This window comes from Bradyrhizobium sp. KZN70725, assembly GCF_055264925.1.
Window position 1 is genome coordinate 1 of the sequence record NZ_JBUYWT010000007.1, and the last position, 56895, is coordinate 56895.

Genomic DNA, 56895 nt, shown 5'->3' on the forward strand with positions numbered 1-56895 from the left:
ACTTCCGACGCTTGGCAACCCGTTATGACAGGCGATCTGACAACTTTACCGGCTTCATCCATCTCGCTGCCGCAATGATCTGGATGCAATGAATGTCGATCGGTCCTAGGCCAATCGGTACGTCCCGCCGATCACGGGATCGCCGTCCGTCACCACGACGCCGCGTGCGACCAGGTCCTCCAGATGCGCCAGCACCGAATAGCCGGCGGCATTGGCGAGCCGCGGATCGAGCCCGATATAGATCGCCCGCACCATGGTCGGGATGTCGGCCTCGCCCTTGCCGAGACGATGCAGGATCGATGCCTCGCGCGCCCGGCGATGCCGCGCCAGGAAACGGACGTAACGCGGGCCTTCCGGAATCTCCGGGCCATGGCCGGAGAAATACAGCTGCTCGGGCCGCTGTTCCAGCCGCTCCAGCGAGGCCATGTAATCGATCATCGAGCCGTCCGGCGGCGCCACGATCGAGGTCGACCAGCCCATCACATGGTCGCCGACGAAATTGATGCTGCGCTCGGCCCAGGCGAACGCCAGATGGTTGGCGGTGTGGCCGGGGGTCGCGACCGCCTCCAGCGCAAAGCCCGCGCCCTCGATGACGTCGCCGTGCTTGACCTGCACATCGGGCCGGAAATCGCGGTCGGCGCCGGATTCCGGATTGTGCTTTTCGCTCTCGAAGCGCGGGCGCGAGGCGCGGTGCGGTCCCTCGGCATAGACCGGCGCGCCGGTCGCGGCCTTGATCCGTGGCGTGTTCGGCGAATGGTCGCGATGGGTATGGGTGACCAGGATATGCGTCACGGTCTCGCCCTTGACCGCATCGAGCAGCGCCTTGGCATGCGCCTCGTCGTCGGGACCGGGATCGATGATCGCGACCTTCCCCTCGCCGACGATATAGCTGACCGTGCCCGTGAAGGTGAACGGGCTCGGATTGTTGCAGAGGACACGGCGAACGCCGGGGCGGACCTGTTCGACCACGCCGGGCTTCAGCGGAAAGTCGCGGTTGAACGGGATGTCGTCGTTGTCGGCCATGGGGATTTTCTCTGCATCGTCATTCCGGGATGGCCCGCAGGGCCAGACCCGGAATCTCGAAAGAAGGGAAAGGAACGCGGCGCGAGATTCCGGGTTCGCGCCGTCCAAATCGGCTGTTGCCGACTTAGACATTTAAGATCTGCCGAACTCGGGTAAACCTGAGTTCGGTTGGCGCGCCCCGGAATGACGAGCAAGCGCCCTTACGAGAACGCCTGGATGCCGGTGATTGCGCGGCCGAGGATCAGCGCATGGACGTCGTGCGTGCCCTCATAGGTGTTGACCGTCTCGAGGTTCGCGGCGTGACGCATCACGTGATACTCGATCTGGATGCCGTTGCCGCCATGCATGTCGCGCGCCATGCGGGCGATGTCGAGCGACTTGCCGCAATTGTTGCGCTTGACGATCGAGATCATCTCAGGGGCCATCTTGCCCTCGTCCATCAGGCGGCCGACGCGCAACGAGGCCTGCAGGCCGAGCGCGATCTCGGTCTCCATGTCGGCGAGCTTCTTCTGCACCAGCTGGGTGGCGGCGAGCGGCCGGCCAAACTGCTTGCGGTCGAGCGTGTATTGCCGCGCGCGGTGCATGCAGTCCTCGGCAGCGCCCAATGCGCCCCAGGAGATGCCGTAGCGGGCGCGGTTGAGGCAGCCGAACGGGCCCTTGAGGCCGGAGACGTTGGGCAGCAGCGCGCTTTCCGGCACCACCACATTGTCGAGCACGATCTCGCCGGTGATCGAGGCGCGCAGCGACAGCTTGCCGCCGACCTTCGGCGCCGACAGGCCCTTCATGCCCTGCTCGAGAATGAAGCCGCGGATCTGGTTGTCGTGCGCAGCCGACTTGGCCCACACCACGAACACGTCGGCGATCGGCGCGTTCGAGATCCACATCTTGGCGCCGTTGAGCTTGTAGCCGTCGGCGACCTTCTCGGCGCGGGTCTTCATGCCGCCGGGATCGGAACCGGCATCCGGCTCGGTCAGGCCGAAGCAGCCGACCCATTCGCCGGTCGCGAGCTTGGGTAGATATTTCTTGCGCTGGTTTTCGTCGCCATAGGCGTAGATCGGATACATCACCAGCGACGACTGCACCGAGTTCATCGAGCGATAGCCGCTATCGACGCGCTCGATCTCGCGCGCCACGAGGCCATAGGCCACGTAGCTCGCATTGGCGCAGCCATATTCCTCGGGCAGCGTCACGCCGATCAGGCCGAGCTCGCCCATTTCGTTGAAGATCTCGCGGTCGGTTTTCTCTTCCAGATAGGCCTTGGTGACCCGCGGCAGCAGCTTGTCCTGCGCATAGGCCCGCGCAGTGTCGCGGATCAGGCGCTCGTCTTCGGTAAGCTGGTCGTCGAGCAGGAACGGATCATCCCACTGGAAGCTGGCGGCAGCCGGCTTGTCCTTGGCCTGGGGGCGCACGCTCATGAAACATCCTTTCGCATCGTCTATCGGAAATTGGCGGATAAATTAAAGCGCTATGCTGCGAAGCGCAATTGAATTGGGACCTTCGTCATTCCGGGGCGATGCGTCAGCATCGAACCCGGAATCTCGAGCTTCCGGGTTCGCGCTATCGCGCGTCCCGGAATGACAGTGCTAGGTCTCCAGCTTCTCGTTCGACACGATCTCGATGCCGAAACCTGACAATCCCTTGTAGTCATGCACCGACGAAGTCAGGTGCCGGATCGAGGTGACGCCGAGATCACGCAGGATCTGTGCGCCGACGCCGACCTCGCGCCACTGCCTGTGGCGATCGGCCTCCGCCGTCTTCTGCTCGCCAACCGGCTCGACCGGAACACCGGCGGCACCATCGCGCAGATATACCAGCACGCCGCGGCCGGCATCCTTGAAATGCCGCAGCACGGCTTCCATTCGCGCCGGCCCGGTGAACAGGTCTTTCACGATGTTCGGCTTGTGCAGCCGCGTCAGCACGTCTCGGCCGTCGCCGATGCCGTTATAGACGAAGGCGGCATGCATGATCTCGTCGAACGGCGAGCGATAGGCGTAGCCCTGCAGCGGGCCGATCGGGCTTTCGGTGGTGAAGGTCGCGACCCGTTCGATCAGCTTCTCGCGCGCCTGGCGATAGGCGATCATGTCCGCGATCGTGACATGCTTGAGCTTGTGGGCGGCGGCGAATTTGGCGACCTGCTCGCCCTTCATCACGGTTCCATCGTCGTTCATCAGCTCGCTGATGACGCCTACCGGCGGCAGGCCGGAGAGCCGGCACAGATCGACCGCCGCCTCGGTGTGGCCGGAGCGCAGCAGCACGCCGCCGTCGCGCGCGATCAGCGGGAAGATGTGGCCGGGACGCGCGAAATCATTGGCGCCGGCATTGGGATTGGCGAGCGCGCGGCAGCAGGAGGCGCGTTCCTCGGCCGAGATGCCGGTGCCACCATCGGGCTTGTAGTCGATCGAGACCGTGAAGGCAGTGGTGTGGTTGGACTCGTTGTGCGCCACCATCGGGTCGAGCCGCAGCCGGCGGGCATCCTCGGTGGTGATCGGCGCGCAGACGATGCCGGAGGTGTGGCGGATGATGAAAGCCATCTTCTCCGCCGTACAGAACGACGCCGCGACGATCAAATCGCCCTCGCCTTCCCGGTCGTCATCGTCGGTGACGACAACGAGTTCACCCTTCGCAAAGGCTTGCAGCACTTCCTGGATCGTATCGGCCATTGTCCTGACATCTCGCTATATGCAGGCAGTGGATTAGCCGGGTTCCGATGTCAGCGCCAGTATCATTATGCAACCCGCCATGCATCCGGCAGGGATACCAGGAGGGGAGATTTCACCTCTCCCAAAGGGAGAGGTCGGATCGCATCGCTCGATGCGATCCGGGTGAGGGGTTCAGCCCTCTCGTGGGACTCGAGCCCCCTCACCCGCTGCGCAAATCGACCTCTCCCCGATGGGGAGAGGTGATGGACAGCCTTGAGACCGGCGTTACGGCAGCACCTCGCGCCGGTCGCTGAGCTGGGCGTCCAGTTCGGCGCGCTTGTCGTCGAGCAGACCGGCGTCGGCCGCCTCGATCACGGAATAGAGCTCGCCGGCGTCGCTGAGCCGGGTCACCGTCACGTAGTCGGCGCCGGCGCTGTAGAGGTCGTCGACGCCGGTCAACAGGTCCGCGGTGGCAACGATCCGCGCGGTCGGATTGAGGGCGCGGACGTGGCGCACCAGCTTCTCATTGTCGGCGCCGACCAAGAGGAAATCCGGCACGCTCAGGATGATGATCTCGGCCTTGCCGATGCCGGCATGAACCAGGGTGTCGACATTGCTGATGTCGCCATAGATCACATGCATGCCGCGGTCGGACAGCGTGCGGAACACCAGCGGGTTGAAATCGATCACGCTGATCTGCTCGAGCAGCGACTGGTTCTGCCGCTCGATCTGGCTGATCAGCGCGCTCGCCGCGCGGAAAAAGCCGAGGATGACGATGCGCCGGATCTCGCCATGTCCGCCCTCGTGCCCGGCCTCGCGGCCCTGGCCTTCCTGATCGAGGTCGCGCAGTCCGATCCGCTTCAACGGACCAATCAGGCCGCGCACGATCTGGTCGCTGCGCCCCATCGCGAAGGTCGAGAGCACCGCCAGCACGACGAAGGCGAACGAGGCCGCACTCGCGGTTTCGGTTCCGATGTGGTTGGCGGCGACGCCGGTCTGGATCACGACCAGCGAGAACTCGGAGATCTGCGCCAGGTTGATCGCCGGCAGCAGGCTGGCGCGCAGGCCCTGCTTCATCAGATAGAGCGGCGTGAACGTCGTGATCAGGCGGCTCGCCACCGTGAAGGCCGCGATGACGAGCGCAAGCCAGATCACCGAGAGGCCCGGAATCGGGATCGTCATGCCGAGCGCGACAAAGAACAGCGTGATGAAGAAATCCCGCAGCGTCGTGACCTTGGCGGTGACGTCGAGCGCATAGGGAAAGGTCGAGATCGAGACGCCGGCGACCAGCGAGCCCATCTCGCGCGACAGATGCAGCCGCTCGGCGATCTCGCCGATCAGGAAGCACCAGGCGAGCGCGCCGAGCAGCACGAGCTCGGGCCGCCGCGCGATCTGGTGGAACAGCCGCGGCAGCACGTAGCGGCTCAGCACCAGCGCGGTCGCGACCAGCACCGCGACGCGGGCAATCGACAACAGCACGACGCTGATCTGCAGATTGTCGAGGCTCGGCTGCACCGCCAGGAACAGGATCGCGAAGATGTCCTGCAGCACCAACACGCCGAGCGTGATGCGGCCCGGCAGCGTATCCAGCTCGCGCTTCTCGTAGAGCACCTTGACGATGATCACGGTCGACGACAACGAGCAGGCGACGCAGAGATAGATCGCGTCGAACTTGCCGCCGCCGACCGCAAGCCCGATAGCGGCAAAGAACGCCACGCCGATCAGGCAGCCGCCGATCAGCTCGCCGGCTCCCGCGAACAGGATGACCTTGCCGGCACGGATGATCTTCTTGAGGTCGATTTCCAGCCCGATCATGAACAGCATGAAGATCAGGCCGAGCTCGGAGATGACGCTGATCGATTCCTGGGACTTGACCCAGCCCATGCCGAATGGACCAATGAAAAAGCCGGCGATAAGGTAGGCCAGTATCAGCGGTTGCCGGGAGAAGTGGGCCAGCAGCCCAATCCCCCAGGCAAACAGGATACAGAGCGTGATATCGGGAATCAGTTCATGCATGCGTTCAAAGACTTCCTGTTGCCGCAACCTAGAGGGCCGGGCGTGAGGATCAACCGAGCAATGTGTCACATCCGCGCAGGCGGCATTTTTCTCGCAGTTTTGCTCTGCCTGCTCACCGTGCGCATGTCAGAGGCGCTAGCACAATCCTCGGCAAGTATTGAACAAAATTTCGCGAACTCGTTGATGGCGGTGCCATCGGAGGGCCTCACCGCCTCCGGTGCATTCTACGTGCCGGTGTATTCCAGCGTGTCGATGAGCCAGGGCAAGCTCAGGGCCGATTTTTCGGTGACGCTCAGCGTGCACAACGCCTCCGAGACGAAGCCGCTGGTGCTGAAGCGGATCGCCTATTTCGACACATCAGGCAAGATGGTGGAGAGCTACCTTAAATCGCCGGTCGCGCTAAAACCGTTTGCGACCGTCGAGGTCGCGATCGCCACGACCGATACCCGCGGCGGCACCGGCGCGAATTTCGTGGTCGATTGGGCGGCCGCCGGCGAGATCGCGGAACCGGCGGTCGAGGCCTTGATGGTCGGCAGTGTCGGCGCAGGGCACTACGCCTTCATCAGCCAGGGCCGGCCGATCCGGCCGGTCGGCAAGAACTAACCGCATGGAAGGCCGCTTGCCGCGGCCTTCTCAACGATAACAACACGGAGCGAAACGTCCATGTCCACCTCAGCCCAGTTCGACTTTACACCGCTACTCGCGGCCGGCCTGCCTGCCCCGGCCGCACGCTGGACCGGGCTCGCCAAATACAGCTTCGTCGGCGGCAACAACGATCCCGACCAGGTCCCGGTCGACGGGCTGCTGGAGGCGGTCAACGCCGTGTTGAAGCGCGAGGGCAGGAATCTGGCGACCTACAATCTCGCGCACGGGCCGCAGGGCTATCTGCCGCTGCGCCAGTTCCTGACCGAGAAGCTGAAGCGCGACGCCGGGATTGCCTGCACGCCGGACGAGATCATGATCGTCTCCGGCTCGCTGCAGGCGCTCGATCTTGTCAATCACACCTTGCTCGCCAAGGGCGATACCGTGCTGATCGAGCAGGAAACCTATCAGGGCTCACTGAACCGGCTGACACGGCTCGGCGTCAATGCGGTCGGCATTCCCCTCGATGGCGAGGGCATCAGGATCGATGCGCTGGCTGCGGCACTCGCCGATCACAAGCGGCGCGGCATCACGCCGAAATACATCTACACCATCCCGACAGTGCAGAACCCGACCGGCTCGATCCTTCCCGAGAGCCGCCGCGCCGAGATGCTGAAGCTGTCAAGGGAATACGGCGTGCCGATCTTCGAGGACGATTGCTATGCCGATTTGATCTGGAACGGCGAACGGCCGCCCGCGATCTATGCGATGAGCAAGCATGGCGGCGTGATCCATATCGGCTCGTTCTCCAAATCGATCGCGCCTGCGCTGCGGGTCGGCTTCATCGTCGCGCCCTGGGGGATCATGTCGCGAATGCTGCCGCTGAAGACCGACGCCGGCTCCGGCGCACTGGAGCAGATGGTGCTCGCGGAATATTGCGCACCGCATTTTTCGACCCATGTGCCGCGCCTGACCAAGGGCCTGCGCGCCAAGCTCGATACGCTGATGGAGGCGTTGAACGAGCAGTTCGGCACCGCGGCCGAATTCGAGGCGCCCAAGGGCGGCATCTTCCTCTGGGTCAAGCTGCCCGACAATGTCGACACGCTGAAGCTCTATCAGGCGGCGCTTGCCGCCGGCGTCTCGATCAATCCGGGACCGGAATGGTCGACCAGCAAGGCCCATTCCGGCAGCCGGCTCCGCCTCTGCTTCGCCAGCCCCTCGCACGAGCAGATCCGCGAGGGCGTTGCCGCGCTGGCCGAGGTGTGCCGCAAGGAGTTCGGCGTGCCGGCGCGCAGCAGCAATGTGGAGAAGCGCGGCTAGATCATGATGACTTTGCGCCGAAGCGAGTTGCGGACTCCGCTTCACCTCGCCCCGCGTGCGGGGAGAGGTGGGAACGCATCGTCAGATGCGTTCCGGGTGGGGGGAGCCTCCGCAACCTCAGCTATCACCGGATACGCGGAGGCAGCCCCTCACCCCAACCCTCTCCCCGTAAGAACGGGGCGAGGGAGCGCAGCGCGCTTGCGGTCGCCATTCGATCTGATCTCATCATGCTCTACCGATCTGCGCGCCTACCTCACCGAGAACGGCGCCTGATAGGGCCGGCCGAACGGCACGCCGTTGACCACGGTCTGCACCGGCTTCAGCAGCAGATTGCCGTCGCGCTTGTTGTTGCGGGTATCGACGAAGGAGACCGGGCCTTCGACGAGATCCATGATCGCGACGTCGCCGGGCGCGCCACGCTGCAGTGTGCCGACCTTCGGGGTCCGGTTGATGATCCGCGCCGGCGCCGAGGTCGCCATCGCCACCACCTGATCCAGCGACGAGCCCATCGCCAGGAACTTGCTCATCACGTTCGGCAGGAACGGAATGCCGGGCGAGTTGCCCGAGAAGACGTGGATGTCGGAGGAGATCGTATCGGGCGCGCAGCCGGCGGGGATCGCGACTTCGGCCACCGTGAAATCGAAGCTGCCGCCGCCATGGCCGACGTCGAACAGCACCCCGCGCTGCTTGGCCGCGAGCGCCGCCGGCAACAGCTTGCCCTCCTGCACGATATTGGTGAAAGCGCCGGACATGTTCGGCGCGCCGGAATATGCATGGGTCAGGATATCGCCCGGCCGAAGCAGATCGAGGATGTCGGACATCAGCTCCCTGGTCTCGACGCCGCCGATATGCACCATCATCCGCGCCGGCCAGCCGCACATCTCGCAGGCCTGAATGCCGCGCTTCAGCGGCTCGAGGCCATGCTTGAAGATGACGTTTTCCGACATCCGCACCTTGACCCCGATCAGGAAGTCGGGGTTCTCGGCCAGCGCCATCGCGCAGGCTTCGACCTGGGCGTTGTCGATGTTGTAGAGCTCGGCCACCGGGAATGCCGACAGGCCATTATTGGCGATGTGGACGAAGGCGTAGATCCGCGCCCGCGATTGCGCCACGATGAAGCGCCGCAGCGCCGCGAGGTTGTTGACGCCGGCGTCGCCCGCCGAGACGACCGTCGTGGTGCCCTGGAATTGCACCAGCTCGTCGGCGGGAATGCCGATCGCCGATCCGTACGGGTAGACGTGGCAGTGCAGATCGACCAGACCCGGCATCACGAGCTTGCCCGACGCGTCGATGGTCCTGGCGGCGCGAGCAGCCGGGATATCGTCTTCGATCGCCTCGATGATGCCCCAGCGGATGCCGATGTCGCGCTTGCCGCGCAGCGACTGGCTGGGATCGATGACATCGCCGTTCTTGATCACGAGGTCGAACTTGTCGTCCGGCCCCATCGCCGCAGCGGCCGGCCTCGCGATGGCTGCGGCAGCGGCCGATCCCGTCACTTTCAAAAAATCCCGGCGTGAAAATTCGCTCATGGCAACGTCCCCCCGAACATTGATTTTTATGGCGCGATGATGCGTCGGACGCAGCGGTTAGGCAAGGCCGGGAAAGCCGCCCGTGCGCTCGCTCATCGGTTGTGCGCACCAACACGCGACGGCAGCAGCGTTCGAGGCAGTTGCTGAACAAGTGTTCAGAAAACTCCTCTGGTTCCTGAGGAACGTTTCAATCTCCGTACGGTTTTCTCTTCGCTTATTTGAGGAGGATGAGATGAAAAAGATTGGCTTTGTTCTCGCGGCGGTTGGTGCGCTTGCGGTGGCCGTTCCGTCGATCGCGAGCGCCGAGACGGTCGTGATCAGACATGGCGGTCATCATCACTGGGACCGCGGCTGGGGCGCACGCGCCGAAATGCGCCATGACCGTGGCTGGCATCGCGGTTGGCATCATGGCTGGCATCACGGCCATGACCGGACGGTGATCATCAAACGTCATCACTACTAAGGACCGACACAACGGAAAATGGCTCCTCACGGAGCCATTTTCTTTTCTGCTTCCTCAGGGCCAGCGGCCTCAATCCCACGCCGGCGCAAACCCCGGATTGACGCAGCGCATGTCCTTGGGCAGCGCCGCAATCGCCTTGCGGTCCGCGTCGTCGAGCTTGACCTTCAGTGCGTCGAGATTGGCCTTTTGGCTTTCGGCGCGCGAGGCTTTCGGAATAGCCGCCACTCCATCCTGATCGAGCAGCCATTTCAGCGCCACCTGCGCCGCGGTCGCATCATGCTTGCTGCCGATTTTCGCCAGCGTCTCGTCGGTGGCGAAGCGGCCCTGGGCGAGCGGACAATAGGCCACCAGCGGGATCGATTTCGCGGCGAGATATTTGCGCACCGGCGTCTGGTCCAGCATCGCGTGATATTCGATCTGGTTGCAGGCGATCGGCGCCTTGATGTCCTCGACCACGGTCTTGAGCAGCGCGGTGGTGAAATTGGCGACGCCGATCGCGCGGGTGCGGCCTTCCTCCCTCAGCTTCATCAGCGTCTCGAAGACGGCAGGCAGCTTCATACTCCGCGACGGCCAGTGCACCAGATAGAGATCGACGTGATCGAGCCGCAGCTTCTTCAGGCTGGCGTCGAACGCTGTCCGGATCGCATCCGGCGCCAGGTTCTCGTGCCAGACCTTGGTGGTCACGTGCAGGTCCCTGCGCGCGACATTCGAGGCAGCGATCGCCGCCCCGATCGCCTCTTCATTGCCGTACATCTCGGCGGTGTCGATATGCCGATAGCCGAGCCCAAGCGCGCTCTCGACCGCCGCGCGGCAGGTATCGCCCTGCATGCGGAAGGTGCCGAGCCCGAGCTGCGGCAGGCTGATACCCTGTGTCTGCAGATTTTCCATGGATAGCTCCTGACGCGTGGGACGCCGATGCCATCGACGACGTCACGCCAGCAAATCGTTTCGTGGGAATGAAATTGGCAGGAATGCCGACACGCAGTCTGCCCGCAAACCGGGCCCTCGGGCAAGACGCCGGCAATCAAGATGTCGCGACGGATCAGAGACGGCGCTAGATGTGCTGCGCCATGATCTGGCCGGGCCGCGCGTCCGGCCGCGGCTCGATATCGACCGACCAGAGGTCGTGGTTGTCGACGTCCTTCAGCGTCACCGTCATCACGCCGGTCTTGCCGTCGATGTCGACGCGGCCGAAGAATTGCAGCCCGAAGCACGGCGCGAGATTGTCGCCCTGCTCGGCCGAGCAGCCCTTCTGGTACATCGCCTTCGGGCCAAAGGTGTTGTCGAGCTCGCCCGGCGACCAGGTGCCGGCATGCAGCGGACCGGAGACGAACTCCCAGAACGGCTCGAACTCCTGGAACACCGCGCGGTTCGGATCATAGTGATGCGCGGCGGTGTAGTGCATGTCGGCGGTGAGCCACACCGTGTTGCGGACCCCGGCGCGCTTCATGAAGGACAACAGATCGGCGATCTCGTGCTAGCGCCGCGCGGGCGGCCCGTCGCCGAGCGCGACCGCATCGAGGCTGACGAGGCCGATCGGCAGATCCGCCGCGATCACCTTCCAGACAGCATCCGACGCCACCAGCTCCCGCTTCAGCCAGGCGAGCTGGCTCTGGCCGAGGATGCAGGCGTGGTCCGGATCGCCCTGCTTGTTCCAGCTGGAATCGCGATAGGAGCGCATGTCGATGATGAAGACGTCGAGCAGCGGCCCGTAGGGAATCTTGCGGTAGACGCGGCCATCGCGCTCCGGCATCAGCCGCATGGGCATGAATTCGTGGAAGGCGCGGCGTGCCCGTGCCACCAGGCGCGAGCTGCCGTCCGCCTCATAGCCGGTCGCATCGGTGGTGCCGAGTGGCGACCAGTCGTCGGCCACCTCGTGGTCGTCCCACTGCGCGAACATCGGCACCTCGGCGTGGAAGGCGCGGAAACTCTCGTCGAGCCAGTTGTATTTGTAGTTGCCGCGAAACTGATCGAGGCTCTGCGCGACGACGGATTTCTCCTCGGTGACGATGTTGCGCCAGATCTCACCGTTTGGGAGTTTCTGCTCCGACGGCACCGTGCAATCGGCGTAGATGTGATCGCCGGAATGGATGAAGAAGTCCGGACGCTCGTCCAGCATGGTGCGGTAGCTGCGCAAGCCGCCGCGCGCGGGGTCGATGCCCCAGCCCTGCCCGACGACGTCGCCGGACCAGACGAACGAGACGGGACGCCGGTCGGCCGGCGCGGTTCGGAAATGGCCGACCCGGCTTTCGCCTGATGTGCCCTCGCGGTCCTCGAAGCGCACGCGATAGAACAGGTCCTGGCCCGGCGGCAGGCCGTCGAGCAGCAGCTTGGCGGTGAAGTCGCGCTCGGGCAGCGCATCGGCGGACACGGTGCGCAGGATGCTGGCGAAGCTTTCGACCGCGGCGCATTCGATGTGCATCCGCGCGGCGCGATCGGCGCGCGCCCAGATGACAGCGGAATCGCTTGCCACGTCGCCGGACTGGATGCCCGCAATCGCGGGCCGATCCGCGGCGCGGCTCAGATACGGTCTTGCCAGCGCGCCGAATCCCGCCAGCGCCGCGGTCGACGCCGAGCGCACCAGAAGCTGGCGCCGGGTGAGGCCTCGCCGCCTCGCGGAGTTCGCTGTCGGCATCGAATAACCTTCGTCGAATCGCAACGAAGGTTTTGCCTGCGCTCCTTGACTCCGGCCTTACGGTTTCTTGACTCTCCGCCGACGGTTTTGCGACGGCGGGATGACTCGGGGGCGGCTGCTGGGACGGCGGCCCCGGATATCGAGCGCTCAAGCACCAAACCCGTCATCCTGAGGAGGTCGCGAAGCGGCCGTCTCGAAGGATGAACGGCCCGTCCGTGGCCGATCCATCCTTCGAGGCTCGCTTCGCTCGCACCTCAGGATGACGGGTCAAGGATTGACGCACTTCGAGAAAGCAGAGGCGCGAGAGCGCCGCCTCACCGATGCCAGTTGCAGATGCCGCCGGTGCGGCACGGCCAGGTCTGGATCCGTGTGTCACGGGCCTCCGCATCAAGCGGGTTCGAGTGGCGGCGCGCGAGCTTGGCACGGGCGGGCACGCGCGCTTCCGCGCGCTTCTTCTCGTGCGGCGCGGTCACCCTGGTGGTCCGCACGGCTTTCTTCGGCGCGACTTTCGGCTCCTCGACCTGCGGCTCGACATTCGCATGCTGATCGGGGCCATGGTCGGTCTTCGCCTCGACCGGAACGGGCTCGAACTGCGCCGGCGGGCCAAGCGGCTTCGGCGACAACACTGCGCGTGAAAGATCGAGGCTGAAGAACTCGCTGGGGCGATACTCGTCAGCCAACGCCACGCCGCCCAAAGCCAGGCACGCGGTACAAACGGTTGCAACAAAAGCGTTTTTCAGGACCATCAAACGGCCTCCTGAAATCACTCGAACAGACAGCCATCATGTAGGGGCTCGGGCGTACGAATCCAGCCACCGCTTGCAGGCAGGGTTGCCGGTCAACCAGGGCGGCTGTGGAAAGTTCCCCGGCCTTACTCCGCCGCCTGCGCCAGCGGCTGGCTGATCGCGCGCTCCAGCCGAGCGCATTCGGTGCGGTAGCGGGCGACGTTGCCCTCCTTGATGTGGCCATAACCACGCACGAGCTCCGCAGCCTTCGCCAGCGCCACGAGGCGCGGCAAGTCGAGCGGCTTCTTGCCGTCGAGGTGACGCAGGATCATCGCCGAATACTCGACCGGCAATGCGCGCTCCATCTTGCGCTCGGCGGTATAGCCGAAGATGTCGAAGGCGGTGCCGCGCAGGCCCTTCAGCCTTGCGAGCATGCCGAACGCCGTGAAGATCCACGGACCGAATTCACGCTTCTGCAGCCGCCCGGTGACGGGATCGCGCTGGGCCAGCAGCGGCGGCGCCAGCAAGACCTTCAAGCCGGAATTGCCTTGGAATTGTTCCCTCAAGGCCTTGCTGAACTCGCCGTCGGAATAGAGCCGCGCGACTTCGTATTCATCCTTGTAGGCCATCAGCTTGAACAGGCCCTTTGCGAAGGCCTCCGTCAGGTCCTGCGAGCCCGGCGCGGCCGCCGCCTCGGCGGTGCGGACGCGCGCTACATCGTCGAGATAGCGCCTGGCGTAGGCCGCGTCCTGATAGTCGGTGAGGAATTTGGCGCGGAACGCGATCGCCTCATCAAGCGTCTTCTTGGCCGGCGCGGCGCCGGCGCTCTTGAAGCGTGCGGCGCTGACCACGCGTTGCAGATCATACGCGGCGAGCCGGCCCCACGAGAACGCGGTCTTGTTCATCTCGATGGCGGCGCCGTTGAGCTCGATCGCCTTCAGGATCGCTTCCAGCGACAGCGGGATCGCGCCGCGCTGAAAGGCAAAGCCGAGCATGAAGGCGTTGGTGGCGATGCTGTCGCCCATCAGCGCGGTGGCAAGCCCGGTGGCATCGAGGATATCGAGGTCGCCAGGCGTCACCGCGCCGTTTAGCGCATCGCGCATCGAGCTGGCTTCGAAGTCGATATCGGGATCGATCACGAAGCTCGCGGTCGGCAAGAGATCGGCGTTGACCACGGCGCGGGTGACGCCGCGCTCGGCGCGGCTCAGCGCCGGCACGCTGGTGGCGACGACGAGGTCGCAGCCGAGGATCAGGTTGGCATTGCCCGGTGCGATGCGCACCGTGGTCAGCATGTCGGAGGCGGGCGCGAGCCGGACATGGCTCATCACGGCGCCGTTCTTCTGCGACAGGCCGGTGAAGTCGAGCGTCGAACAGGCGAGCCCCTCGACATGCGCGGCCATGCCGAGCAGCGCGCCGATGGTGATCACACCGGTGCCGCCGATGCCGGTGATCAGGATGTTGTAGGGATTGCTCAACGCGGCCACAGGCGGCGTCGGCAAGTCGGCGAACAACGCCTTGGGATCGGCGGCAGCGCGGTCCGCCTTGCGCAGCTTGGGGTCCTGCACCATCACAAAGCTCGGGCAAAAGCCCTCGATGCAGGAGAAATCCTTGTTGCAGTTCGACTGGTCGATGCGGCGCTTGCGGCCGAGTTCGGTCTCCAGCGGCTGCACCGAGACGCAGTTCGACGCCACCGAGCAGTCGCCGCAACCCTCGCAGACGCGCTCATTGATGAAGACGCGCTTGGCCGGATCGGGGAACAGCCCGCGCTTGCGGCGACGGCGCTTCTCGGCGGCGCAGGTCTGGTCGTAGATCAGGACGGTGAGGCCCTCGATCTCGCGCAGGATGCGCTGCACGGCATCGAGCTCGCGCCGATGATGAATGGTAGCGCCGGCCGGGAAATAATTGGCGGGATATTTGTCTGGATCGTCGGAGACGATCGCGAGCCGCTTGGTGCCCTCCGCCCAGACCTGGTGTGCGATCTGCGACACCGTAAAGCCGCCCTCGGCCGGCTGGCCGCCGGTCATCGCAACCGCATCGTTGTAGAGGATCTTGTAGGTGATGTTGACGCCGGCCGCGGCCGCTGCGCGCAGCGCCAGCAAGCCGGAATGGGTGTAGGTGCCGTCGCCGAGGTTCTGGAACACATGCTGTTCGCTGGTGAACGGCGCCTGCCCGATCCAGCTCACGCCCTCCGCGCCCATATGCGAGATGGTCTGGGTGTTGCGGTTCGGCACCGACAGCGCCATGCCGTGGCAGCCGATGCCAGCCATGGCGCGGCTGCCCTCGGGGATCTTGGTCGACGAGTTGTGTGGGCAGCCCGAGCAGAAATACGGCGTGCGCTGCAGCTTCGCGGTGCCCGTGCCCTCGGCGGGGCGATCGAACGCCTCGAGTTTTGCCAAACGCTGCTCCAGCAGCGGGCTGCGGTGACCGAGCCGGCGCAGCCGCGCCACCACGGCGGCGGCGACCATGGTCGGCGTCAGCTCGCCCTCGCTCGGCAGCAAGGGAGCGCCGCTCTCGTCGCGCTTGCCGACCACCGAGGGACGCTTGGAGGCGTCCATGTTGTAGAGGATGCGGACCAGCTGGTCCTCGATGAAGCCGCGCTTCTCCTCGACGACCAGCACATCCTGCAGGCCCTCGGCGAAGGCGCGCGCGCCGCGCGCTTCGAGCGGCCAGGTCAGCGCCACCTTGTAGATGCGCAGCCCGAGCGCCTGCGCATCGGCATCGGTGATGCCGAGATCGGCGAGCGCCTGGCGCAGATCGAGATAGGCCTTGCCGGTCGCCATGATGCCGAGCCGCGCCGGCTTCGAATCCAGCACGATGCGATCGAAGCGGTTGACGCGGGCGAAGGCCGCGACCGCCTCCATCTTGGGCCCGTGCAACCTGCGCTCGGCTTCGAGCGGCGGATCCGGCCAGCGGATCGAGAGCCCGTCCGGCGGCATCTCGAAATCGTCGGGCATGATGATCTTGATGCGATCGGGATCGCTGACGATCGAGGCCGAGCTTTCCACCGTCTCGGAGATCGCCTTGAAGCCGACCCAGCAGCCGGAATAGCGCGACAGCGCGAAGCCGAGGATGCCGAGGTCGAGATAATCCTGCAGCGTCGCCGGATTGACCACCGGCATCAGCGCCGAGGCGAACACCTGCTCGCTCTGATGCGCCAGGGTGGAGGATTGGCAGCCATGGTCGTCGCCGGCCAGCGCGATCACGCCGCCGTTCGGCGAGGTGCCGGCGGAATTGGCGTGCTTGAGCGCATCGAGCGAGCGGTCGACGCCTGGGCCCTTGCCGTACCAGATGCCGAACACGCCATCGACCTTGGCGCCGGGGAACATGCCGACCTGCTGGCTGCCCCACACCGCGGTCGCCGCCAGATCCTCGTTGAGGCCGGGGACGAAGGCGATGTCATGTTCCCTGAGGAAGGACTTCGCCCGCCACAGCGCGTGGTCGTACATGCCGAGCGGCGAGCCGCGGTAACCGGAGATGAAACCGGCGGTGTTCAGCCCGTGCGCGCGGTCGCGTTCGCGCTGCAACATGGGCAATCGGACCAGCGCCTGGGTACCGGAGAGGAAGATTCGTTTCGTGTCCAACCGGTACTTGTCGTCCAGTCCAACTTCCATCAACGCCATCAGTTTCACCGTCAGTCAGCCACGCCGGTCCGGACCGGTCTGATTATCTTCCGAAATGATCATGCATCAGCATGCACTGATTTTGTTATGCATGAACAGCCCCGTTCCATGGCCGCAGCACATATCTCATGTTGCGCATGCGAGGCCTTGTTGCGCTGCGAGGCCTTGTCGTTCTGCAAGGCCTTGCCGAACCCCGGCATCTTTGAAACGGTGGCGCGCAAAGGGAGACCAAGGATGATTACAGTCGAATCCGCATTCACGACGGAAATCGTGGAGAACGGCAATCTGCTGGTGGGTCCCTGGCGCAGCCCGAAGCAGATGCTGCAGGCCCAGACCTACGACTCCCACGCCTCGATTCACGACGATGCAACGGCGCAGAAGCTCGGCTTTCGCGGCGGCACGATCGAGGGACCGACCCATTTCAGCCAGTTCGCGCCGCTGTGCGAGCGGATCTGGGGCCGCGCCTGGTTCATCACTGGCTGCCTATCCGCGCATTACCGCAACCCGGTGTTCGAAGGCGAAGAGGTGCAGGCCCAGATCGAGAAGCCGAAGCCGGGCCAGACCGTTTGCACGATCGGGATGGTCAAGCGCGACGGCACCGAGATCCTGCGCGGCACCGCCTCGATCGATGGCAACGGCAGCGAGACGGCGCTCAGCCACCGGCTCGGCGAATTGAAGCCGCTGACCGATCCCGTGATCCTCGCCGACATCAAGGTCGGCATGAAGACGCCGCGGCAGGCGATCAAGATGGATTTCGACCAGAACATGGGCGATCTCTATCCATTTTCGCTGGCCGAAAAGCTCAAGGTGATCACCGAGCCTTCGGATTATTATTCGCTGGAGCACAATCCCTGGGGCCGCGCCATCATCCCGATGGAGATGCTGAGCGTGCTGTTCCAGTACCGCGCGCGCGAGGACCGCCTGCCGGTCCGCGGCCCCGCCGTCGGGCTGTTCGCCGACCAGGAGATCCGTCTTCTGCGCGGGCCGCTCTTCCCCGGCGAGACCTATTGGGTCGAGCGCGAGGTCGTGGCGCTTTCCGGCAGCAAGCGCACCGAGAGCATGTGGGTGCGCTCGACCGTGTTCGATGCCGACAACGCGGTGGTCGCAACGATGCTGCTCAACGGCGCCAGCATGAAGGACTCCTACGCCAACTACGAAAGCGAGCACAAAGCCCTCTACGGCTGAAACGACAGCCGCCTCTTCCGCAAGCCGCCGAAACAAGGACAACAACAATGGCCCGCCTGCCCTATCTCGAAGCCGATCAGGTCGCCCCCGAATATCGTGACATGCTCAAGCGCAACACCAATCTGCACAAGCTGCTGGTGAACTCGCCGGACATGGCGCGCGCCTTCAACGGCGTCGGCGGCTATATCCGCTTCAAGAGCAAGCTCGATCCGCGCTTACGCGAACTCGCGATCCTGCAGGTCGGCTGGCTCGAGCAGTCGGAATACGAATTCACCCACCATGTGAAGATCGGCAAGGAGTTTGGCGTCACTGACGAGGATATAAAGGGCCTGATCGCGGAGACCAGTGGCCAGCCGTCGAAGCTCGAGCCGCTGGCAAAGGCGATCCTCAAGGGCGCCCGCGAGATGGTGCGCGAGCTCGCGATGTCGGAGGCGACCTTCGCCGAGATCAAGCAACATCTCTCCGACGAGCACATGACCGATCTCGTGCTGACGATCGCATTCTACTGCGCCGTGGTGCGGGTGCTCGCCACCATGCAGATCGACAACGAACCTTACTACAAGGAGGTACTGCAGCAGTACCCGCTACAGGGAGTGAAGTGAGATGCGCCTGCAAGATCGCGTCGCCATCGTCGTCGGTGCAGGCCAAAGCCCCGGCGAGGGCATCGGCAACGGCCGCGCCACCGCGCTGACCTTCGCGCGCGAAGGCGCCAGGGTGCTGTGCGTCGATTACAATCTGGCTTCGGCGCAGGAGACGGTCGACCTGATCGCGGCCAAGGGCGGGACTTCAGTCGCCTTCAAGGCCGACGTCACCAAAAATGCTGACATCAAGGCGATGGTGGCGGACGCACATGGCCGCTGGGGCAGTGTCGACATCCTGCACAACAATGTCGGCGTCAGCCTCTCCGGCGGCGATGCCGAACTGCTTGATATCACCGAGGAGGCGTTCGACCGCTGCGTGGCGATCAATCTGAAGAGCTGCATCCTCGCCGCCAAGCATGCGATCCCGATCATGCGCGCGCAGCAGCGCGGCTCGATCATCAACATCTCGTCGATGGCCGCGATCACGACCTATCCCTACGTCGCCTACAAGGCGACCAAGTCGGCGATGATCGCCTTCACCGAACAGCTCGCCTACCAGAATGCGCAATATGGCATTCGCGCAAACGTGATCCTGCCGGGATTGATGAACACGCCGATGGCGGTGGACACCCGCGCCCGCGAATTCAAGAAGAGCCGCGCCGAGGTCGAGGCCGAGCGCGACAGCAAGGTGCCGCTGCGTCACAAGATGGGCACCGGCTGGGACGTCGCCAATGCCGCGCTGTTTCTCGCCTCCGATGAAGCAAACTTCGTGACCGGCGTCACGTTGCCGGTCGATGGCGGCGCAAGTGTGCGGCGCGGTTAATCGAGACGATTAACCTGTGTGACAATTTGGGATTAATCACTGTGACGAAATCACGCGTTATTGCGCCGCAATGATTCGAAAAAATTGAAGTATTCCAATGACACGGCGATGTGACGACGCGTCCACATAAATCGAAATCCTGACTCGTTGTGGTCGCACGAAATTCATCTGCGCTCTGTATCTCGCACGCCAAGAACTTCTGGAGTGCCTGGACCGATGAGCGAAGAATTCGAACTCAGACCCGATCAGTGGGATGCGCTGAAAGCGTTGCGGGCTCCCGCAGCAAACCCTTCACGGCTGAACAGGTTCGCCGTCGAAAGCCTGATCACGCTCGGCTATGTCGCCGTGCGCGGCGATTCGTTTGAGCTGACGCCCGCGGGCCGCAAGGTGCTGGTCCGCGGTTCATCACAATTGCTGCTGGATATCGCAGCCTGATTCCGTTCGAAGCTGACACGAACGAGAGCTTCAGTTTTGATTGAATCAAAGCTGAAGCTCTCGTTTTTTTGTCTTGCCGCGTTTTCTTCACGCGAACCGGTATCCACTTCGCTCGAAAACGCTCTGCACACGCGGCATCATGCCGCGTGTGCTTTTCCAGGGATGGTCGTCTCGCCGTGCTGCGTCAGCGGCTTCATCCCGGTGAGGCTGCGCAGCAGCACGTAGAACACCGGCGTCAGGAACAGGCCGAACACCGTGACGCCGATCATGCCGGAGAACACCGCAACCCCCATCGCGCGCCGCATCTCCGAGCCCGCGCCGGTCGACAGCACGAGCGGCAGCACGCCCATGATGAAGGCCATCGACGTCATCAGGATCGGTCGCAGCCTTAAGCGACTCGCCTCGATCGCGGCACGGATCGGTGACCGCCCGGCGAATTCGAGCTCGCGCGCGAATTCGACGATCAGGATGGCGTTCTTGGCCGACAATCCGACCAGCACGATCAGGCCGATCTGGGTGAAGACGTTGTTGTCGCCCTTCGACAGCCAGACCCCGAACATCGCGGCCAAGAGCCCCATCGGCACGATCATGATGATCGAGAGCGGCAGCGCCAGGCTCTCATAGAGCGCGGCGAGCACCAGGAACACCAGGAGGATCGCCAGCGGAAACACCCAGATTCCGGAGTTGCCGGCGATGAACTCCTGATAGGTCAGGTCGGTCCATTCGAAAGCGAATCCGGGCGGCAGCACTTCGGCCGCGATCCGCGTCGCCGCCTCCTGGGCCTGGCCGGAGGAATAGCCCGGCGCGGCAGCCGCGTTGATGTCCGACGACAGGAAGCCGTTGTAGCGGATCGCGCGTTCCGGACCCGCGCTCTGGCGGACCTTCAGCAACGCCGACAGCGGCACCATGTCGCCCGACGACGAGCGCACCTTCAACTGCCTGATGTCGTCGGCACGCGCGCGGAACGGCGCGTCGGCCTGCACATAGACCGAGTAGGTGCGGCCGAATTTGTTGAAGTCGTTCACATAGTAGGAGCCGAGATAGATCTGCAGCGTGTTGAAGACCTCCGTGACGGGCACGCCGAGTTGCAACGCCTTGGTACGGTCGATATCGGCGAACAGCTGCGGCACGTTGACCTGGAAGCTCGAGAACACGCCGGCAATCTCCGGCGCCTTCTGCATCGCCGCCATGAACGCCTTGGTCGCGTCGTTCAGCGCTTCATAGCCGAGGCCGGCGCGGTCCTCGATCTGCAGCTTGAAGCCGCCGATGGTGCCGAGGCCGTTGACCGGCGGCGGCGGGAACATGGCGATGAAGGCATCCTGGATGCCGGCATATTTCTTGTTAAGCGCCGCCGCGATCGCCGGACCGCTGAGCGAGGGATCCTTTCGCTCGTCGAATGGCTTCAAGGTCGAGAACACGATGCCGGCGTTGGAGGAGTTGGTGAAGCCGGAGATCGACAGGCCGGGGAACGCCACCGAGCTTTCGACGCCGGGCTGGGTCAGCGCGATGTCGCTCATCTTGCGGATCACTTCCTCGGTGCGGTCGAGCGTCGCGCCATCGGGCAGGCGGGCAAAGCCGACCAGATACTGCTTGTCCTGGCCCGGCACGAAGCCGCTCGGCACCTGCTTGAACAGCACGCCGGTCAGGCCGATCAGCAGCACATAGAGGCCGATCACCGCGGCCTTGCCGTAGATCACCTTGGTAACGGTGCGGCCGTAGTTCTCGGAGGACTTGGTGAAGACCTTGTTGAAGCCGCGGAAGAACCAACCGAGCGACCTTTCCATGATCCGGGTCAGCCAGTCCTTGGGCTCATGATGCCCCTTCAAGAGCAGCGCCGAGAGCGCCGGCGACAACGTCAGCGAATTGATCGCGGAGATTACGGTCGAGATCGCGATGGTCAGCGCGAACTGCTTGTAGAACTGTCCGGTGAGGCCGGAGATGAAGGCGAGCGGCACGAACACCGCGATCAGGACCAGCGCGATCGCGATGATCGGGCCGGACACTTCGCGCATCGCCTGATTGGTGGCATCGCGCGGCGACAGGCCGGACTCGATGTTGCGCTCGACGTTCTCGACCACGACGATGGCATCGTCGACCACGATGCCGATCGCGAGCACCAGGCCGAACAGGCTGAGCGCGTTGATCGAGAAGCCGAACACATGCATCACCGCGAAGGTGCCGACGATCGACACCGGGACCGCGATCAGCGGGATGATCGAGGCGCGCCAGGTCTGCAGGAACAGGATCACGACCAGCACGACGAGCGCGACCGCCTCGAGCAGCGTGTGGATGACAGCCTCGATCGACGAACGCACGAACTGCGTCGGATCGTAGACGATCTGGTAGGACACGCCTTCCGGCATGTTCTTCTTGATCTCGGCCATCGTGGCGCGGACATGGTCGGAGATCTCCAGCGCATTCGACCCCGGCGCCTGGAAGATCGGGATCGCGACCGCCTGCTTGTTGTCAAGCAGCGAGCGCAGGCCGTATTCGGAGGCGCCGAGCTCGACCCGCGCGACGTCGCGCAGCCGCACCACCTCGCCTGCCGAACCCGTCTTCACCACGATGTCGCCGAACTGCTCCTCGGTCGAGAGCCGTCCCTCGGCGTTGACGGAGAGCTGGAGGTCGATGCCCTTGACGCTGGGCGAGGAGCCGACCACGCCGGCGGCAGCCTCGACGTTCTGGGCCTGGATCGCGCGTACGACGTCGCTCGCGGTCAGCGAATGCTCGGCGGCTTTCTGCGGATCGACCCAGACCCGCATCGAATAGTCGCCGGCGCCATAGAGCTGGACGTCGCCGACGCCGTCGATCCGCGCCAGCCGGTCCTTGACGTTGAGTACCGCGTAGTTGCGCAGATACGTCATGTCATAGCGGTTGTTCGGCGACAGCAGATGCACGACCATGGTGAGGTCGGGCGAGCTCTTCTTGGTGATGATACCGAGCTGGCGCACCACAGCCGGCAGGCGCGGCTCGGCCTGCTGCACGCGATTCTGCACCAGTTGGGTCGCCTTGTCGGGGTCGGTGCCGAGCCGGAACGTCACCGTCAGCGTCATCGCGCCGTCGGTGGTCGCCTGGCTCGACATGTAGAGCATGCCTTCGACGCCGTTGATCTGCTCCTCGATCGGGGTCGCGACCGTCTCGGCGATCACCTTCGGATTGGCGCCGGGATAGGTCGCGCGCACCACGACCGACGGCGGCACCACGTCGGGATATTCCGAGATCGGCATCGCCAGCAGCGAGATCAGCCCGGCCAGGAAGATCAGGATCGAAAGCACGCCGGCGAAGATCGGCCGGTCGATAAAGAATTTTGAGAGATTCATGGCTCCGCCCCCGCGTGCAGCGCCTAGCGCTGCACGACGTGCTGGTTGGTTTCAGTGGATGCCTGCTGCATGCCGCGCGCGCCCATTTCGGCGACTTCCATCTTCAGGAGTGCGCCGGGACGCACGCGCTGCAGGCCGTTGACGACGATGCGGTCGCCGGATTTCAGGCCGGCGGTGACGATCCGCAGGCCATCGACCGAGCCGCCAAGCGTGATGGAACGATAGACGGCGCGGCTGTCGTCGCCGACAAGCATCACGAACTTCTTGTCCTGGTCGGTGCCGACGGCGCGCTCGTCGATCAGCACCAGCGTCTGCTGCTTGGGCTGGCCCATGCGCACACGGGCGAACTGTCCCGGGATCAATCGGCCGTCATCGTTCTTGAACACGGCGCGGACTCGGATGGTGCCGCTCTGCCCGTTGACCTGGTTGTCGATGAGCTGGATGTGCCCCTTGGCGCTGAGGCCGCCCGACGTCACCATGTCGACCGGAATCTGGTCGAGATTGCCGCGCTTGCCGGAGGCATCCGCGATCGAGTTCAGCGCGCGCAGCACCACTTCCTCATCGGCATCGAAGCTCGCATAGATCGGATTGACCGAGACCAGCGAGGTCAGGACCGGTGACGAGGTGCCGGCGGCGACGAGATTGCCGACGGTGACCTCGATCCTGCCGACCCGGCCGTCGACCGGCGCCCGCACCTCGGTGTAGTCGAGATTGAGTTTGGCCGTCTGCAGCGCGGCCTCGGCGGCCTTGACGTTAGCGACTGCCTCGCGGTTGGCGTTGTCGCGCTGGTCGAAATCGCGCCTGGTCACGATGTTGTTGCCAACCAGCTGCGCGCCGCGCTCGACTTCGCTCGTGGTGAACACGACGCGGGCCTTGGCGGCCTCGAGCTGCGCCTGGGCGCGATCGACCTCGGCGGCGTAGGGCGCGGGGTCGATCTTGAACAGGATGTCGCCGGACTTCACCAGCGCGCCCTCGGTGAAGTTGGTCGAAAGGATCGCGCCCGCCACCCGCGGCCGGAGCTGAACCCGGTCGACGGCTTCGAGCCGGCCCGAGAAGTCATCGAACAGCGTGGTCGGCCGCGGCTGGATCACGGCAACGGTGACCGGGACCGCCGGCTCGGGGGCCGCGGCAGTCGCGGTCGCCTGTGCGGCATGGAAATAGTGGCCGGTCGCGATCGAACCGGCCACCGCGAGGGCGCCAAGGATCACGATACCGCCGACGACACGTCGGAAGCGGCCGGAACGGGGATTTTGGATTGACGAGGGCATTCACGCGCTCCAGATATCTGTAGTGTTCGCTACAGATGTGGAGCTGGACGCCGGTTCGCAAGATACTTATGTATCAAGCACTATGAATTTCTTATCTCATTCATGGGGAAATGGGAAGTCGCGGAAAAACATCACGTGCAACAAGAGGATAAGCCAGGGACAATCCGTCATAGAAACGGCACCCGGCTTACGGAGCAACGAAAAATGGGAATGGGACGCCCCCGCGCTTTCGACGCGGACGCCGCTTTGGACCAGGCCATGGACGTGTTCTGGCGCCACGGTTACGAGGGCGCGACGATCGCCCAGCTCACCGAGGCGATGAATATCAATCCGCCGAGCCTCTACGCCGCCTTTGGCAGCAAGGAGGGTCTGCTGAAGGCCGCGCTCGACCGCTACACCGAGAAGCGCGACGCCTGGATGGAAAAGGTTTTGGGCGCCGCCACCGCCCGAGAGGTGGCCGAACGATTTCTGATGGAGCACGCGGACGCCCAGACCGATCCCGCCAACCCGCCCGGCTGCCTGCTGGTGCAGGGCGGCCTTGCCTGCGGCACCGGCTCGGAGAATGTTCCATTTGAACTGGCAGCGCGCCGCACCCGAACGGAGGACCAATTGCACGAGCGTTTTGTCCGCGCGAAGGCCGAACGCGACCTGGGCGAAAGCGCCGATCCGGCCACCCTTGCCCGCTATCTCTCCGCGGTGACATCAGGCATGTGCGTGATGGCTTCCTCGGGCGCCGACCGCAACGCGCTGCGCGAGATTGCAGCGGTGTCGCTGAAGGCGTTTGATGAGCAGGCGAAGGGGTAGAGCGGTTGAAGGGGTAGAGCGGTTCACGTCAAGCGCCTGCGGCCCCAACGACGTTGGGAGTGACCGGCGATGAAGCATTGGACCGGCTGGCTGCCGGGTCTCAGCACGCTGCGTCGATATCAAGCGGCGTGGCTCCCACACGACATCGTCGCCGGGCTGGTGCTCGCGACCATGCTGGTCCCGGTCGGCATCGCCTATGCGGAGGCGTCCGGCCTGCCCGGCATCTACGGGCTCTATGCGACGATCATCCCGCTGCTCGTCTACGCGCTGTTCGGGCCGAGCCGCATCCTTGTCCTTGGGCCGGACTCGGCGCTTGCGGCCATCATCCTCGGCGTCGTCGCTCCGCTGTCTGGCGGCGATCCGATGCGTGCGGCAACCTTGGCCGCCATGATGGCGGTCGTCTCCGGGACGATATGCATCGTCGCGGGTATCGCGCGGCTGGGATTCCTGACCGAGCTTCTCTCCAAGCCGATCCGCTACGGCTACATGAACGGCATTGCCCTGACCGTGCTGATCAGCCAGCTGCCAAAGCTGTTCGGCTTTTCCATTGAAGGCGATGGACCTCTGCGCAGCCTCTGGGCGGTCATCGGAGCAATCGTCGACGGAAAGACGAATTGGGCGACCCTCGGGATCGGCCTTGCGACGCTGGCGGTGATCCTGCTGCTAGCCCGGAACAAGCGGTTGCCCGGCATTCTCATTGCCGTCGTCGCCGCGACGGTCGTCACCGGGGTTCTCGATCTCGGGGCCCGCTTCGGCGTGACGGTCCTGGGTTCGCTTCCCCAGGGCTTGCCGGGATTTGCCATTCCCCGGATCGGCTATGGCGACATCGTGCAGGTGCTGATCGGCGGCTGCGCCGTCGCGCTGGTGTCGTTCGCCGATACCAGCGTCCTGTCGCGCGCCTATGCAGGACGATTGGGCGATCGCGTTGATCCCAACCAGGAGATGGTGGGGCTCGGCGCGGCCAATCTGGCGGCCGGCTTCTTTCAGGGTTTTCCGATCAGCAGCAGCGGATCGCGAACGCCCGTTGCGGAAGCTGCCGGAGCGCGCACGCAATTGACCAGCGTCATCGGCGCGCTGGCCATCGCCTTCCTGCTGCTGATAGCGCCGAATTTGCTGCAGCACTTGCCCAACGCAGCATTGGCGGCCGTCGTCATCGCCGCTGCGCTCGGCCTGTTTGAGATCGGCGACCTCAGGCGAATCTACCGCATTCAGCAGTGGGAGTTCTGGCTATCGATGGTCTGCTTCGTCGGCGTGGCCGTGCTGGGGGTGATTCCCGGAATAGGCCTCGCCATCGTGCTCGCCATCGTCGAATTCCTGTGGGACGGCTGGCGGCCGCATTCCGCCGTGCTGGGCCGCGCCTCCGGCGTGAAGGGCTATCACGACATCACGCGATATCCGGACGCACGCCAGATCCCTGGCCTGGTGCTGTTCCGGTGGGATGCGCCGCTGTTCTTTGCCAATGCCGAGTTCTTCAAGGAACGCGCGCTGGACGCCGTGGCAAAATCCCCGACGGCGGTGCGCTGGTTGGTGGTCACGGCCGAGCCCGTCACCAGCGTGGACGTGACCGCGGGCGATATTCTCGCCGAGTTGGACGAGGCGTTGCACGCACAGAAGATCGAGCTGTGCTTTGCCGAGCTCAAGGACCCCGTCAAGGACAAGCTGAAGAAATTCGGCCTGCTGGCGCAACTCGGCGAGAATAACTTCTTCCCCACCATCGGCGTTGCCGTTGCGCGCTACCTCGAGATCAATGCTGACGTGACCTGGGAGGACTGGGAAGACCGCGCCGAGGCCTAAAGCGCGATGGGTTCAATCGTCAGCGCGCTATAAGCGCTTTTGTTTGAGCATGATCTCCGCGCAAACGCTTCGCGTTTGTCGCAGGGAAAACCGCTTCGCACTTTTCCGGATCATGCTTCCCAGCCGTCCGGGCGCATCACCACATCGTCTGTCGCGCGCGCTCCGGCCATTCCCGATCGTATTCTTCGCCGCCGACCGTGTGCTCGCTCATCTCGGCGAGGATCTGGCCCGGCGTCGGCAAGACCTTCGGATCGACCCGCTCGTCCGGATTCCAGAGATCGGAGCGCACAATCGCGCGCGCACACTGGAAATAGATCTCCTCCACATGCATTACGATCACCGTGCGCGGTGCCTTGCCCTCGATCATGAAGGAGGCGAGCAGCTCCGGCTCGGCCGTGACATAGGCGCGGCCGTTGACGCGCAGCGTGCTGCCTGAGCCCGGAATCAGGAACAGCAAGCCGACGCGGGGATCGCGAACGATGTTGCGCAGCGAATCGCAGCGATTGTTGCCGCGGCGATCCGGCATCATCAGCGTCTTCGCATCATGGATGCGCACGAAGCCCGGCAGGTCGCCGCGCGGCGAGCAATCGAGCCCTTCGGGGCCTGCGGTCGCAAGCGACACGAACGGCGATTTCTCGATGAGCACACGATAGAGCGGCGTCACGTGATCGGCGACCTTCACGGTCGACGCGTCGTTCGGGAAGCCGTAGATCGCCTCAAGCTGCTCGACCGTTTCGACCACCGACATTCGTGCCGTTCTCCTATGGTTGCTAGTCGTCCCAGCGTTCGCCCTTGATGATGCGGACAAGCTGTCGCGCATGATAGTCGGCGGTGCCGGAATTGACGATGGTGAAATCGGGCGTCGACGTGCTCTCGTCGACGGTGCGGGCCAGCCGCCGCTCGAGAAGGCCGTCGCTGCTGCGCGCCCGCATCGCGAGCCGCGCGGCCAGCACATCTGGCGGCGCCGTGACCAGCACCACGACAGCATTGGCATAGTTGCGGCGCGCCGCGGCGATCACGGTACGCGAGACGTTCGCGATCACGGTGCGCCCGGCGCCGATATCGTCGTTGATCGACCGCGACAGCGCGTAGCGATGGCCGTGCGCTTCCCAGTGCATGGCGTAGTCGCCGGCGGCTACCGCGCGCTGGAAGCTCTCCGCGCTGACCTCCTCATTGTCCTCCGACGCCGAGGCCTGGCGGGTGATCAGTCGACGGGGAAACACGACATCGCGATCATCGCCACAGGCCGCCTTGGCGAACCCCAGCAGCGTATCCTTGCCGGCGCCGCTCGGGCCGACCACCAGGATCAGCCGGCCGGGACCGATTCCGGCGCGCCGATCGGCGACGACGGATGCATCGGTCATGCGACCCTCCCTCCCTCGCGCCAGACGCTGCGCACGACAGGCAGATCGCGCGCAACGTGCACGCGGATCAGGTCGGCGCGCCGGCCGACCGCGATCTCGCCGCGGTCGGTGAGCCCGACCGCTTCGGCCGGCGTCTTGGTCACGGTGCGCACGGCGGAAGCGAGATCGATCGCCGGCACATGCCGCGGCAGCTGCAGCGCCGCCATCAAAAGGCTGGACGGGATGTAGTCCGACGACAGGATATCGAGCATGCCCTCATTGGCGAGATCGACGGCCGCGATGTTGCCGGAGTGCGAGCCGCCGCGCACCACATTCGGCGCGCCCATCAAGATGTCGATGCCGGCGGCGTGCAAGCCTCGCGCGGCTTCCATCGTGGTCGGGAACTCTGCCACCGCGACCTTGTCGTTGACGGCGTCGACCACGTTCTCATCCGTGGTGTCGTCATGGCTCGCCAGCGGGATCCGGTATTCATGCGCCAGCGCGACGATCGCGCGGGTGTTCGCCACCGCATATTCCTTCTGATAGGCGAAGCGCCGTGCGAACAGCACGTCGAGCTGGGCGTCGGTCATGCCGCCGCCCTTGCCGCGATAGTAGTCGCGCAGCTTGACCTCGTCGCGGAACTGGCGCTGGCCCGGCGTGTGGTCCATCAGCGACATCAGCCGCACGTCCGGCCGGTCGATCAGCTCCTTGGCCTCGGCGACCACGTCCGGCATCGGGACCTCGCAGCGCAGATGTAGGAAGTGATCGGCGCGCAGCAGATTCTCCTCGCGCGCCGCCGCGATCGCCGCCGCCAGCACGCCGGCGCGGCCGTCGACATCCTCGGCGCCGTCCTCGCGCCAGACCCGCAGCGAATCCAGCACCGTGGTGATGCCTGAGGTCGCGAGCTGCCCGTCATAGGAGATCACGGCCGCGACCGGATTCCAGAACACCTTCGGCCGCGGCACATAGTGCATCTCGAGATGGTCGGTGTGCAGCTCGATCAGCCCGGGCATCAGGAGATCGCCGCCGGCATCCTCGGCGGCCTCGGGCGCCCTGCCCTCGTCGAACTCGGCGATCTTGCCATCAGCAATCGCGACCCAGCCCTGCTCGATCACGCGATCGGCGAGGACCAGCCGGGCGTTGCCGATGATAGTGTCTTGCTTGGCGGTCATTTCAAACGGTCCTTCAGGCAGCAGCCGCGAACGAGGTCACATCGACGATGCGGTCGGCAATCAGATGACGGATTTCGTCGTCATGGACAATGGCGACCATCGCGACGCCCTTGGTTTTCTTCTCCGCGATCAGCTCGACCACCACGGCGCGATTCGCCGCATCGAGCGAAGCGGTCGGCTCGTCCAGCAGCAGGATCGGCAGGTCCGAGATGAAGCCGCGCGCGATGTTGACGCGCTGCTGCTCGCCGCCGGAGAAGGTCGAGGGCGGCAAGGTCCACAGCCGCTCCGGAATGTTGAGCCGGCGCAGCAGCTGGCCGGCGCGCGCGCGGGCCTCCTCGCGCGCCACGCCGTTGACGATCAAAGGCTCGGCGACGACGTCGATCGTCGCCACCCGCGGCACGGCGCGCAGGAACTGGCTGACATAGCCGATGGTCGAGCGGCGGATGCTCAGCACCTGGCGCGGCTCGGCGGTGGCAAGGTCGACAACCATGCCGTGATGGCGGATGCCGATCCGGCCGCTGTCGCAGCGATAGTTGCCGAAGATCATCTTCAGGATGGAGGATTTGCCGGCGCCCGACGGGCCCGACAGCACCACGCACTCACCCGGATCGGCGTGGAACGAGACGCCGCGCACCACGGGCAGTTCGACGCCGCCCTGCAGATGCATGGTGAAGGTCTTCTCGGCGTTGGCAAGTTCGATCATCGCGGTCATTGGCACGCTCATGGCGGAAGAATCGAGGAAACGAGCAGCTGCGTATAGGGCTCACGCGGATCGTCGAGCACCTGGTCGGTGAGGCCGGTCTCGATGACGCGGCCGCCCTTCATCACCATCACGCGATGCGAAAGCAACCGCGCCACGGCGAGATCGTGGGTCACGACGATCGCGGCGAGCCCGAGCTCGCTGACGAGGTTGCGCATCAGGTCGAGCAAACGCGCCTGCACCGAGACGTCGAGGCCGCCGGTCGGCTCGTCCATGAACACCAGCCGCGGCTCGGTGACGAGGTTGCGGGCGATCTGCAGCCGCTGCCGCATGCCGCCGGAATAGGTCTTCGGCGCGTCGTCGATGCGGCCGGTATCGATCTCGACCCGCTCCAGCCAGGTCGACGCGGTGTCGCGGATGCGGCCGTAATGATTCCAGCCGACCGCCATCAGCCGCTCGCCGACATTGGCGCCGGCCGAGACGCCCATGCGCAGCCCCTGCGCCGGGTCCTGGTGCACGAAGCCCCAGTCGGTGCGGAACAGGAAGCGCCGCTCGGCCTCGCCGAGTTCAGCGAGATCGCGCAGCACGCCGTCGCGCATCCGGTAGCACACCCGGCCCGCGCTCGGCGCGAGCTGCGCCGAGAGCAGCTGCAGCAGCGTCGACTTGCCCGAGCCGGACTCGCCGACGATCGCCAGCACCTCGCCGGGATAGAGCGCGAACGAGACGTCGCGGCAGGCGGCAAGCCGGCCGTAATTCTTGGCAAGCCCCTCGGCCACCAGCAACGGCTCGTCGTTGTCGAGGCTCGAGAGCTCAGACATGCGCCTTCTCCTTGTGCGGCGCTGCGCTCTCGGTGCCGTGATGGCCGGCGGCCTGGCGCTGCTCGCAGAAGTCCGTGTCGGAGCAGACGAACATCCGCCCGCCCTTGTCGTCGGTGATGATCTCGTCGAGATAGGAATTGTCGGCGCCGCACAGCGCGCAGGGCGCGTTGAAGCGGTAGCGCGTGAACGGGTGATCCTCGAAGTCCAGCGACACCACGGTGGTGTAGGGCGGGATCGCGTAGATGCGCTTCTCGCGGCCGGCGCCGAACAGTTGCAGCGCCGCGCAATTGTCCATCTTCGGATTGTCGAATTTCGGCGTCGGCGACGGGTCCATTACGTAGCGTGCGTTCACCTTCACCGGATAGGCGTAGGCGGTCGCGATATGGCCGAAGCGCGCGATGTCCTCGTAGAGCTTGACGTGCATCAGCCCGTATTCGGCGAGCGCGTGCATGCGCCGCGTCTCGGTCTCGCGCGGCTCGAGGAAGCGCAGCGGCTCGGGGATCGGCACCTGATAGACCAGCACCTGTCCGGCATGCAGCGACGCCTCGGGAATGCGGTGCCGGGTCTGGATCACGGTCGCGTCCGTGGTCGAGGTCGTGGTCACGACACCCGCGGTCTTGCCGAAGAATTTGCGGATCGAGATCGCGTTGGTGGTGTCGTCCGAGCCCTGGTCGATCACCTTCAGCACGTCGTCGGGACCGAGGATCGCGGCGGTCACCTGCACGCCGCCGGTGCCCCAGCCATAGGGCATCGGCATCTCGCGGCTCGCAAACGGCACCTGATAGCCGGGGATCGCGATCGCCTTGAGGATCGCGCGGCGGATCATCCGCTTGGTCTGCTCGTCGAGATAGGCGAAATTGTACGTCGGCGCGTTCATTCCGCGGCCTCCTGCATTTCCACGGCCTCGTTGGCTTCCGCGAACTCCTGCCGCAGCTTGCGCAACAGGCCGAGCTCGGACTGGAAGTCGACATAGTGCGGCAGCTTGAGATGCTCGACAAAGCCGGTCGACTGGACATTGTCGGAGTGCGACATCACGAACTCCTCGTCCTGCGCCGGCGCCGCCGCCTCCTCGCCGAGCTCGCGCGCACGCAGCGCGCGATCGACCAGCGCCATCGACATGGTCTTGCGCTCGCTCTGCCCGAAGGCGAGGCCATAGCCGCGGGTGAAGCACGGCGCCTCGGTCGTCGAGCCCTTGAACTGGTTGACCATCTGGCACTCGGTCAATTCGATCGAGCCCAGCGGCACGGCAAAGCCCGCGTCCTCGGCGAAGAACTCGACCTCGACCTCGCCGAAGCGGATCTCGCCGGCGAAGGGGTGATTGCGGCCGTAGCCGCGCTGCGTCGAGTAGCCGAGCGCGAGCAGGAAGCCCTCATCGCCGCGCGCCAGATTCTGCAGCCGCAAATCGCGGTCGGCCGGAAAGCTCAGCGGCTCGCGCGTGAGGTCGCCGACCGGCGTGTTGCTATCTGCCTGCGGCGAGGATTCGATCAGACCGTCACGGCCGAGAATGTCGGTCACCCGCGGCGTGGCGGCCTGCGAGGCCTCCGCGGTCGCCGGCTGCTCCGGCACAAAGCCTTCAGCGAGCTGCGGATCGAGCAGGCGATGGGTGTAGTCGAAGGTCGGCCCCAGGATCTGGCCGCCCGGAACGTCCTTGAAGGTCGAGGAGATCCGCCGCCGCACCTGCATCTCGCCGGTGTTGACCGGCTCGGTGGCGCCAAAGCGCGGCAGCGTGGCACGGAAGGCGCGGACCAGGAAGATCGCCTCGATCATGTCGCCGCGCGCCTGCTTGATCGCGAGCGCCGCGAGCTCGCGGTCGTAGAGCGAACCTTCGGTCATCACGCGATCGACGCCGAGCGCGAGTTGCTCGGAAATCTGTGCCAGCGTCACCTCGGGCACCTCGCGGTCGCCGCGCCGCTCATGCGCGAGCAGACGATGGGCGTTCTCGATGGCGCGCTCGCCTCCCTTGACGGCTACATACATCGCTCACACTCCGCTTGCGATCAGCCGCGTGGTGCGCGGGATCGCCACAATGGCATCGTCATGGACCAGCACGACATCGATGCCGCGCGGGAACAGGGCTTCGTTGATCGCAAGCCGCTGGAACAGGTCGCGCGGCTTGAGCATCGCCTGCAGCACGGCGCTCCCGTCGATACCGGGCCCTTTCAGCTCGAAGGCCGGCCCCTGCGACAGGCTGTCGACCTGCAGGATCAGCGTGGTCGACCGGTCAGGATATTCGCTGCTGCCGAATGCGAAGCGATCGAGCGCCGGCAGGCTCGCGGCATCGCCGATCAAAGCGAAGCTCGCGATCGAGGAATCGGCCACCACCGGCGCGCTGGCGTGAAACTTCAGCCAGCGGGCGACGTCCGGCGTCGCCGACATCGCAGCGTCAAGCCAGATCGGCGTGTCGTGATCGAACAGCGTCAGCGCGATCGCGGCCGAGCCGCGCATCATGCCGGCGGGCGTTCCGACGCTCGCGGCGACGCGCTGCACGCTGCCCGGGCGCGCCATCGCATCCATCACGGAACGGAAAGCCGACTGCGCCGACAGCACCTTGTCGGCAAAGCCCGCGGGCATTTCGGCAATCGTCGTCATTGCATCATCCCTCACCGCGCACCATCGTGTAGAAATCGACCCGCGTCGCCGCGGTTTCCGCTGCCTTGCGGCCGCGTTCGGCGTTCATGGCGACGCGCAGCGGCGCGATCACCTTGGCCTCCACCTCGCCGGACAACTCCGCCGACTGCACCATGGCGTCGCACAGCGCGATCATCTGCGCCTTCCGCGCGTCGCGGCCGAGCGTGTAGCCGAAGCCGACCTCGCCGGTCGCAAGCCGCACCGCCGCGCGCGACACCGTCGCCTCGCCGAGATTGAATGGCGCACCGTCGCCGCCGATCCGCCCGCGCAGCATCACAAGGCCGTTTTCCGGCTCGCGCAGGTTCTCATGCGCGGGCACCGCGATCGCGGCCAGCCTGCCTGCGATGTCCGTAGCGGCGGCGTGCGCCAGCACCGTCATCGCGGCCTTGCGCTGGGCCTGTTTGCTGTTTGGTCCGGTCGAACTCATGGTCGAACTCATGGGCAAACCTTTGGGCAACCTTGCCTGCATCAAGTTGTCTATGATACTAGACAACTTGATAGCGGAGCGCCATGACTGTTTCGTGACAAACCAAAGATTTCTGGTATCACCGCGCCATGAGCATGCAGGAAAGTTCCGGCGTCGCCTTGTGGCGGCAGGTCGCCGACGGCATCGAGCGCGGCATCGCTGACGGCCGCTTCGCCGCCGGCGAAAAGCTGCCCGGCGAGATGGAGATCGCCGAGACGTACCGGGTCAACCGGCACACCGTGCGGCGGGCACTCGCCGCATTGGCCGAGCGCGGCCTGGTGCGCGCGGAGCGCGGCAGCGGCACCTATGTCGAAGCCCAGCGCCTCGCCTATCCCTTGCGCTCACGCACGCGGTTCTCCGAGATCGTCGGCGCCGGCGGTCACGAGCCGCGCGGCCAGCTGATCGATGCGAGCAGCGACACCGCCAATCGCGAGCTTGCGCGCGAGCTCGGCCTGAAGATCGGTGCGCCGCTGATCCGGATCGAAGCGGTGCGGCTCGCCGACCGGACGCCGATCTGCGTCTCCACCACCTGGCTGTCGGCCGAGCGGTTTCCCGATGCCGGCAGCGTGTTCGCCAACGTCCGCTCGATGACGAAGCTGCTCGGGCATTACGGCGTCAAGGACTACCACCGCGCCTCGACCCGGATCACCGCGGCGATCGTCGATGCGACCGACGCCGCGCGACTCGACCTGCCGCTGGGACGGCCGGTGCTGGTGGTCGACGCCACCGACGTCGACATACTGGACCAGCCGCTGGTGACCAAGCGCTCGCGCTTCGCCGCCGAGCGCGTGGAGTTTCTGGTCGAGAACGGCTGACAATCCCCTTTGTAATCCGAACTAAACGGTCGAGCCCTGCAAGGCCCGATGTCTTGTTACACACGCCCACGGCCAGTATGAACGTTGGTCGTCGTCAGGTGCCCGATATTGCCTCGCTGCGCAACCACGGCTCATCCATGAGCCGATCGAGCACCCCCCCAGGTAAAAGCGCGGTACGATCCACTGCTCTCCAGCGCGAGATCGACCAGCACGGTATCGCGCACTTGGCCCGCGCGTGTTTGCGGCTCCTTCAAGGACATGGCGGGGCTCCGACTGGCGTGCGGCCACGTCGCGGCCGGCGAACGATAGACAAAGCAGCCATCAGCTCCTGCCGGGAAGCGGTTGCGGGAGTGGTTGCGGACGCTCGATTCCTGGCCGCCCAGGTCTCGGAGGCCGAGTGACCGGGCGGTGGCCTGGCCGTCGCCATCCGTGCCATCCCGCCGGACCACCCCAACCCATGCCGCGCCTTGAACCAAAACCACACCGATACCAACCGCCGCCGCGCCATCCCCTGCTGTACCAACAGTAGCGGTGGCCCCTCCAGGTGAATTGGACAGTTTCCGCGAGACGAAGCTCGTCGGCGGCCTGGCGCAGACCCAGCGGCGCAATGAGGCCGGCCTGCGAACGACCGCTGGTCGCCGTGATCGCCACCGAAGCAATCCCAAGTGCTAGGCCCCATAGAAACAATTTGCGCATGATTTTCTCCCGGCTCCTGGTTGCGCGGAAGGGAAGCGACCGCGGAGCCGAACGCCGCAGCCAACCTCATCGCTGGCGATCCGCCCAAGGACCGATGCTGTTGCGCACTGATCCCCACGCAAGTCCGCAGCGTATTAGGCCGCCACAAGATCGGCGACTAGGCAGCCTTGGCCTGAGTTGCGGCTGCGAGCGCGTCGCGAAGGTGCTGCTCCTTCTTTTCATCGAGCGAGGTCGTCAGGACGATCCCTCCCGCATCCTTGATCGCATTGAGAACCTTGTCTGAGGTCATGGACTTGATCAGCAGGAACAGAACGGCATCTCCCGATTTCACCTTCGACGCGAGATCCTTCATGAACTGGTCTCTGATCCCGAAATCGGTCAGCGCACCGCTCAAAGCGCCTGCGCCGGCTCCGAGCGCCACGCCGAGAAGGGGATTCAGGAATACCATCCCCAAGAGCAGTCCCCAGAAGCTGCCACTGGCGGCGCCGGTCATGGTGGTGTTCACGAGCTGATTGAGCTTTACAGCGTCCCCGGTTTTGACTGCGATCACGGCATCGCTGATCGTGATCAGGTACTCGCTCTGAAGCTTGAGTATTTTTTGCCGAACTTCCTCTGCTTTGACTTCGGATGGGTACACGATCGCAACGAGATCTGACATTGAACACTCCCTGATGGCTCGAAGTGCTGCCCCTATTCCGCGCGTGATGCACGGCCGAAACTTAGCACAGACCCGAAAGTCTCTTGCCGCGCAATCATGCACGCAGCTTCACAATCCCGAGATGTTTTTAGCGCTCGGTGCAATTGAGTAAGCGACATTGTCGCATGTGTCTCGAACAAGGACTCGCCGCAAGCCTGTGTGCCGCGCCCTTCTGAGTTCGACCCGTGCGACCAAAAAGCCGTCGCGGGATCGGCCGGATGACAAATCCTCATCCCGTGCTGACTTCAGGGCGCCGCTGCTTTAGGTTGATTGGTTCAATTGTCGGTGCACTGCGAAGAGAGCACGCATGTCGACGGCGATCTCGGTCCTCGGTGGAGTTGGTTTGTTCCTGCTTGGCATGAGCGTCATGACCGCCGGCCTCAAGGGACTCGCCGGATCCAAATTGCGGACAGTCCTGAGCAAGGCAGCAGCGACCCCGCTATCCGGTGCGCTGTGGGGCGCCATCGTGACCTTGATCGTGCAATCGTCCAGCGCCACGACGATGACCACCATCGGTCTGGTAAGCGCGGGCGTGCTGACCTTTCCACAAGGGCTGGCCCTGGTGTTCGGTGCGAACGTCGGAACCACGGGAACCGGCTGGCTCGTTGCGCTGATCGGCGTTCGCGTCTCCCTCACGGCCGCGGCGCTCCCGATGATTTTCGTCGGCGCATTGATCAAGCTGTTGGGCGGTGGCCGTGTATCCGCAGCGGGAGCAGCCCTTGCGGGGTTCGCGCTGGTGCTGTTCGCGCTGACGACCCTGCAGCAGGGCATGGGAGGACTAGCCGAACGGTTGCACCCGGCGGACTTGCCGGCCGTTCTCGGCGCCACCTGGTGGGCCGGCTTGTACGGGGTGCTGGCGCTGGCCGTCGTCGGACTGGTGATGACCGCCGTGATGCAATCGTCGACCGCGGCTATCGCGGTGACGCTCTCGGCACACTATGCTGGAGCCATCGGCCTAGACCAGGCATGCGCACTGATCATTGGGCAGAACATCGGAACGGCGACCAGTTCCGCCATGGCGGCAATCGGCGCGAGCAGCACCGCCAAGCGATTGGCCTTGGCGTACATCCTGTTCAAGCTGATTGCGGCGGCTATTGCGCTGGTGCTCTTCCCCGTGACCATTCCCCTTCTGGTCCGCGCCTCAGACAGCATTGGTGGTGTAACGCTGCTTGCAGCTTATCACACCGCCTACAACGTCATCGGCGTCCTGGTGCTGCTGCCTGTGATCAATGGCTTTACCCGGTTCGTCGAGCGCATCCTGCCCGAACGAGGCTCACCGCTGACCAGGTGCCTGGATCCGGCAGCGCTCGCGACCCCGATCGCAACCGTCGAGGCAGTGCGACGCACGGTCGCGCGCGCGCTTGAAGCGATGTGCGGATCATTGGCGACAGCACTGTCAACAGCGAGTCAGGACGCCTCCGTCCCGGCGAGACAGAACACAGTGCCAGCGGGGGAAGCTGCCTCTGCCCTGCGCCAGGCGCAGGAGTTCATATCAGAAGTAAGTGGACCTCCTGAATCGCAGAATGAGCAGCGGCGGCTCACCAGCACGGTACATGCCCTTGACCACGCGTCTCGCCTGGCCGAAACCTTCGGCGAGGAAATCGAACTCGGTCGGCTCCCCAGCGGCTCCCAGGACATGCGCGCGGTGGAACTCTGCGTGGAGGCCATGCGTAGCGCGGCATCGCTCGCCGCTGAAGTCGCTGTCGTGCCCGACGCTTCCGATTCCGCCAGAAAGATCAAGCCGAGAACAGCGTCGACGCGGTCGCACCAGCCAGGGAAGGCACTCGCCACAGCCGGGACATCGACCGAGCAGGCCCTTGCGCATCTGGAACACTGCGCGAAAGCACTCGGCGAAGTGCGGAGAGACCACCGCAAGGCCACGCTCGACTCAGTGGCGGATGGAACGACGATCGCGGACGACGCAATCGCTCGCGTCGATACCGTACGGCGCCTTGAAACGCTCACGCATCACGCCTGGCGCTCCCTCGCGCATCTTCACGGTCGCAGCGCATAGTGCGATACAAAACTCGAGGCGCCCCGCAAGAGCAGGGCGAGGCAAGGTTCTACACCACGGCGCGCTGGCCGATGATGGCAAAACGCAGCTTGCTCGAGATGAAGTCGATCGCGGCGACCGCGATGAGAATCATCAGGATCAGGAACGACACCTTCTGCCATTCCAGCACGCGGATCTGCTCGGCGAGCTGCAGTCCGATGCCGCCGGCGCCGACGATGCCGATGATGGTAGCCGAGCGGGTGTTCGACTCGATGAAGTAGAGCACCTGCCCGGCGATGACAGGCAGCACCTGCGGCAGCAGGCCGAAACGGATCTCATGCAGTGCGCTGCCCCCGGAAGCGCGGATGCCCTCGACCTGCTTGCGGTCCGCCGCCTCGATCGCCTCGGAGAACAGCTTTCCGAACGCGCCGAAGTCCGAAACCATGATCGCGAGCACGCCGGCGAACGGGCCGAGGCCGACGACATTGATCCAGACCAGCGCCCAGATCAGCGTATCGACGCCGCGGATCGAATCCAGGAAGCGCCGCACCGGGAAGCGGATCAGGTTCGAGGGGATGATGTTGCGCGCCGCCAGCAGGCTGACCGGCAGCGCGAACAGCGCCGCAAGCGTGGTGCCGAGCAGCGCGATCGACAGCGTCTCGCCGAGTGCCTGCATGTAGAGCGGGAACGACGAGCCGGGATTCGGCGGGATCATCAACATGGTGATCCAGCCGAGCTGGCCGATGCCCGCGATCAGCCGCGACGGCGAGAAGTCGAGATCGACCAGGCCGAACACGAAGATCGCGAGCGCCGCCACGATCATCGCCGGCAACGCCAGCCGCGCTGACGCAGGCCGGTCGAAGGCGTCGGGGTATTTCGCGCGCAGCTCGCTGGTGTCCGGCCTCGGCATCTGGCTCATCGCCGCGTCTCCTTGCCGAACAGCCGGCCACGCAGCCAGCCGGTCGAGATGTCGATGATGAAGACGGTGACGATGATGGTGATGAGGATGGCGCTGACGTCGGAATAGTAGAACTTGCGGATCGCGACCACCAGCTCCTGGCCGATGCCGCCGGCGCCGACGAAGCCCATCACCGAGGCCTCGCGGACGTTGATCTCGAAGCGCAGCAGCGCATAGCTGGCATAGCCGGCCGAGACCTGCGGCAGCACGGCAAAGCGCATGCAGGACAGCCAGCTCGCGCCGGTGGAGCGGATGCCCTCGACCGGCTTCATGTCGGCATTCTCGACGATCTCGGCGAACAGCTTGCCGAGCGCCCCGGTGGTGTGGATCGCGATTGCCAGCACGCCGGCCATCGGCCCGAGGCCGAACGCGATCACGAAGATCAGCGCGAACACGATGCCGGGGACGGTGCGGGCGAATTCCAGCAGGCGGCGGATCGTGAAACGTACCCACGGGCCCGGCGACGTATTCTGGGCCGCGAAGAAATTGAGCGCGAAGGCGAGCACGGCACCCGTCAGCGTGCCGACATAGCTGACCAGGATCGTCTCGCCGAGCATCTTCAGCCACTTATGCCAACCCCAGAACCATTCGGCGGGATCGGTCCAGACCCGCGCGCCGGAATCCAGCGTCAGGATGCGATCGAAATAGCTGACGAAATTGCCGAAATAGGTGAACAGCGTGCGCAGGTTCACTTCCGCGCCGAACGCCGCGATCACCAGCACCGCACAGAATGCCGCCGTTGCCAGCGCGGCCTTCAACCGCTTGCGTGCGACGGACTTGCGGTAGGCGTCCCCCAGCGTCACCAGTTGCTGCGCTGGAAGAATGGATACGGCGGTCGCCATCGACGCGTGCCAGTCCGGTTCGGAGTTGAGTGGAGAGAAAGGGCCGGGCTATACGCCCGACCCTCGTGACGTCAGGCGTGCGATCAGCTCGCCTTCTTTCGCAAACCGTCGACGAACTTGATCAGCTCGATGGTGCCGTCCCAATCCTTGGTGGTGGCGGGATGGAAGCCCTTCTTCTGACCGTCGGACAGACGGTCGAAGGCGGCCTTGTCCTTGGTCGGGGCGTCGAAGAAGGCCTTTGCGATCGCGGCCTTCAGGTCCTCCGGAAGATCGGTGTTGTACGCATAGGGGCCGTTGATGATCAGCGCCGACTTGTGGATGATGCGGAAATCATCCTTCTTCATCGCCGAGCCGTCGGCATTCTTCAGCATGCCCTTGGTCAGCATCTGGGCGAGCGTGGAATCATCCTCGTTGGTCCACTGGTTGGCGGCCACATCAACGGTTCCCTGCGACAGCGCCAGGACGGCGTTCTCGTGGCTGCCGGTGAACACGACCTTGCCGAAAAAGCCTTCGGCGTTCGTGATGCCCATCTTGTTGAGTTCGAAGCGCGGCACGTTGTTGCCGGACGTCGAGTTCGGATCGACCAGGCCGAGATTCTTGCCCTTCAGGTCCTCGACGGTCTTGTACGGGCTCGACGCCTTGACGAAGAACACCGAGTAATAGCCGGTCGAACCGTCGGCGTTCATATCGTTGGCGAACGCGTCGGTCTTGACGCCGGTCAAGCGCGCGCGAGAGAACGAGGCCGAGCCGTAGCTGGCGATCTGGATGTTGCCGGCGCGCTGGCCTTCGATGACGGCCGCGTAGTCGTTGGCGATGCGCAGTGTGACCTTCACGCCGAGTTCCTTCGACAGATACGCCACGAACGGCGTCCAGCGCTCGGTGACGCCGGAGGCGTTCTCGGCCGGCACCACCGCGAAGGTGAGCTCCGGATACTTTGCCTTCCAGTCCTGCGCGGAGGCCGAACCGGCAAATGCCAGCGCGGCGGCGCCAGCCAGAATGATGCGACGAGTGAACATGACTACCCCTCTTTTGTTGTAGTTGCACCTGTTGGCCGGGCAAAATGCCCGGCCTCCCAGATTGAAAAATGCGCGACGCTCAGGCCGCGGCTGCGGTGCCGAGTGCCGGCGCAGTTGCACCGTCGGGCGCGGGCAGCGGTGCTGCGCCGATGACGTCATTGGCCTCGAGGTCATAGAGCTCGCGGGCGATATGGTCGGTGAGCGCCGCGGGGGCGCCATCGAACACCACGCGACCCGCGGCCATGCCGACCAGGCGGTCGCAATAGGTCCGCGCCAGGTCGAGCGAGTGCAGATTGCAAAGCACCGTGATGCCGAAATGCTTGTTGATGCGCAGCAGCGCGTCCATCACGATCTTGGTGTTGCGCGGATCGAGCGAGGCGATCGGCTCGTCGGCGAGAATGATGTCGGGCTCCTGCACCAGCGCGCGGGCGATCGCGACGCGTTGCTGCTGGCCGCCGGAGAGCTGGTCGGCGCGCTGTGCCGCCAGCTGGGCGATGTCGAATTGCTCGAGCGCCGACAGTGCGAGCGCCCTGTCCTGCTCCGGCCAGACCTGCGCCAGCGAGCGCCATGACGGAATCTGGGCCAGCCGGCCCATCAGCACGTTGGTCAGCACATCAAGGCGGCCGACCAGATTGAACTGCTGGAAGATCATCGCCGAGCGCGCGCGCCACCGCCGCAGTTCCTTGCCGCGCAACGCGGTGACGTCGGTGCCCTCGAACAGGATACGGCCGGAGGTCGGATCGGCGAGACGGTTGATCATCCGCAGCAGCGTCGACTTGCCGGCGCCGGAGCGGCCGATCACGCCGACAAAGCTGCCCGGCGCGATCGAAAAGGACGCGTTGTCGACTGCGGCTTTCGTGCCGAAACGGCACGTCAAACCTTCCACCACCAGCATGTAATGCTCCAACCGCGCCTCGTTGGGCCATCGCTATCCCCGGCGTTTTACAGTTATGTGACGACGGCGCTGCGGTGCGGCGATCGTCCACACCCCTCCCTTGTCGCTCCCTTGCCGTCATCGCAACGTCATGATGTTGTCATCAAGCATCCCGATGACGAGCGCGCATCCCCCGGAAGCCCAAGATTCTTGAAGATTTGCGGAGGCCCTGATGGCCGGAAAAACACTCTCGGTTGTGCCGACCGTCGACCCGACCGCGTCGGTCCGTGAGAGCAAGCTCGGCAAATATACCGAGGTCGGCGCGCGCACGATCCTGCTTGAAGTGAGCATGGATGACTATTCCTACGTCGTGAATGACAGCCAGATCACCTACACCTCGATCGGCAAGTTCTGCTCGATCGCGGCGATGACCCGCATCAACCCCGGCAACCACCCGATGCATCGCGCGACTCAAGCGCATTTCACCTACCGCGCCAGCGCGTATTTCCCCGGAGAGAGCGACGACACCGACTTCTTCAACTGGCGACGTGCGCATCACGTGCATATCGGCCATGACGTCTGGATCGGGCACGGTGCGATCCTGTTACCAGGACGGAACATCGGAACCGGCGCTGTCGTCGCTGCCGGCGCGATCGTGACCAAGGACGTTCCCGCATACACCATCGTTGCCGGTAATCCGGCGCGGCCCGTGAAGCGGCGCTTCTCCGAGACGATCGCCGACCGCCTCGCCGCGCTCGCATGGTGGGACTGGGATCACGAGACGCTCCGCCGCGTCCTGCCCGACTTTCGCAAGCTCGCGGTCGAGGAATTCCTCGACAAGTACGAGGCCGAGGCCGTATCCAAATCGCAAGCCAAACAACGGAGCGCCGCATCGTGACGGACATTTTCATCGAGGGCGGGCGCACGCTGGTTGACGGCGCCCTGGTCGAGACCTCGCTGCGGACCGCAGGCCGCGACATCGGCGCGCTCGACGCCGAGCAGGGTCGCGCCGTGCTTCACATCGATGCCAGTGGCCTCCTGGTGCTGCCCGGCATCATCGACCTGCATGGCGATGCGTTCGAGCGGCAGATGATGCCGCGCCCCGGCGTCGACTTCCCGACCGACGTGGCGCTGATCGACAGCGACCGGCAGGCGATCGCCAACGGCATCACCACCGTGTTCCATGGCGCGACCTGGTCGTGGGAGCCCGGCCTGCGCAGCGCGGAGAATGCGCGCAAGCTGCTCGATGCGATCGAGGCGCTGCGGCCGCAGCTCGCCGCCGACACCCGCTTCCATCTGCGCCACGAGACCCACAATCTCGAGGCCGAGGCCGAGATCATTCAATGGCTCAGTGAAGGCCGCATCGACCTGTTCGCCTTCAACGACCACAGCAACGTCAAGCCGAAGAAGCGCAACCAGCTGGCCGAGCGCACCGGGCTCTCCGTCGAGGCCGTCAACGACATGCTCGACCGGATCGTGGCGCGCCGCCCCGAGGTGCCCACCTCGATCGCGCGACTCGCCGCCGCCGCGCGCGCGGCCGATATCCGCATGCTCTCGCATGACGACAACAGCCCGGCGATGCGCCAGGAGTTTCGCGCGCTGGGCGCCACGATCGCCGAATTCCCTGTCAACGAGGAGACCGCGCGCGACGCTGCGGCGGCGGACGACTTCATCGTGTTCGGCGCGCCCAATGTGGTGCGCGGCGGCAGCCATACCGGCTGGACCAAGGCATCCGACATGATCGCGCAGGGCCTCTGCTCGGTGCTGGCGTCGGACTATTACTATCCGGCGCAGCTGCTCGCGGCGTTCCGCCTCGTCGCCGATGGCATCCTGCCGCTCGCCAGGGCCTGGGACCTGATCTCGTCGGCGCCGGCCCGCGCGGCCGGGCTCGCCGATCGCGGCGTGCTCGCCGCGGGCCGCCGTGCCGACATCATCGTCGTCGACGACAAGGCGCCGCTGCGGCCGCGCATCATCGCCGTATTAGCGGCCGGACGGCTGGTGCATCTGGCGGACGCGAGCTGCCTCGTTCATTCACTCGCGCCGCGCAAGACGGTTGCGGCGGCGTAGCCCAGTCCCATGGCCAGCACTCCGCGCTACGCGATCTATTATGCGCCGTCACCCGACAGCGTCCTGCACCGCTTCGGTTCGACACTGCTCGGCTACGATGCGGTGTCGGGCGACGACCTGCCGTTTCCCGAAGGCGTCACGCCGGACTGGCGCGAGATCACCGAAGATCCGCGCAAGTATGGATTCCACGCCACGCTGAAAGCGCCCACCGCGCTCGCCGACGGTCGAAGCGAGGCCGAGCTTCTCGATGCCTGTGCCGCCTTCGCCGGCCGCGCGCGGCGCATTCCGGTGATCGAACCGGTGGTCGATGCAATCAGCGGCTTCATCGCGGTGATCCCGGCCAGCCGCTCGGATGATCTGCAGCAGCTTGCCGCCGATTGCGTCACCGAATTCGACGCGTTCCGCGCGCCGCTGACGCCGGAAGATCGCGCGCGCCGCAGGCCAGAGAAACTCACCGCGCGGCAGTGCGACTATCTTGACCGCTGGGGCTATCCCTACGTCATGGAGGAGTTCCGCTTCCACATGACGCTGACAGGGCGGCTGAGCGACGAGCGGCGCGGCCCGATCGTGGCGCAGCTGCGCTCACGGTTCGCGGCGGTCGACCTCGCGCGGCTCGCAATCGACCGCATCGCGCTGTTCAAGCAGACCGACAGCGCATCGCGCTTCCGCATCATCGGCAGCTGGCCGTTGCGGGCGTAGCGCGCGCTATTCCTCCGCCCGGGTGCGGGCGATGATCTCGGCGGCGCCCTTCTCCAGCAGCTCCATGCCCACGGCGCGGCCGAGTTCGCGCGGCCGGTCCGCGGGTCCGCGCCGCGTCACCTCGATGAAGCCGGCGCCGGCCTCGTCGAGCACGGAGGCGCGCAGCGTCATCTCGGCTCCCGCGAGCGTGGCGTGGCCCGCGATCGGCGAATTGCAATGACCGTTGAGCACCCACAGCACCTCGCGCTCGGCCTCGGCCGCAAGCCGCGACTGCACGTTGTCGATCCCGGCAAGCCGCGCACGCGTCGCCCAGTCGGTCTCGACGCATTCCACCGCGACAATGCCCTGGCCGACCGCCGGCAGCATCTCGCCGACCGAGAAATCATGCGCGATGCGCGCGGTCATGCCGATGCGCTCCAGGCCCGAGCGCGCCATCACCAGCGCATCCGCCGGCCCCACGTCGCCGCCGCCGGGCAGCCGCTGCTTGTCGCCGCGATCGAGCTTGGCCACGCGCGTGTCGGCGGCGCCGCGATAATGGATCACGGTCGCTTCCGGAAACAGCCGGCGCAGATAGGCGGCGCGGCGCACGGCGTTGGTGCCGATCATGAAGCCCTTGCCGCGCGCGGCGCGCAGCGTTTCCAGCGACAGGCCGGGACGCAGCACGAGGCTGTCATTGGCGGCATCGCGCGCCAGCATCGCGGCGATGACAAGACCCGGCGTCTCCTCGTTGCCCGGCACGTCCTTCAGCGAATGCATCGCCGCCTGCAAGGTGCCGGCACGCATGGCTTCGCGGATCTCGGCGACGAAGGCGCCGCCCTTGCCGCCATGACGCAACAGCTTGCTGGTCTGGTCCTGGTCGCCGCGGGTCTCGAACTTGACGATGTCGACGGCAAGGTCCGGCGCCGAAGCGCGCAGCAGGCGTGCGACCTCATCTGTCTGCGCGAGCGCCATCGCGCTCTTGCGCGTCCCAATCCGCAAAACCTGTCCCGACACGAAAGCTCCGCTACGCGTGATCATCAACGGTGGGGGATTAGAACAAAAAGCCAGTCAAAACAACGGTTTTTGCCCCTCTTTGGCGACGCTCAGACGAGCTCCTCGACAAGCTCCACCCCGGCCTTGCGCATCGCCGCGGTGGCGACGGCAAGCGAACCGCCGAGATCGATGGCGCGGCAGCCTGCCAGCACGACAATAGTCTCGAAACCGAGCCGGCGCGCATCGAGCGCCGAATACTGCACGCAATAGTCCGTGGCGAGCCCCGCCATCACAATGCGCTTGAGGCCGCGCTCGCGCAGATAGCCGGCGAGCCCGGTCGGCGTCTTGCGGTCGTTCTCGAAGAACGCCGAATAGGAATCGATCGCGGCCCGGAACCCCTTGCGGATCACGAGCTGGGCCCGCTCGGTGGCGAGGTCAGGATGAAACGCGGCGCCCGCGCTGCCCTGGATGCAATGATCCGGCCACAGCGTCTGCGGCCCATACGGCATGGCGATCTCGGAGAACGGCGCCGCGCCCGGATGCGAGGTCGCAAACGAGCTGTGGCCGGCCGGATGCCAGTCCTGGGTCAGCACGACATGGTCGAACCGGCCGGCCAACCGGTTGACGACCGGCACGACGGCATCGCCGTCCGCGACCGCCAGCGCGCCGCCGGGGCAGAAATCGTTCTGCACGTCGATGACCAGGAACAGATCGTCGGGCGCAATCTTCATCATGTGCCGATCCGCAACGATGCGCGCAGCTTGCGCAGGCAGGCGATCACCGACAGCGCGGTGATGCGGCCGGTCTTCGGGTTCTCCGAGGGAATGTTCTCGATCATCATCGAGAACCGCGCGGAATCTGAATCGACCTCGATCCGGTGGGTGTTGCGGGTCACGGTCGGATCCGCCCAGATCTCGACCCTCGTGCGGTCGGGGCCGATGCCGGCCAGCGACAGCGCCACCGCGACGTTGAGGTTGGCCGGAAAACCCTTTGCGGCGTCGCGCGCACTGCCCTCGAAGATGCGCAGCGGCTCGGTGATGCCTTCGATCCGGATGTTGTTCTCGACCAGATGCGGCGCGCCGACGAGGCCCGCGACCGGCTTGCGCGTCACCAGCCTCGCCGAATGGATGGTCCCGATCGCCGCGGCGGTCACCGCATCGAGCCCGATCAGCGCGCCGGTCGGCACGATGATCTGGCCGCCATGGGCCTTCGCGAGATCGACGAGGTCCTCGTTCTGCAGCAGCGCGCCGACGCTGAGCACGACCGCGGTCTTGCCGCGCTCGACCACCGGCGCCACGATTGCGCGGACCAGCTTGCTCGGCGCGCACTCGACCACGATGTCGGCAATCTCGGCCAGCTGCTCGATCGGCACCAGCTTCGGCGCAGACTTGAGCTCCGCCACCCAGCCGCGATGCTTGTCCGGGCTGTTCGCCGACACCGCAACCAGCGCGAGGCCCTCGATGCCCTGATCGAGCGCCTTGACGACGTCGGTGCCGATCGCGCCGAGGCCGGCGACCGCAACCCGTGTCCTTGTCTTGCTGTCAGCCATCATTTCCCGCCGGCGAGCATCTTGACCAGGCGATAGAGATACTCCTCGCCCTCGTAGAACGACTTAACGAGCACGCGCTCGTCCTTGCCATGGATACGGTTGTCGTCGACATCGGCGGCCAGCCCGGAGTGGCCATAGGTCGGAATCCCCGCGTTACGCAGATAGCTGCCGTCGGTCGCGCCGGTGCTCATGACCGGAACGATCGACGCATCCGGCCAGAACTCCTTCGACAGCTTCTCGATCGAACCCATGATCTCCTCGTTGAGGGGCGACGGCGGGCTCAGCACGGCCTTGCCGGTCGGAGCCACCGCGATCTCCTTGTCGGCGAGCACGCGCTCGATCGTCGCCTGCACGCCCTCGACCGGCTCGCCGGGCAGGATCCGGCAGTTCACCTTGGCGGTCGCCAGCTGCGGCAGCGCGTTGATGGCGTGGCCGCCCTCCAGCATGGTCGCAACGCAGGTGGTGCGGAGCTGCGCATTATAACCCGGATTCTCCGACAATCGCTCCAGCGCCGCCGGGCCGGGCTGCGGCGCCAAAATGGCCTTGATATCGTCGGCATGCGACGTGTCGACCTCGGCGGTCTTGGTGAAATAGATCCGGGTGGTCTCGTTGAGATTCATCGGGAAGCTGTAATTGGAGAGCCGCACCAGGCCTTCGGCGAGATGATAGATCGCGTTGTCCTTGCGCGGCAGCGACGAGTGGCCGCCGCGATCCTTCACCGTGAGCTGGTAGCCGATCGAGACCTTCTCGCTGGTCTGCACGCTGTTGCGGATCGCCTTGCCGTTCTTGAGACCGACGCCGCCGCCTTCATTGAGCGCGAACTCGGCATCGATCAGGTCGCGGTGGTTCTTGATCAGCCACTGCATGCCGAGACCGTTGGCATCGAGGATCTCCTCGTCGGTCTCGAGCGCCACGATGATGTCGCGATCGGGCTTGTAGCCCTCCTTCTTGTAGCGGATCAGATTGGTGATGAAGGCGGACGCCATGTATTTGTCGTCGCTGGAGCCGCGGCCGTAGAAATAGCCGTCCTGCTCGGTGAGCTTGAACGGATCGACCGACCAGTCCTCGCGGTTGGCGGGGACGACGTCGATATGGGCGACCAGGAGGATCGGCTTGCGCGCGCCGGAGCCGTGCAGCCGCGCCACCAGATTGCCCTTGTGCGGCGCCGGCGAGAACACGTGCACGTCGGCCTCGGGGAAGCCAGCCGCGCGGAGCCGCGCGCCCATCGCCTCCGCTGCCTTCTGGGTATCGCCGGTCGCGGTGGTCGTGTTGATCTCGACCAGCTCCTGGTAGATGCCGCGGGCGAATTGCTGCTGCTCGGTCAGCCCCTGCGCCGCGGCGCCGGTTGCCAGCAGCGCCGGACCAAGCGCTGCCGCGAGCCGCAGCGATCGAACCGTGTCTCTAGCCTTGTGCGACATCGTACTCTCCCAGAATTCCGCCGCCTGATCGGAGACGAATTCAGACAGGCGACACGCGCTTTGGCAAGACGGCGAGCCCTTCAATTTCCGCGCGCATGCTCCGCGGTTTCGCGCACGCTATTTGCAGTCCTTATTTCGAGTCCTTGGCCGCGATCACCTCGATCTCGACCAGGAATCCGGGATTGGCGAGCGCGGCGACGCCGACCACCGAGCGCGCCGGCAGGTTCGGCTGGCTGCCGCCGAAGAACTGGGTGTAGCCCTCCATGAAGGCCTTGAAGTCCATCGGCGCGGATGCGTTGTGCACCAGGAATACCTGCATCTTGACGACGTCGCCCATGCCAAGACCCTGGCCTTCCAGAATGGCCTTGATGCGGTTGAGCACGCCGACGGTCTGCGTCTTGGTATCGCCATAGGCCTGCGGGCTTGACGGATCGGCGTCCTTGTTGATCGCCGGCGGCACCTGGCCGCTGACATAGACGGTCGTGGTGTTGCCGGTGACGGTCACGGCCTGCGCGATCGGGAATGTCGAGTTGGGAATCGGATGCCTGACCACATCCGCGCAGGCGACCGTCGCCACCGCGGATAGCGCCGCGCCCAGTGTGATACCGATGAATTTCATCAAACTCTCCCCGAGTGTTTTTGTCAGCGGCGGGCGTCCTGGACATCCTTGGTCGTCACCGCGTCCTCATAGTTGTTGCTGAAGTGCGTCCGCAGATAATTCACAACGGCGGCGACCTGACCATCGGTCATCATGTCGCCGAACGCCGGCATGCCGCGGCGGCCGTTGATGACCAGGAAGACCGGATAGCTGCCGGCCTCGAGATTCTTGTTGCCGGCCAGCGACGGGTAGCTGCCCGCCCCGCTGGCGCCCGTCGCATCCGGCATGTGGCAGCCCTGGCACACATTGGCGAACAGCTCCTCGCCGGTCATCTCGACGAAGCGGTAGCCCGAAGAGAAGGTGCGCTTGCCCGCGCCGCTGTCCTGCCCAAGGGCTGCCGTCGCCCACAGCAGCGCCAGTCCAGCGACGACGGATGTTGCGGTCCGCATCATCATGTCTTCACCACGCGTTCGTGCAGCCGGGAGATGACGTCGAGCGCGGACAGGATGGCGCCCTCCTGCCAGGCCGGCAGCTGCGAGGCGTGCTCGCCCGCCAGCACGATACGGCCGTCGATCTGGCAGAGATTGCGGTAATGCTGCGCGCGGGTGGCTTCGGTCCATTCGCCGGCGCAGCCGAGCGTGAACGGCACGCGATGCCAGGCCACCGCGACGCCGTTCTCGAATTCGTTCCTGTACTGCGGATGGATCGCGGCGCCGAACTCGACCGCGCTGGCGACCCGCTCGGCCGGCGTCATCGCGGTGAATTCGAACGAATTGGCACCGCCATACATGTAGGCGCCGAGCAGGATGCCGCGGCCGCCGCGGTTGAAGCCATAGTTCGGATAGGCGATCTGCCGGATCGGCAGGTCGGTGTAGCTGATGCCGCCGTAGATCGCGTCATCCTCCTCCCAGAACCGCCGCTTGAACTGCAGGCCGATCTTCACCGAGGCTGCATAGGGCACGGAGTCGATCGCACTCTTCATCGGCACGCTGACATCGACCGGCAACTGGCTCAGGATCGGCAACGGGATGGTGCAGATGCACCAGTCGGCGGTGGCCTGCTGCACCGTCGATGGACTGGCGGTGTCGACATAGCTCACGGTGACGCCAGAGCCGTTCTGCTGGATCTGCGTCACCTTGGCGCCATAGCGGATGAGATCGCCGACCTCGCGCGCGAACGCCTTGCCGATCATGTCCATGCCGCCGACCGGCTGGAACATGGTGGTCTGGAAATCGTAGCGCGCAAAGGTCTGCAGATAGCGCCACATCCGCGACCGCAGCAGCTCCTGCAGCGGGATCGGCTCGCTGGGCAGCGGATCGCCCATCAGGCCGCCGCCGGGATCCCGCGCATAACCGCGGAACTCGGCCGACACGAGGTTGGCATTGTACTTGTAGTCGCGATCCAGCGCGCCCCAGTCGCGCAGCGACTGCAGCAGGATCTCCTGATCTTCCTTGCCGACGGTCTCGTCGAGCCGGCCCTGCTGGGTGATCTTTGCGAGCAGCTCCGAGACCCCGCCCTGGAAATCCGCCTTGATACCGCGAAAGCGCTGCGGCTTGCCGCCGAATGCACGCGTCGCGTGCAGATAGGCGTTGTGATTGAGCTGGATGAAGGGTTCCAGCGTCACATTGAGCCGGCGGCAATAGTCGAGCAGCGCACGGTGATGATAGGGAATCCGCCACGGGCCGGGATTGAGATAGAGCCCCTGCTCGAACTGGCTGGTCTGCCTGAAGCCGCCGAGCTCGACAAAACTGTCGCCGCCGCGGATCGACCAGTTGCGGCCGCCGGCGCGGCTGTTGAATTCGAGGATCTGGACCTTGTAGCCGGCCTTGCGCAGCTCCAGCGCCGCCGTCATCCCGGCAAGCCCCGCGCCGAGAATCAGCACCGAGGCGCCCTTCACATCGCCTGCGAGCTTCAGCGGCCCCTTGTAGGCGGATTCGGACGCGAAGCCGAGGCTCGTCATCGCGTGATACATCGCCGAACTGCCGGCAACGGTGCCAATCAGCGCCAGCAGATCACGCCGCCTGATCACAGATTCGTTCTGCACCCGCGCTCACCCAGCCGCTGACGTCGATGGCGAAGGGAAACGGTTGACGCGATCCGTGTCAAGAAAGGGCGCACGCTTCCACATCCACCCACACGCGCTTTTGATGCATCACGCGACCGCCACGTCACACCACGCGCTCGCGATGCACGCGCCGGCAATCCATTTCGAAGTCGAGGCCAACCACCGGCGGCCGGTCGAAATGCCAGGTCAAGCCGTTGCGCAGCACGCCGCGGCGACCGAGCTCGCTTTCGAGCACCGGATAGGCGTCGTGCACAGTGTAGAGCTGCACCGCGGTGGTGTCCTGCCAACGGCCGCCGAACGCGCTCATCCGGCGTTCCATCTCGTCGGCCACGAATTTCGCCTTCGCCAGCAGGCCGGCCGGGCTGGTGTCGCCGAGGGCCACGGTATGATCGCGATAATTGGCCTTGCCCTCGACCGACTCGCCGCTGCCGGCGACGACAAAGCTGGCTGGTTCGTCCATGGCGGCCGGCACCGTGTAGCAGAAGGCGTGGAAGCTCGGCTCGCCGGGCGGATCGAGCTTCGGACAGACATTGCTGCGCGCCACCGGATTGACGCCGTCCCGCATCGCACCCCAGGCCACGAGCGTCTTGATGTAGATCTCGTTGAAGGCCCTGAACCCGTCCTCGGTGAACGGCGCCGGGGAACGCAGTTCGCAGGCGCCAAATGACGTCAGCGGACGACCCGCCGCTTTGATGATGTCGGCAATCCTTGCAAAACCCGCGCCCAACGGCACCGGTTCAGAGAACCTGACGCGCTCAATGGCAAAGCCGGGCAGCGCAGCGATGCCGCAGGAATACTGGCTGACGCCGGGCATGAAGCGGTAGCCGCCGTCGGAAGCCTCGATGGTGTTGGTCATGGTGCCTCGTGAACACGGTGATGTTGCCGTCGCGATGACGCCTCGCTTGATTTCACCACAGCTGTCGTCCCTGCGAAAGCAGAGACCCATACTCCGCGGCCGAGGTTGTTAAAGGGACTCGTCATTTCGGCGTCGTGAAACAATGACGATCGGTGGTTATGGGTCCCTGCTCCCGTGCGCAATTGCGCACTAGGCAGGGACGACACTGAACTTGTTGCACGACCACCGGTGGAAGGGCTCCCTTCCCTCTCACCGTCGTCCCGCGACGAGCCGGGCGGTCGTCGGCCGACAGCGATCGTCAGTCGGCCGGGATGAAGTGGAGTGTGCCTGCCCGGCGCGTCGGCTTGCCGGTGTCGTTCGTATGATTGACGCCGTCCATCACAGGCACCTCGGGGAAGTCGAACGGGCTTACACCATCCAGGCAGGCCACGTTGACGGCATACAGGTTCTGGTTCGATCGCCGTTGATGATGGGTGTAGATCCCGCAGCGCGAACAGAAGAAGTGCTGCACCGATCCGGTATGGAAGCGGTAGCTTGTTAGCGCATCCTCGCCGTGCAGGATCTTGATCCCGCCCATTTCGGCCATGGCAACGACGGCGCCCCGCATCCGGCAGTAAGAGCAGGTGCAGCGGCGGATCGAATTGAAGCCGTCGCTGAGCGTCACCTCGAAACGCACCGCGCCGCAATGGCACTGGCCAGCCCGAACACCCATGTCGCCCGTCATGTTGCTGCGTCTCCTGTCCAGATCGCCTCTGCGCCCGGTCTAGCCGGGCGGACGAGAAGGTCTCAGCGACGTCAACGCGCAGCAAGCCCGCAGTTCGCGCGGAACCGCGCAGGAGCATGATCTGCCAACTAAGACTGATCTCAATCCGAACGTATCGTCAGGATCGGCGCCGGACAACCGATCAAAACTCGCGCATGATAGGAGAAAAACTCACGCGAGGGCTCGATGCAAATTTCTGACAGGGCTAGTGCGACTTGGCAACGTAGGGGCATCCGCCCTCATCGAGCGGACGGAAGGCCTGGTCGCCCGGCACCGTCGCGAGATACTCGTAGAGGTCCCACTTGCTCTTGGACTCTTCCGGCTTCTTGATGCGCATCAGATACATGTCGTGCACCATCCGGCCGTCCTCGCGCACGAGGCCGTTCTGGGCAAAGAAATCATTGACCGGGGTCTTGCGCATCTGCGCGATCACAGTCTCCGAATCGACCGAGTTGGTGGCGGCAACTGCCTTGAAGTAGTGCCGGAGCGCCGAGTTGACGCCGGCCTGATAGGCGGTCGGCATCGCCCCGTGCCGCTTGAAGAACTCCTGGGCGAACACGCGCGTCTCCGGCGTGCGATCCCAATAGAAGGAATCGGTGAACAGCAGATCGTGCGCATGCGCGAGGCCAAGCGCGGGCACGTCGGTGAGCGTCACCTGCAGCGCGACGACCTGCATGCTGGCGCGGATATTGAACTCGTCGGCCTGCGACACCGCGTTGCGGAAGTCGGAACCGGCATTGGCAAGCGCCAGGATCTTGGCGCCGGAGGACTGGGCCTGCAGCAGGAACGACGAGAAATCGGCGGTATCGAAGGGATGGCGGACCGCGCCCAGCACCTTGCCGCCGGCCGATGTCACGGCCTTGCTGGCATCGCGCTCCAGCGCCTGGCCGAACGCATAATCCGCCGTCAGGAAGAACCAGGGCGTGCCGCCGCGCGCAACCACGGCCTTCGCCGTCGCGTTCGAGGAGGCATAGGTGTCATAAGTCCACTGCACGCTCGTCGGCGAGCATTGCTTGCCGGTGAGATCGGACGAGCCCGAGCCCGAGATCAGAAACAGCTTCTTGCGTTCGCGCGTCACGGTCTGGATCGCGAGCGCCACCGCGGAATTGACGCCTTCGGCGATCACGTCGACACCCTTGTTGTCGATCCAGTTGCGCACGATGCCGGTCGCCACATCAGGCTTGTTCTGGTGATCCGCCGAAATGATCTCGATCTTGCGTCCGGCGACCGTGCCACCGATTTCCTCCGCGGCCATCTGCGCCGCGATCACCGATCCCGGGCCATTGCCGTCGGAATATTGCCCGCTCATGTCGGTGATGATGCCGACCCGCAGCACGCCATCCTCCGCTCGGGCAGCGCCGGCCGCAAATGAGAGACACACGGCAATTGCGACCAGGACATGCGAGCGTTTCGTGATGGACATTTCGTTCCCAGGGGTTTCGACGTTTCGGACGATCTCCTGAAGCAATCAGGGATCGCCGACAACCCCGTCGCCGGCATGGCGCTCTGCGATTCCGCTCAGAAATTCCGGGAGAAGGAACACAGCTGGACCCCGGCACGCTCGCATTTCCGATCATGCGAACGCCGCGACGAAATTTCGCCGCGGCGTGCGTTGAATCATACGAATGGATAATGCGTGGTGGCGTCGAGATCGCCTCAGCGCCGCTGCCACAATTGCCGTGCCAGAACGCCGGCCTTGCGTTCGATCGCCTCGGCGGCGTCGAGACACATGTCCTCGCGATAGCGCGAGCCGACGATCTGGACGCCGACCGGCAATCCCTCATCGAGACCCACCGGCACCACGGCCGCCGGCAGCCCCAGAACGTTCATCGACGAAATGAAGCGCAGGTCGTTCCAGAACAAATCCTTGACGCGCTGATCGCCGCCGAGATCGGCGTTGACCTCCGGCGTCTTGCGCACGGTGGTCGGCATCAGCACCAGCGGATACTGCTCGAGGAACGTCATCCAGTTCCGGATATGGCGCGAGCGCTCGGCGATCGCCTTCATGTAGCCGGCCTGGTCGAGCGGGTTGGCCAGCGCCATGAAGCCGCGGAACGTCTTCTGGAAGTCGGCGCTGGTGGTCGCCAGCATCTGGTCCTGCTGCAACACGCGAACCTCGGTCATGATCAGGTCGCACCAGAGCTGCCAGACCTTGTTGAGGTCGGGGACCTCGACCTCGCTGACCGCATAGCCGGCATCGGCGAGATGATCCGCCGCCTTGCGCTGGAGCGCAATCACGCTGCGATCGGTCGCCATGTCCTCGGGGATCTTTGCGAGCGCGACCTTGATCGGCCCGGCCGGCTTCGGCCCCGTCAGCGGCGCCGGCACGTACCAGGGATCGCGTGGGTCGCGCTTCGCCATCACCTCGAGGCCGAGGCGCACGTCGGCGACGTGGCGCGCCAGCGGCCCTTGCGACGACATGAACTGCGCCATCAGCGGCCGCTCCGCGGTCGCGCTCGGATTGAACGCCGGGATGCGGCCCTGGGTCGGCTTGATGGTGGCGATTCCGTTGCAATGCGCCGGCCAGCGCAGCGAGCCGCCGATGTCGTTGCCATGCGCGATGGTGCCGATGCCGGCCGCGATCGACGCGCCGGCGCCGCCCGACGATCCGCCGCAGGTCACGTCGGCATTCCAGGGATTGCGCGTCAGGCCATGCAGCGGGTTGTCGGTGAAGCCGCGCAGCGAGAACTCCGGCGTGTTGGTGAGGCCGATGATGACGGCGCCGGCCTTCCTGAGATTGGCCGTCACCGGCGAGTCGCCCGGCGCGATGTTGTCCTTGAATGCCACCACGCCGTTCGAATTGGCCTGGCCCTCGACGTCGATGTTGATCTTGATCGTGACCGGCACGCCGTGCAGCGGCCCGACGGCGCCGCCTCCGCGCTTGCTCGCGGCCAGCGCCTCGTCCGCGGCCTTCGCCGCCTGCATCGCAGACGCGCCGAGATCGACCACGACGGCGTTGAGCGCCGGATTGGCGTCCTGCATGCGGTCGAGATGGGCGCGAACCACCTCCTCCGACGTCACTTGGTTGTTTCGGATCGCCGCGGCCGTGTCGACGGCGGACCAGTGCCAGATCGGTGCATTCGTCACGTGATGTTCTCCCATGATGGCCAGTGCTTGTTGTTGGTTCAGTCTCGCGGGTCGATCGGCGTCAGCTTTGATGCACGCGCCTCGATCAGCTCGGCCACTGCGAGACAGACGTCTTCCCGGAAGCGGCCGGCGATCACCTGCACGCCGACCGGCACGCCCTCGGCGGTCCCGGTCGGTACGACGACCGACGGAAAGCCGAGCGCGGGCACCGCAAGCAGCGGCCGCTGCGCGTCGAGCAGCGCGCGGACCACCGCCGCGTCTTCCTGATCCTGATCGAAACGGAACGGCAGTTGCGCCGAGACCGGCAGGATGATGACGGGATAGCGCTCCTGGAACAGCTGCCAGGCCCGCACGATCGCCAGCCGCTGCTCGAAGCAGGCGAGCACCTGATCGCCGTCGAGCTCGGGCGCGTAGGCGATATGGCACTCGAGATTGTAGCGGCTCCGATCGTCGCCGAACTTGCGGATCATCGGCGCCAGCACGCGCCGCTCCTCATTGATGACGAGGCGATGCCAGAGATCGGCCGCCTCCGCGAGCCGCGGCGGCACGGTCTCCTCCACGGCAAAGCCGGCCTCCGCGAGCCAGCGTCCGGCAGCGCGCACCGCCGCGCTCACCTCCGGCGCCTCGTCGCCGAACGGCGCGGGCGCGACCGCGACACCGATCGGACGCTTGAGCGGCGCACCTTGCAGGGGCACCGGCAGCCATGTGCCGTCGCGCGCGTCCGCCTGGGCCATCGCGGCAAGGCCGAGCCCGAGATCGGCGACCGAGCGGGCCAGCGGCCCCTGCACCGACATCATCTGCGCGGTGATCGGACGATCGCTGGTTGCCGACGGATTGAACGCCGGAATCCGCGCCGGCGTCGGACGCAGGCCGGCGACGCCGCAGGCGTAAGCCGGATAGCGGATCGAGCCGCCGAAATCATTGCCATGCGCGATCGCGCCCATCCCGGAGGCGACGGCCGATGCGGCGCCGCCGCTGGAGCCGCCCGGCGTCAGCCGACGGCTCCACGGATTGTAGGTCGCGCCGTGCAGATCGTTGTTG

50 protein-coding genes and 1 pseudogene (1 of these 51 only partly in view) are annotated in these 56895 nt (G+C 65.3%); 14 read left to right on the top strand and 37 right to left on the bottom strand.

Annotation, left to right across the window (positions count from 1 at the left end):
• Positions 1-105: 105 nt before the first annotated feature.
• The 4 genes from ACZBJS_RS08705 to ACZBJS_RS08720 form a co-directional block, all read right to left on the bottom strand.
• Positions 106-1023 carry an MBL fold metallo-hydrolase gene (locus ACZBJS_RS08705; protein ID WP_463438637.1) on the bottom strand — a complete coding sequence of 306 codons (918 nt, stop codon included), beginning with the start codon at positions 1021-1023 and terminating at the stop codon, positions 106-108.
• A gap of 200 nt (positions 1024-1223) precedes the next feature.
• A complete protein-coding gene (locus ACZBJS_RS08710; RefSeq protein WP_463438638.1) occupies positions 1224-2438 on the bottom strand; it encodes an acyl-CoA dehydrogenase in 1215 nt (404 codons plus the stop codon).
• Positions 2439-2606: 168 nt separating this feature from the next.
• The gene (ribB, locus tag ACZBJS_RS08715) at positions 2607-3683 is read right to left on the bottom strand and encodes a 3,4-dihydroxy-2-butanone-4-phosphate synthase (protein ID WP_028334516.1); all 1077 of its coding nucleotides are present in this window, start codon (positions 3681-3683) and stop codon (positions 2607-2609) included.
• A 264-nt stretch (positions 3684-3947) separates the two neighbouring features.
• Positions 3948-5678 carry a cation:proton antiporter gene (locus tag ACZBJS_RS08720; protein WP_168857203.1) on the bottom strand — a complete coding sequence of 577 codons (1731 nt, stop codon included), beginning with the start codon at positions 5676-5678 and terminating at the stop codon, positions 3948-3950.
• Between the two features lie 60 nt (positions 5679-5738).
• Here ACZBJS_RS08720 and ACZBJS_RS08725 point away from each other — a divergent pair, with 60 nt between their 5' ends.
• Together ACZBJS_RS08725 and ACZBJS_RS08730 are read left to right on the top strand one after the other, a co-directional pair.
• Entirely contained in the window at positions 5739-6281 is a 543-nt protein-coding gene (locus ACZBJS_RS08725; protein WP_410469728.1) for a DUF3124 domain-containing protein, read from the top strand.
• Between the two features lie 60 nt (positions 6282-6341).
• Positions 6342-7580 carry an aminotransferase-like domain-containing protein gene (locus ACZBJS_RS08730; protein WP_253587668.1) on the top strand — a complete coding sequence of 413 codons (1239 nt, stop codon included), beginning with the start codon at positions 6342-6344 and terminating at the stop codon, positions 7578-7580.
• 248 nt (positions 7581-7828) lie between these two features.
• Here ACZBJS_RS08730 and ACZBJS_RS08735 read toward each other — a convergent pair whose 3' ends face one another.
• Complete coding sequence (locus ACZBJS_RS08735) at positions 7829-9109, bottom strand: amidohydrolase/deacetylase family metallohydrolase (RefSeq protein ID WP_316395979.1); 1281 nt, start codon at positions 9107-9109, stop codon at positions 7829-7831.
• A gap of 232 nt (positions 9110-9341) precedes the next feature.
• Between ACZBJS_RS08735 and ACZBJS_RS08740 the strand changes: the two genes are divergently transcribed.
• A complete protein-coding gene (locus ACZBJS_RS08740; protein ID WP_050387960.1) occupies positions 9342-9572 on the top strand; it encodes a hypothetical protein in 231 nt (76 codons plus the stop codon).
• Between the two features lie 69 nt (positions 9573-9641).
• Here the strand turns inward: ACZBJS_RS08740 and ACZBJS_RS08745 are convergent, their stop codons facing one another.
• From ACZBJS_RS08745 to ACZBJS_RS08760, 4 genes and pseudogenes are all read right to left on the bottom strand, one after another.
• Entirely contained in the window at positions 9642-10460 is an 819-nt protein-coding gene (locus tag ACZBJS_RS08745) for an aldo/keto reductase (RefSeq protein ID WP_057015422.1), read from the bottom strand.
• Positions 10461-10626: 166 nt separating this feature from the next.
• Positions 10627-12207, bottom strand: a pseudogene (locus tag ACZBJS_RS08750) (alkaline phosphatase D family protein).
• Between the two features lie 314 nt (positions 12208-12521).
• A complete protein-coding gene (locus tag ACZBJS_RS08755; protein WP_200844543.1) occupies positions 12522-12953 on the bottom strand; it encodes a hypothetical protein in 432 nt (143 codons plus the stop codon).
• Between the two features lie 125 nt (positions 12954-13078).
• The gene (locus ACZBJS_RS08760) at positions 13079-16552 is read right to left on the bottom strand and encodes an indolepyruvate ferredoxin oxidoreductase family protein (protein ID WP_463438639.1); all 3474 of its coding nucleotides are present in this window, start codon (positions 16550-16552) and stop codon (positions 13079-13081) included.
• 234 nt (positions 16553-16786) lie between these two features.
• Here ACZBJS_RS08760 and ACZBJS_RS08765 point away from each other — a divergent pair, with 234 nt between their 5' ends.
• From ACZBJS_RS08765 to ACZBJS_RS08780, 4 genes are all read left to right on the top strand, one after another.
• Entirely contained in the window at positions 16787-17737 is a 951-nt protein-coding gene (locus ACZBJS_RS08765; RefSeq protein ID WP_141341797.1) for a hotdog family protein, read from the top strand.
• 47 nt (positions 17738-17784) lie between these two features.
• On the top strand, positions 17785-18339 hold the full coding sequence (locus tag ACZBJS_RS08770) for a carboxymuconolactone decarboxylase family protein (RefSeq protein WP_057015427.1): 555 nt from the start codon (positions 17785-17787) through the stop codon (positions 18337-18339).
• 1 nt (position 18340) lies between these two features.
• Complete coding sequence (locus tag ACZBJS_RS08775; protein ID WP_316395983.1) at positions 18341-19141, top strand: SDR family NAD(P)-dependent oxidoreductase; 801 nt, start codon at positions 18341-18343, stop codon at positions 19139-19141.
• Positions 19142-19357: 216 nt separating this feature from the next.
• Positions 19358-19576: a hypothetical protein gene (locus ACZBJS_RS08780; RefSeq protein ID WP_076828992.1), complete on the top strand. Its 219-nt coding sequence runs from the start codon at positions 19358-19360 to the stop codon at positions 19574-19576.
• Between the two features lie 137 nt (positions 19577-19713).
• Here the strand turns inward: ACZBJS_RS08780 and ACZBJS_RS08785 are convergent, their stop codons facing one another.
• Positions 19714-22896: an efflux RND transporter permease subunit gene (locus tag ACZBJS_RS08785; protein WP_253624188.1), complete on the bottom strand. Its 3183-nt coding sequence runs from the start codon at positions 22894-22896 to the stop codon at positions 19714-19716.
• A 23-nt stretch (positions 22897-22919) separates the two neighbouring features.
• The gene (locus ACZBJS_RS08790; RefSeq protein ID WP_463438640.1) at positions 22920-24164 is read right to left on the bottom strand and encodes an efflux RND transporter periplasmic adaptor subunit; all 1245 of its coding nucleotides are present in this window, start codon (positions 24162-24164) and stop codon (positions 22920-22922) included.
• Between the two features lie 204 nt (positions 24165-24368).
• Here ACZBJS_RS08790 and ACZBJS_RS08795 point away from each other — a divergent pair, with 204 nt between their 5' ends.
• Complete coding sequence (locus ACZBJS_RS08795) at positions 24369-24968, top strand: TetR/AcrR family transcriptional regulator (protein ID WP_028339538.1); 600 nt, start codon at positions 24369-24371, stop codon at positions 24966-24968.
• 69 nt (positions 24969-25037) lie between these two features.
• Positions 25038-26762 (top strand): SulP family inorganic anion transporter, encoded by a 1725-nt coding sequence (locus ACZBJS_RS08800; RefSeq protein ID WP_316395985.1) that lies wholly within the window; start codon positions 25038-25040, stop codon positions 26760-26762.
• Positions 26763-26898: 136 nt separating this feature from the next.
• Here ACZBJS_RS08800 and ACZBJS_RS08805 read toward each other — a convergent pair whose 3' ends face one another.
• The 9 genes from ACZBJS_RS08805 to phnG are packed head-to-tail and all read right to left on the bottom strand — an operon-like array spanning position 26899 to position 33850.
• Positions 26899-27510 (bottom strand): pyridoxamine 5'-phosphate oxidase family protein, encoded by a 612-nt coding sequence (locus tag ACZBJS_RS08805; protein ID WP_316395986.1) that lies wholly within the window; start codon positions 27508-27510, stop codon positions 26899-26901.
• 22 nt (positions 27511-27532) lie between these two features.
• Complete coding sequence (phnN, locus tag ACZBJS_RS08810; protein WP_253624191.1) at positions 27533-28126, bottom strand: phosphonate metabolism protein/1,5-bisphosphokinase (PRPP-forming) PhnN; 594 nt, start codon at positions 28124-28126, stop codon at positions 27533-27535.
• A complete protein-coding gene (locus ACZBJS_RS08815; protein WP_076829001.1) occupies positions 28123-29277 on the bottom strand; it encodes an alpha-D-ribose 1-methylphosphonate 5-triphosphate diphosphatase in 1155 nt (384 codons plus the stop codon). Before ACZBJS_RS08815 ends, phnN begins: the two co-directional genes overlap by 4 nt.
• A gap of 13 nt (positions 29278-29290) precedes the next feature.
• Positions 29291-29989, bottom strand: coding sequence for a phosphonate C-P lyase system protein PhnL (phnL, locus tag ACZBJS_RS08820; RefSeq protein WP_057015437.1), 699 nt, complete (start codon positions 29987-29989; stop codon positions 29291-29293).
• 8 nt (positions 29990-29997) lie between these two features.
• Positions 29998-30795 (bottom strand): phosphonate C-P lyase system protein PhnK, encoded by a 798-nt coding sequence (phnK, locus tag ACZBJS_RS08825; protein ID WP_028339544.1) that lies wholly within the window; start codon positions 30793-30795, stop codon positions 29998-30000.
• Complete coding sequence (locus tag ACZBJS_RS08830) at positions 30788-31672, bottom strand: alpha-D-ribose 1-methylphosphonate 5-phosphate C-P-lyase PhnJ (protein WP_463438641.1); 885 nt, start codon at positions 31670-31672, stop codon at positions 30788-30790. The genes phnK and ACZBJS_RS08830 overlap by 8 nt, the downstream gene beginning before the upstream one ends.
• Positions 31669-32772: a carbon-phosphorus lyase complex subunit gene (locus ACZBJS_RS08835; RefSeq protein WP_076829004.1), complete on the bottom strand. Its 1104-nt coding sequence runs from the start codon at positions 32770-32772 to the stop codon at positions 31669-31671. Before ACZBJS_RS08835 ends, ACZBJS_RS08830 begins: the two co-directional genes overlap by 4 nt.
• A gap of 3 nt (positions 32773-32775) precedes the next feature.
• Positions 32776-33384: a phosphonate C-P lyase system protein PhnH gene (gene phnH, locus ACZBJS_RS08840; RefSeq protein WP_316395990.1), complete on the bottom strand. Its 609-nt coding sequence runs from the start codon at positions 33382-33384 to the stop codon at positions 32776-32778.
• A gap of 4 nt (positions 33385-33388) precedes the next feature.
• Positions 33389-33850 (bottom strand): phosphonate C-P lyase system protein PhnG, encoded by a 462-nt coding sequence (gene phnG / locus ACZBJS_RS08845; protein WP_141341820.1) that lies wholly within the window; start codon positions 33848-33850, stop codon positions 33389-33391.
• A gap of 128 nt (positions 33851-33978) precedes the next feature.
• On the opposite strand from phnG, the gene phnF reads away from it, so the two are divergent.
• Positions 33979-34704, top strand: a complete 726-nt coding sequence (gene phnF / locus ACZBJS_RS08850; protein WP_316395991.1) for a phosphonate metabolism transcriptional regulator PhnF — start codon at positions 33979-33981, stop codon at positions 34702-34704.
• A gap of 853 nt (positions 34705-35557) precedes the next feature.
• Here the strand turns inward: phnF and ACZBJS_RS08855 are convergent.
• The gene (locus ACZBJS_RS08855) at positions 35558-36058 is read right to left on the bottom strand and encodes a DUF1269 domain-containing protein (RefSeq protein ID WP_076829007.1); all 501 of its coding nucleotides are present in this window, start codon (positions 36056-36058) and stop codon (positions 35558-35560) included.
• A 346-nt stretch (positions 36059-36404) separates the two neighbouring features.
• Here ACZBJS_RS08855 and ACZBJS_RS08860 point away from each other — a divergent pair, with 346 nt between their 5' ends.
• The gene (locus ACZBJS_RS08860) at positions 36405-38111 is read left to right on the top strand and encodes a Na/Pi cotransporter family protein (RefSeq protein ID WP_463438642.1); all 1707 of its coding nucleotides are present in this window, start codon (positions 36405-36407) and stop codon (positions 38109-38111) included.
• A gap of 49 nt (positions 38112-38160) precedes the next feature.
• Here ACZBJS_RS08860 and phnE (ACZBJS_RS08865) read toward each other — a convergent pair whose 3' ends face one another.
• The 4 genes from phnE (ACZBJS_RS08865) to phnC all read right to left on the bottom strand — a co-directional run bounded on the left by phnE (ACZBJS_RS08865) (position 38161) and on the right by phnC (position 41801).
• On the bottom strand, positions 38161-39009 hold the full coding sequence (phnE, locus tag ACZBJS_RS08865; RefSeq protein WP_316395993.1) for a phosphonate ABC transporter, permease protein PhnE: 849 nt from the start codon (positions 39007-39009) through the stop codon (positions 38161-38163).
• Positions 39006-39890 carry a phosphonate ABC transporter, permease protein PhnE gene (gene phnE, locus ACZBJS_RS08870; RefSeq protein WP_463438643.1) on the bottom strand — a complete coding sequence of 295 codons (885 nt, stop codon included), beginning with the start codon at positions 39888-39890 and terminating at the stop codon, positions 39006-39008. The genes phnE (ACZBJS_RS08865) and phnE (ACZBJS_RS08870) overlap by 4 nt, the downstream gene beginning before the upstream one ends.
• A gap of 83 nt (positions 39891-39973) precedes the next feature.
• Positions 39974-40906: a phosphonate ABC transporter substrate-binding protein gene (phnD, locus tag ACZBJS_RS08875; RefSeq protein ID WP_316395995.1), complete on the bottom strand. Its 933-nt coding sequence runs from the start codon at positions 40904-40906 to the stop codon at positions 39974-39976.
• Between the two features lie 79 nt (positions 40907-40985).
• Positions 40986-41801, bottom strand: a complete 816-nt coding sequence (phnC, locus tag ACZBJS_RS08880; RefSeq protein WP_028334545.1) for a phosphonate ABC transporter ATP-binding protein — start codon at positions 41799-41801, stop codon at positions 40986-40988.
• Between the two features lie 211 nt (positions 41802-42012).
• On the opposite strand from phnC, the gene ACZBJS_RS08885 reads away from it, so the two are divergent.
• The 3 genes from ACZBJS_RS08885 to ACZBJS_RS08895 are packed head-to-tail and all read left to right on the top strand — an operon-like array spanning position 42013 to position 44546.
• On the top strand, positions 42013-42678 hold the full coding sequence (locus ACZBJS_RS08885) for a transferase hexapeptide repeat family protein (protein ID WP_141341832.1): 666 nt from the start codon (positions 42013-42015) through the stop codon (positions 42676-42678).
• Positions 42675-43847 (top strand): alpha-D-ribose 1-methylphosphonate 5-triphosphate diphosphatase, encoded by a 1173-nt coding sequence (locus tag ACZBJS_RS08890; RefSeq protein WP_463438644.1) that lies wholly within the window; start codon positions 42675-42677, stop codon positions 43845-43847. The genes ACZBJS_RS08885 and ACZBJS_RS08890 overlap by 4 nt, the downstream gene beginning before the upstream one ends.
• Before the next feature lie 9 nt (positions 43848-43856).
• The gene (locus tag ACZBJS_RS08895) at positions 43857-44546 is read left to right on the top strand and encodes a DUF1045 domain-containing protein (protein WP_253640462.1); all 690 of its coding nucleotides are present in this window, start codon (positions 43857-43859) and stop codon (positions 44544-44546) included.
• Between the two features lie 6 nt (positions 44547-44552).
• Here the strand turns inward: ACZBJS_RS08895 and hemC are convergent, their stop codons facing one another.
• The 12 genes from hemC to ACZBJS_RS08955 all read right to left on the bottom strand — a co-directional run.
• Positions 44553-45563, bottom strand: a complete 1011-nt coding sequence (hemC, locus tag ACZBJS_RS08900) for a hydroxymethylbilane synthase (protein WP_253624199.1) — start codon at positions 45561-45563, stop codon at positions 44553-44555.
• 65 nt (positions 45564-45628) lie between these two features.
• Complete coding sequence (gene pncA / locus ACZBJS_RS08905) at positions 45629-46249, bottom strand: bifunctional nicotinamidase/pyrazinamidase (protein ID WP_463438670.1); 621 nt, start codon at positions 46247-46249, stop codon at positions 45629-45631.
• Positions 46249-47067 carry an aspartate dehydrogenase gene (locus ACZBJS_RS08910; RefSeq protein ID WP_463438645.1) on the bottom strand — a complete coding sequence of 273 codons (819 nt, stop codon included), beginning with the start codon at positions 47065-47067 and terminating at the stop codon, positions 46249-46251. Before ACZBJS_RS08910 ends, pncA begins: the two co-directional genes overlap by 1 nt.
• Entirely contained in the window at positions 47067-48485 is a 1419-nt protein-coding gene (locus ACZBJS_RS08915; RefSeq protein ID WP_316395999.1) for a M20/M25/M40 family metallo-hydrolase, read from the bottom strand. The genes ACZBJS_RS08910 and ACZBJS_RS08915 overlap by 1 nt, the downstream gene beginning before the upstream one ends.
• 130 nt (positions 48486-48615) lie before the next feature.
• On the bottom strand, positions 48616-49104 hold the full coding sequence (locus ACZBJS_RS08920) for a Rid family hydrolase (protein WP_316396000.1): 489 nt from the start codon (positions 49102-49104) through the stop codon (positions 48616-48618).
• Between the two features lie 23 nt (positions 49105-49127).
• Positions 49128-49532 carry a c-type cytochrome gene (locus ACZBJS_RS08925; protein ID WP_316396001.1) on the bottom strand — a complete coding sequence of 135 codons (405 nt, stop codon included), beginning with the start codon at positions 49530-49532 and terminating at the stop codon, positions 49128-49130.
• 2 nt (positions 49533-49534) lie between these two features.
• Positions 49535-51127 (bottom strand): NAD(P)/FAD-dependent oxidoreductase, encoded by a 1593-nt coding sequence (locus ACZBJS_RS08930; protein WP_316396002.1) that lies wholly within the window; start codon positions 51125-51127, stop codon positions 49535-49537.
• A gap of 124 nt (positions 51128-51251) precedes the next feature.
• Positions 51252-52004 (bottom strand): 2-amino-5-chloromuconate deaminase CnbZ, encoded by a 753-nt coding sequence (cnbZ, locus tag ACZBJS_RS08935; RefSeq protein WP_057018823.1) that lies wholly within the window; start codon positions 52002-52004, stop codon positions 51252-51254.
• Positions 52005-52302: 298 nt separating this feature from the next.
• Positions 52303-52728, bottom strand: coding sequence for a GFA family protein (locus tag ACZBJS_RS08940; protein ID WP_076829027.1), 426 nt, complete (start codon positions 52726-52728; stop codon positions 52303-52305).
• A gap of 244 nt (positions 52729-52972) precedes the next feature.
• Positions 52973-54190, bottom strand: a complete 1218-nt coding sequence (locus ACZBJS_RS08945; RefSeq protein WP_141343109.1) for an ABC transporter substrate-binding protein — start codon at positions 54188-54190, stop codon at positions 52973-52975.
• Positions 54191-54423: 233 nt separating this feature from the next.
• Positions 54424-55869 carry an amidase family protein gene (locus ACZBJS_RS08950; protein ID WP_463438646.1) on the bottom strand — a complete coding sequence of 482 codons (1446 nt, stop codon included), beginning with the start codon at positions 55867-55869 and terminating at the stop codon, positions 54424-54426.
• A gap of 23 nt (positions 55870-55892) precedes the next feature.
• Positions 55893-56895: the 3' portion of an amidase family protein gene (locus tag ACZBJS_RS08955; RefSeq protein ID WP_316396005.1), read on the bottom strand. It continues 416 nt past the right edge of the window; only the last 1003 of its 1419 coding nucleotides appear in the window; its start codon lies off the right edge, out of view; the stop codon is at positions 55893-55895.

Excerpts from the sequence above, each read along its gene's own strand:
- ACZBJS_RS08705 (WP_463438637.1), bottom strand. The coding sequence starts at position 1,023 with ATGGCCGACAACGACGACATCCCGTTCAACCGCGACTTTCCGCTGAAG.
- ACZBJS_RS08710 (WP_463438638.1), bottom strand. The coding sequence starts at position 2,438 with ATGAGCGTGCGCCCCCAGGCCAAGGACAAGCCGGCTGCCGCCAGCTTC.
- ribB (WP_028334516.1), bottom strand. The coding sequence starts at position 3,683 with ATGGCCGATACGATCCAGGAAGTGCTGCAAGCCTTTGCGAAGGGTGAA.
- ACZBJS_RS08720 (WP_168857203.1), bottom strand. The coding sequence starts at position 5,678 with ATGCATGAACTGATTCCCGATATCACGCTCTGTATCCTGTTTGCCTGG.
- ACZBJS_RS08725 (WP_410469728.1), top strand. The coding sequence starts at position 5,739 with ATGTGTCACATCCGCGCAGGCGGCATTTTTCTCGCAGTTTTGCTCTGC.
- ACZBJS_RS08730 (WP_253587668.1), top strand. The coding sequence starts at position 6,342 with ATGTCCACCTCAGCCCAGTTCGACTTTACACCGCTACTCGCGGCCGGC.
- ACZBJS_RS08735 (WP_316395979.1), bottom strand. The coding sequence starts at position 9,109 with ATGAGCGAATTTTCACGCCGGGATTTTTTGAAAGTGACGGGATCGGCC.
- ACZBJS_RS08740 (WP_050387960.1), top strand. The coding sequence starts at position 9,342 with ATGAAAAAGATTGGCTTTGTTCTCGCGGCGGTTGGTGCGCTTGCGGTG.
- ACZBJS_RS08745 (WP_057015422.1), bottom strand. The coding sequence starts at position 10,460 with ATGGAAAATCTGCAGACACAGGGTATCAGCCTGCCGCAGCTCGGGCTC.
- ACZBJS_RS08755 (WP_200844543.1), bottom strand. The coding sequence starts at position 12,953 with ATGGTCCTGAAAAACGCTTTTGTTGCAACCGTTTGTACCGCGTGCCTG.
- ACZBJS_RS08760 (WP_463438639.1), bottom strand. The coding sequence starts at position 16,552 with ATGGCGTTGATGGAAGTTGGACTGGACGACAAGTACCGGTTGGACACG.
- ACZBJS_RS08765 (WP_141341797.1), top strand. The coding sequence starts at position 16,787 with ATGATTACAGTCGAATCCGCATTCACGACGGAAATCGTGGAGAACGGC.
- ACZBJS_RS08770 (WP_057015427.1), top strand. The coding sequence starts at position 17,785 with ATGGCCCGCCTGCCCTATCTCGAAGCCGATCAGGTCGCCCCCGAATAT.
- ACZBJS_RS08775 (WP_316395983.1), top strand. The coding sequence starts at position 18,341 with ATGCGCCTGCAAGATCGCGTCGCCATCGTCGTCGGTGCAGGCCAAAGC.
- ACZBJS_RS08780 (WP_076828992.1), top strand. The coding sequence starts at position 19,358 with ATGAGCGAAGAATTCGAACTCAGACCCGATCAGTGGGATGCGCTGAAA.
- ACZBJS_RS08785 (WP_253624188.1), bottom strand. The coding sequence starts at position 22,896 with ATGAATCTCTCAAAATTCTTTATCGACCGGCCGATCTTCGCCGGCGTG.
- ACZBJS_RS08790 (WP_463438640.1), bottom strand. The coding sequence starts at position 24,164 with ATGCCCTCGTCAATCCAAAATCCCCGTTCCGGCCGCTTCCGACGTGTC.
- ACZBJS_RS08795 (WP_028339538.1), top strand. The coding sequence starts at position 24,369 with ATGGGAATGGGACGCCCCCGCGCTTTCGACGCGGACGCCGCTTTGGAC.
- ACZBJS_RS08800 (WP_316395985.1), top strand. The coding sequence starts at position 25,038 with ATGAAGCATTGGACCGGCTGGCTGCCGGGTCTCAGCACGCTGCGTCGA.
- ACZBJS_RS08805 (WP_316395986.1), bottom strand. The coding sequence starts at position 27,510 with ATGTCGGTGGTCGAAACGGTCGAGCAGCTTGAGGCGATCTACGGCTTC.
- phnN (WP_253624191.1), bottom strand. The coding sequence starts at position 28,126 with ATGACCGATGCATCCGTCGTCGCCGATCGGCGCGCCGGAATCGGTCCC.
- ACZBJS_RS08815 (WP_076829001.1), bottom strand. The coding sequence starts at position 29,277 with ATGACCGCCAAGCAAGACACTATCATCGGCAACGCCCGGCTGGTCCTC.
- phnL (WP_057015437.1), bottom strand. The coding sequence starts at position 29,989 with ATGACCGCGATGATCGAACTTGCCAACGCCGAGAAGACCTTCACCATG.
- phnK (WP_028339544.1), bottom strand. The coding sequence starts at position 30,795 with ATGTCTGAGCTCTCGAGCCTCGACAACGACGAGCCGTTGCTGGTGGCC.
- ACZBJS_RS08830 (WP_463438641.1), bottom strand. The coding sequence starts at position 31,672 with ATGAACGCGCCGACGTACAATTTCGCCTATCTCGACGAGCAGACCAAG.
- ACZBJS_RS08835 (WP_076829004.1), bottom strand. The coding sequence starts at position 32,772 with ATGTATGTAGCCGTCAAGGGAGGCGAGCGCGCCATCGAGAACGCCCAT.
- phnH (WP_316395990.1), bottom strand. The coding sequence starts at position 33,384 with ATGACGACGATTGCCGAAATGCCCGCGGGCTTTGCCGACAAGGTGCTG.
- phnG (WP_141341820.1), bottom strand. The coding sequence starts at position 33,850 with ATGAGTTCGACCGGACCAAACAGCAAACAGGCCCAGCGCAAGGCCGCG.
- phnF (WP_316395991.1), top strand. The coding sequence starts at position 33,979 with ATGAGCATGCAGGAAAGTTCCGGCGTCGCCTTGTGGCGGCAGGTCGCC.
- ACZBJS_RS08855 (WP_076829007.1), bottom strand. The coding sequence starts at position 36,058 with ATGTCAGATCTCGTTGCGATCGTGTACCCATCCGAAGTCAAAGCAGAG.
- ACZBJS_RS08860 (WP_463438642.1), top strand. The coding sequence starts at position 36,405 with ATGTCGACGGCGATCTCGGTCCTCGGTGGAGTTGGTTTGTTCCTGCTT.
- phnE (WP_316395993.1), bottom strand. The coding sequence starts at position 39,009 with ATGAGCCAGATGCCGAGGCCGGACACCAGCGAGCTGCGCGCGAAATAC.
- phnE (WP_463438643.1), bottom strand. The coding sequence starts at position 39,890 with ATGGCGACCGCCGTATCCATTCTTCCAGCGCAGCAACTGGTGACGCTG.
- phnD (WP_316395995.1), bottom strand. The coding sequence starts at position 40,906 with ATGTTCACTCGTCGCATCATTCTGGCTGGCGCCGCCGCGCTGGCATTT.
- phnC (WP_028334545.1), bottom strand. The coding sequence starts at position 41,801 with ATGCTGGTGGTGGAAGGTTTGACGTGCCGTTTCGGCACGAAAGCCGCA.
- ACZBJS_RS08885 (WP_141341832.1), top strand. The coding sequence starts at position 42,013 with ATGGCCGGAAAAACACTCTCGGTTGTGCCGACCGTCGACCCGACCGCG.
- ACZBJS_RS08895 (WP_253640462.1), top strand. The coding sequence starts at position 43,857 with ATGGCCAGCACTCCGCGCTACGCGATCTATTATGCGCCGTCACCCGAC.
- hemC (WP_253624199.1), bottom strand. The coding sequence starts at position 45,563 with ATGATCACGCGTAGCGGAGCTTTCGTGTCGGGACAGGTTTTGCGGATT.
- pncA (WP_463438670.1), bottom strand. The coding sequence starts at position 46,249 with ATGAAGATTGCGCCCGACGATCTGTTCCTGGTCATCGACGTGCAGAAC.
- ACZBJS_RS08910 (WP_463438645.1), bottom strand. The coding sequence starts at position 47,067 with ATGGCTGACAGCAAGACAAGGACACGGGTTGCGGTCGCCGGCCTCGGC.
- ACZBJS_RS08915 (WP_316395999.1), bottom strand. The coding sequence starts at position 48,485 with ATGTCGCACAAGGCTAGAGACACGGTTCGATCGCTGCGGCTCGCGGCA.
- ACZBJS_RS08920 (WP_316396000.1), bottom strand. The coding sequence starts at position 49,104 with ATGAAATTCATCGGTATCACACTGGGCGCGGCGCTATCCGCGGTGGCG.
- ACZBJS_RS08925 (WP_316396001.1), bottom strand. The coding sequence starts at position 49,532 with ATGCGGACCGCAACATCCGTCGTCGCTGGACTGGCGCTGCTGTGGGCG.
- cnbZ (WP_057018823.1), bottom strand. The coding sequence starts at position 52,004 with ATGACCAACACCATCGAGGCTTCCGACGGCGGCTACCGCTTCATGCCC.
- ACZBJS_RS08940 (WP_076829027.1), bottom strand. The coding sequence starts at position 52,728 with ATGACGGGCGACATGGGTGTTCGGGCTGGCCAGTGCCATTGCGGCGCG.
- ACZBJS_RS08945 (WP_141343109.1), bottom strand. The coding sequence starts at position 54,190 with ATGTCCATCACGAAACGCTCGCATGTCCTGGTCGCAATTGCCGTGTGT.
- ACZBJS_RS08950 (WP_463438646.1), bottom strand. The coding sequence starts at position 55,869 with ATGGGAGAACATCACGTGACGAATGCACCGATCTGGCACTGGTCCGCC.